This window comes from Ruegeria sp. AL2 (assembly GCF_056540845.1).
The window spans coordinates 57119-101410 of sequence record NZ_JBQFXM010000014.1; the positions used below are offsets into that span (position 1 = coordinate 57119).

Sequence of the window (44292 nt, forward strand, 5' to 3'; positions counted from 1 at the left end):
CTTTTTGTCGGCGCACAGGCTCTGTCCAGCGTTCCCCCAGAAGCAAGGGCAGAAATCTTCGACCTGTTTCCGGAACTAGAGACCCCAATGTACGTTCCTCAAGCTGTGCGGCACATACCTGAAAACGGAAGACGCGCTCGTGCGCTCGTGTCCCGCCATGTAAAGAACGAACGCCCCTTGATATTCTGAATAGTAATACGCGGTTAAGGTTCCGTGTCAGCCGTGCTTCGCTGCGCGCGGGCCTGTCAGCGCGGGCCACATGGCAAACAGGTACAACCCGATTGCGGCAATCCATAACCCGTCAGCCGTCAGCATGGCCGTCATATATCCACCTGCCAGCCCGGACCCCAACCAGCGGACCAAAGCCGCCGCCGCCATCAGCCCGTATCCGACCGCCATTGGCGACGGTGCAACAAGGGGCCGGCCGCTGTGGCCAAGGGCGGCGCGGCTCATGACGGCAAGGGTCATGCCACCAACGCACCCGATCCCCAAAATGTGAAGCGCGCCGATCTCATTACCATATCCGATGACGGCAGACCCCCACAGCAACAACCCAAGGGCCAGCATCATCAGGCCCAGGTGCAAAGCAATCAGGATCGGCTGCCGCAGCGCCCAACCCGCTCTCCACCGTGCCATGCGCATCAGTTGGGCGCCGCCCAGCAGCAACGCGCAGATACCCGCCAAGGAAACACTGCCCAAGGTCAGCACCAACAACGGCAGCATAAGGGCAAGCGCCATCACGGCCTTTTCCAGCACCGCGTTTGAAACCGGCCACAAGGCTTCGGGCACACCGTCGCGTTTCATTGCATTGCGCGTAAAGGCCGGTGTGATACGCCCCCCCAGTATCGCTATCATTGAACACAAGGTCAGTAGCCCTGCACGAACTCCGGTATTCAGCGTGTCTGTGGTGAGTCCAATCCATTCCAGATGAACCATCAGGTTGGCCAACCATACCAAACTCAGAAGATACAGAAATATCATGTTCTGTGGCTTGGGCCTGCGTACCAGCTGGCTGGCAATTTTCAGGACAAGAATTGGAACAAAGCTCAGATCGATAATTGCGACGGTAGTCGGAGAGAGCGACCCTGATAACCACACAGCCAGCCGCCCCGCCATCCAGATCAGCGCTACGACCGTGACAAAACGCGCCCGCACTTCGGGCGTCCCGGTCCAGTTCGGAACTGCCGTCAGAAAGAACCCACCCAGCGCTGCTGTTGCGTAGCCAAAAATCATCTCATGGGCATGCCACATGACCGGGGGCATTCCATAACTTTGCTCGTCATAAGGTAAAAGCCCATCCAGTGAGGCCAGCCAAATACCCCAGGCGACACCAGCAAATACGCCATAAAGACCGGCGGAAAGGAAAAATACCCGAAATCCTTCGCTGAAAATGCGCGATATTGCAGATGACATGCCTGCTCTCCATGGCCCATCTCGTCCTTCAACAAGCAGTACCGTCCGACGGGATTGGGGCACTTAACCGAAATCAAGACATCAAAAACATGTGCGAAAAAAACAGGTTTTATTGCTGAAATCTGCACCTGGTTTTTGTCCAAAGAGCGAAGTTAACGCCGCGCCCGTTGACTTTGGTCAAGGATGACAATCCCGTGATGGATCAGTCTCCGCATTGCCTCACCACGCAAATGGAGAGTGATCATGTCACTTGGAATCAGCTACAACAAGACCGGCCGCGCTTTTGGGGTCGGATTGGCAATGTTGTTGGGCAGCGTCGCTGCTCCAGCTTTTGCCGACGAGCCAACACTTAGCGACGAAGCCTTTGAAGCTTCGAAACAACTGTACTTTGAACAATGTGCAGGCTGCCACGGGGTTTTGCGCAAAGGCGCTACCGGTAAAAACCTGGAGCCGCATTGGAAGAAGACCGCAGCCGACGGCACCGTAACCGAAGGCGGCACCCTGAAACTGGGTCAGGAACGCCTTGAGAAAATCATCGCCTGGGGAACTGAAGGCGGGATGAACAACTTCTCGGACATCATGTCCGAGCAGGAAATCAAGGATATGGCGACCTACATCATGATGGAGGCCCCAAAGCCGCCTGAAATGTCGCTGGAACAGATGAAGGCAACCCGCAAGGTTTACGTCGAAGAAGCAGACTACCCGACCGAGCCGCTTCACGGCCGCAACTGGGAAAACTTCTTTGTCGTCATCGAACGCGATGTGGGCAAGGTTGCCGTCATCGACGGTGACACGAAAGAAGTGCTGACGCATATTCCGACCGGCTATGCCGTGCACGTCCTGAAGGCTTCGGAACATCACAACATCACCGAACCCGAAACACCTGGACGTTTCTGGTACACAATGGGCCGTGACGGCAAGATGACCAAGATCGACCTCTGGCAAACGCCGGACAAGATGCTGGTTTCGGAAGTCAAGATCGCCTATGACGCGCGCGATGTCGCCGTGTCCGGTGACGGCAAATACGTCATCGGTGGTGGGTACTGGCCGCCTCACTTTGCGATCGTTGATGCGCAGACCATGGAGCCGGTCAAAGTCGTTTCGACCCGTGGCACAAACGTAGATGGTGAGTATGTGGAAGAAGCCCGTGTGGCCGCTATCTACACCACGCCGAACGAACCCACCTGGATCGTTGCCGTGAAAGAGCTGGGTCAGCTTTGGCAGGTTGACTACACCGACCTCGACAACTTGCGGATTGACAAGATCAACTCGGCCAAGTTCCTGCATGACGGGTTCTTCGACCCGACAGGCCGGTACTTCCAGATCGCGGCAAACGCATCGAACAAGATGGTCGTTGTCGATACCGAAACGCACAAGCTTGAGGCTATGATCGACACCGCTGCCCTGCCGCACCCCGGCCCGGGCGCGAACTGGATTGACCCGAACTGCGGACCTGTGGCGGGCACAACCCATCTGGGTGTCGGTACCGTGACAGTCTGGGGCAACGACCCAGAAGGCCACCCGGATCAGGCGTGGAAAACCTGTTACGAGGTGGAAACCGACGGCCCCGGCCTGTTTGTCCGCACCCACCCGAACTCGGATTACATCTGGGCTGATCAGACCAAACACCCCGAGCCGGAAATTCAACAATCGGTTCAGGTCATCTCGAAAGAGACCGGCGAGATCGTGAAAACCATCCAGATCACCGAAGACGAAGGCAGCGCCGCTGTTCACTTCGAATTCAACGCCGATGGTACCGAGGTCTGGGTTTCCAAGTGGAACCTGTCGGACTCGAAGGAACCCAACGGTCAGATTGTGATCTTCGACGCCAAGACATTGGAAGAGATCGGTCGGATTGACGGGCTTTACGCGCCAACCGGCAAGTTCAATGTCCACAACCGGTCGAACCACGTCACCTGAGGGGTTCGCAACCTAAACCGGAAAGGGCGGGCCCCTCGCCCGCCCTTTCCTCGTTTGACAGATCCGCCAAACTCACCGGCCTGCCACCCAAGGCCAGACAAGACAGCCAAAACGGAGCCCGGATATGACTTCCGAACCGGATAAGAAAAAACCGATCTGGCGCCGGTATTTCCTGTGGGGAATGCCCGTGGCCGGTATTGCTGCGGCTTTCGCCGCCGGCATCATCTTCTGGGGTGGGTTCAACACCGCCATGGAAGCCACGAATACCAAGGAATTCTGTGTCTCGTGCCACGAGATGCGAGATTTTGTTTATGCGGAATACCAGGGCACGATCCACGACGTGAACCGGTCGGGCGTTGGTGCGGTCTGCTCGGACTGTCACGTGCCCAAGGACTGGACCCACAAAATCATCCGCAAAATAAAAGCCTCGAAAGAGCTTTATGGAAAGATGGTCGGCACCATCAACACCCGAGAGAAATTCGAAGCCAAGCGCATTCATCTTGCCATGAATGAGTGGGAGAGGATGAAATCAACGGACTCGCGTGAATGTCGAAACTGCCATGACTTTGAATCGATGATGCCTGAATTCCAGCGTCCGCGTGCACGTCAGCAGCACCTGAACGCAATGGAAACCGGTCAGACATGTATCGACTGCCACAAGGGCATTGCACACTCGAACATCCGAGACCGCGCATCCGACGAATATCTGGAAGAGCTTGAAGCGCCAAATCCGGCCTTCATTCGACCAATTCCGCCAGAATACCTTGCCAGCCTTGAACGGATCGAAGCCAAGGAAGCTGCCGAGGCCGAGGCTGAGAAAGCTGCAAAGAAAGCCCAGCAGGAGGCCGTTCAGGCCCAGATTGCGGCAGCAGTTGACGCCGCTGTCGCGGAAGAGCGGGCAGCGGCTGCAACCGATGGTTCGGCAACACCTGCCAGCAGTGAAAGCGGCGATGTCGGTGCCAACATCGACTGGAATGCGGTGGCCAGTGCGGACTTGAAACTGTTCTATCCAGGCCAGGCGTCGTTTGAATGGGTGCAGAACGGAAAAACCCATGGCGGGGCCCGTCCGCTGACCAAAGGTGGCGATCAATGTTCGACCTGTCATGCCAAGGAACTGGATGCGATTGGTAACAAGATCGTTGCCGGTGGCGAGTTGGAACCCACTCCGATCCCCGGCAAACGCGGTGTGATCGACGCAACCGTTCAGGCGGCACATGATGACGAAAACCTGTACATCCGTCTGCAATGGCCGGATGCGGGGCACAACCCTGCTCCGTTTGTCGATGGCGGCAAAATGGATCCTGAAAACCAGATCAAGGTCGCTATGATGATCACCGGAACCGGCATCGAGCTGGGCGATCAGGTCGGGTGCTGGGCGTCGTGCCACGCCGACAACACCTATATGCCCTTTGCGCCTGAGGCGGATGCAATTGCCGCAAACGGGGATGTTTCCGGTCGCCTGACCGCTCAGGACACCGTGACCAAGTACCTCAGCGAAAGCCGCACCGAGATCGAAATCAAAGGCAGGGGCGGCAAGGCTTTGGGCGGTTGGGACAAGTTGCAGGCCGCAGAACAGATCGAACAGTATCTGGCTGATGGCACCTATCTTGACCTGATGCGTGTCTACGCGGACGGCAGCGCTACAAATGGCTATCTGCTGGAACAGCGTGTGGTCAATGATGGTGAGATCGCGGCCTCGGCAAACCTGTCAGGTGGCGTGTGGACTGTTGTCTTCACACGTCCGCTGAACTCGGGCGCGCCGGGCGACATTCCACTGGAGGCAGGCCGGACCTATACCGTCGGTTTTGCCATTCATGACGATTTCGCCAACGCAAGGTTCCATCACGTGACGCTGAACACCAGCCTTGCGCTGGATGATGACAGCGCGCTTATCAACGTGGTCAAGCAATAACAGTTTGGGGCCGGTTCACCCGGCCCCAAAACACCTTGGAAAGGAGACATGGACCATGAAACCCCACCGCCTTCTTCCCGCGCTGCTGCTTCTTGCCGCGCCAGCCTGGTCAGATGAAACCGCCGAAATCTGTGCTGAAGCCGAAGAGCGTTATGTCGAGCTGTTCGGACACCCCTCGGCCTCGGTCGAGGACGCCAAGGTGGTTTTGATGTACAACTACAATTTCTGCCCGTTCGAACTGACCGTAAAGGCAGGTACAACTGTCCGATGGGTGAACGTCGACAAGCGCACCAGCCACAGTGTGTTGCTCAAAGATGGCAGCGAACCCGAAAGCGACCGGCTGTTCCCGGAAGAAACGGTTGAAATAACCTTCCTGACACCGGGCCCTCAGGATTATCTCTGCGGGCCCCATTGGGAGACACAGAACATGATCGGGATGATCACTGTCGAGCCCTGATCTGAGCTATTCCTACAGGCTGAAAACGGAGCGCGGGCGCAAATCCCGCGCTCCTTAACTTATGTCAAGGAGGTTGGTTTTCGATTGCGCCAATCTGCCCTCATGACACGCCCGGCCTACCCAGCAACGTCCCGCAAAAGCATTGGGCTCGCGCAGGAAACCCCGGGTTTCGAAGACATTCAGACCCAGCGAGTTTGAACATGAGCGGTAAGGTTTTTCTGATAGGTGCAGGCCCCGGCGACCCTGAACTAATGACGCTGCGTGCCCTGCGAATGCTGCAGGAAGCAGATGTGGTGGTCTATGACAGACTGGTGTCTGCCGACATCCTGAATCTGCACGCCGAAGGCGCGCGGCTGATCCCTGTTGGGAAAGCGCCCAAATGCCACACCGTCCCACAGGACCGGATCAACGAAATCCTTCTGGAAGAGGCCAGCGCAGGTCACACGGTCGCCCGTCTGAAAGGTGGCGATCCGATGATCTTTGGCCGCGGCTCGGAAGAAGCCGCTTATCTGATGGCCCATGGCGTGGCGGTCGAATACGCACCGGGGATAACGGCGGCGCAGGGCGCGTCCTGCTCGACCGGCGTGCCGCTGACCCATCGCGGTCTGGCCACCTCGGTTCAATATGTCACCGGACACCGGCAGGCAGACAAAGTGCTGGATCTGGACTGGAAACGCCTGGCCGACCCGGACACGACCTTGGTGGTCTATATGGGTGTGGCCAACATCGGCCAGATCGCCATGGGGCTGATGACCGAAAACCTGCCGGGATCGACGCCGGTTCTGGCCATCGGAAATGCAACGACACCTGATGAAAGCCGCCTGGTTTCACGGCTGGACCAATTGGCCAACGACGTGCGCACCTCCGGGCTGAAGGCGCCAACGCTTTTCATCATCGGCAAGGTTGTTTCACTTTATGCCGAACAGCCCGTGGCGGACATTCTGGAACGGGCCCATGGCTAAGCTGGGGTGCAGAAAACATGTGCCGTGCCCCGCGCCGAACAGAAATGTGCCTGGCCGCACGGGGTGGGTCGCCCGAACCTTTCTGACAACTGCGGTTCTGGCTGCAACGTCCGCCTTTGCTGCCGATGTCATTGATCCCAACGCACTGAAAAGACTTGTGCATCAGGATTGCGGTTCGTGCCATGGGCTGTCGCTGAAAGGCGGCCTGGGGCCCGATCTGCGCTCGAAAACACTGGAGCATTATGACGCCGAGGTTTTGACCGGCGTCATCCTTGACGGCATCCCCGATACGGCGATGCCCCCGTGGCGGCCTCTGATCAGCGAAGAAGAGGCCGAATGGATTGCCCGATACCTGCTGGAACAGGAGGCACGATGAAATACCTTATCCTCAGCCTTGCGGCGACATTGATGATGACCGCGGCCCAGGCCGAGCCGATGGCGACAGGAGACCTTGGGCTGGTGATCGAACGTGCCAGCGGATCGGTCCTGTTGGTGGACCAGTCCGACCGTGCCGCTCTGGCCCGGATAGAAGGAATGGGCGACCTGTCCCACGCCTCGTTGGTCTATTCACCGGATGAACGTTTTGCTTATGTCTTTGGCCGCGACGGTGGATTGACCAAGGTTGACATTGTCACCCGCCAGATCGTGAACCGCGTTGTGCAGTCCGGAAACGCCATTGGCGGCGCGATCTCGGACGATGGTACGCTTGTGGCGGTATCGAATTACGAACCCGGCGGTGTGCGCGTGTTTGATGCGCAAACGCTGGAGATGGTGGCTGACATTCCCACTGGCAGCAAAACGATTGGTCTGGTCGACGCGCCGGGCCGCCGCTTCGTTTTCACCATGTGGGACACGGGCGAAACATGGATCGCTGATTTTGCACGGGGGGCGCCTGAGATCACCAGGATCACCGATATCGGCAAGAACCCCTATGACGCGCTGATCACTGCCAATGGCCGCACCTATATCGCCGGCCTGTTTGGCGAGGATGGCCTGACCGCGCTTGACCTGTGGTCCGACAACCCGGAACCGACCCGCGTTCTGCCCGGCTATGGCCGTGGTCAGGAGGAAATGCCGGTCTACAAGATGCCCCATCTGGAAGGTTGGGCGCTGACAGGGTCCGAATTCGTCTTGCCCGCCGTTGGCCACCATGAGGTTTTGTGGGTAGACGCCGCCACTCTGACCGAGACCGGACGCACACAAACCCACGGACAGCCGGTCTTTGCCATGGCCCGCCCGGACGGGCGACAGGTCTGGGTTAACTTTGCCCACCCGCTGAACGATACCATTCAGGTCATCGATACTGTCAGCAAACAAATTATTCACGAATTCAAGCCCGGCCCGGCCGTTTTGCACATGGAGTTCACACCACGCGGGCACGAAGTCTGGATCAGTGTGCGCGATGCGAACAAGGTCATGGTTTATGACACGCGTAGTTTCGAAAAACTGCGTGAGATCGAGGCCGAAAGCCCGTCAGGCATCTTCTTTACCGCGCGTGCGCACAAAACGGGTCTGTAAGTCATGCAACACATTACAGACCCGATCGACCGCCGCTTGCTGGATGAATTTCAGCGCGATTTCCCGGTAATCGAACGCCCGTTTCAGGTTCTTGGAAACGCAGTTGGGCTTGACGAAAGCGAAGTCATCCACCGCCTGACCAGAATGCGCACCACGGGCCGCATCACGCGGGTTGGCGCAACCATTACACCCGGCGTGGTGACGGCCAGTACTCTGGCGGCAGTCTCCGTCCCGGAGGAGCGGCTGGAGGAGGTCGCCGCCCTGATCGACGCCGAACCGGGTGTAAACCACAATTATCAGCGCGAGGACGCCTGGAACCTCTGGTTCGTCGCAACCGGCCCTGATCGGGCACATGTGGATGATACCCTCACACGGATCAGCCGGGTCACCGGGCTGCGTGTTCTGGATTTGCGGCTGGTGCGCCCTTTCAACGTTGATCTCGGGTTCCGCATGATCGGCGGGGTCAAAACCGTGCCCACAGCACGTCAGGTGGATGCGTCTGCGATGCGCGAGGGTGATCGGTGTCTGCTGCAGACGCTGAGCTCGGGTTTGTCTCTGGTCGCCGAACCTTATGCAGATTTGGCACATTCACTGAACCGGGACGTTGATGATGTGATGGCGCGAGTCATCGCGTTGCATACTGCCGGTATCATTTCGCGGCTGGGCGTCATCGTACGTCACCGGGCTCTTGGCTGGTCCGCCAATGCGATGGTTGTCTGGGACTTGCCAGCAGAGCAGATCGACACAGCCGGCCCCGCTTTGGCGGCTTTCCCCGGTGTGACATTGTGTTACGAGCGCAACCCGGTGCCCGGTGTGTGGCCATATCGCCTGTATTCCATGATCCACGCGCGGTCCCGCAGCGAAGCATTGGACGTACTGGCCCGTGCGACGGCCTTGCCCGAACTGACGGGTGCACGGAACAAGGTTCTGTTCTCAACCCGCTGCTTCAAGCAGACTGGTGCGCTGATTCAAACCAAGGAGGTCGCCGCATGACGCTGGACCAAACCGACCGTGCGATTCTGAACCGTATGCAGGACGATCTGCCACTGGTTTCACATCCTTACGCAACAGTCGCCAAAGAACTTGGACTGACCGAGGCCGAATTACTGGCACGCCTGACGCGCATGAAAGAGTCCCGTGTCATCACACGTTTTGGGCCGTTTTTCGATGCCGCAGCAATGGGCGGTGCCTTTTGCCTCTGTGCGATGGCCGTTCCGGCTGGGGAATTCGAAGCGGTCCTGACCAAAGTCAATGCACATCCCGAGGTCGCCCATAATTATGAACGTACGCACCGGCTGAACATGTGGTTCGTTTTGGCCACGGAAACGCCCGAAGGGATCGAGGCCGCAGCCGATGCAATCGAACGGGAAACGGGGATCGAGGTTCTTTGTTTCCCCAAACTTCAGGAATTCTACATCGGCTTTCGGGTGGCGGCATGATCGACGCAACAGACAGACAGATTATCCAAGCACTGCAGGGCGGATTGCCGCTGGTTACCGCCCCATATGCTCAGGTTGCTGATGATCTGGGGATGCAGGAAGCCGACCTGCTTGAGAGGCTGTCAGCCCTCAAAGCACGCGGCGTAATCCGCCGCATCGCAGCCGCCCCTAACCACTACAAGCTGGGAATGACCTCGAACGGCATGACTGTCTGGGATGTCGAAGATGACCGCATCGCCGAATTGGGCGCTCAGATCGGTGCTCTACCCTTTGTCACCCATTGCTATGAACGCCCGCGCGCCTTGCCCGACTGGCCCTATAACCTGTTTGCCATGGTTCACGGTTCGGATCGGGATGAAGTCGAGGAAAAACGCGCCCAGATCACTGCGATCTTGGGTGACGCCTGCCGGGCCAAGGATATCCTCTATTCCACGCGCATCCTGAAAAAGACCGGTTTGCGCCTGAAAAAGAAAGGCTGAGACGATGTTTCGCCTGACCGAATACATGCACCAGCTGGTCAAACCGACCCCGGTGCGAAAACGCCGCCCCGGCCCTGTGAAGCCGGTGGTGATCTGGAACCTGACGCGGCGCTGCAATCTGAAGTGCCGTCATTGCTATACCGTCTCGGCGGATGTTGCGTTCCCGGGCGAGCTCAGCCACGAGCAAGCCATGGTAACCCTTGAGGATCTGGGCCAGTTTCGCGTCCCGGCCCTGATCCTCTCGGGTGGGGAACCACTGGACAGGTTCGATTTCTTCGACATTGCCAAACGTGCCCGAAACCTTGTGCCGATGCTGGCGCTGTCGACCAACGGGACACGAATTCATGATGAGACCGCCGACATGATTGCCGATGTCGGATTCAACTATGTTGGCATCTCGTTGGATGGGATCGGGGCCACGAATGACTGGTTCCGCGGTGTTGAAGGGGCTTTTGCAGACGCCCTGCGCGGTGTGCGTGAATGCAAGAGGCGCGGCATCAAGGTTGGCTTGCGGTTTTGCCTGACCGAAGGCACGCAGCATCACCTGCCGGACCTGCTTCAGCTATGCGACGACGAGGGCGTCGACAAGTTCTACCTTTCGCATCTGGTTTATGCCGGGCGCGGTGACAAGAACCGCGGCGAGGATGCCGAACATCAGCGCACCCGCAAGGGAATGGATCTGCTGTTGGAGCGCGCGTGGGAGGCTGCCTCGGGCGGTCGCCCGCTGGATATCGTGACCGGCAACAATGACGCAGATGCGGGTTATTTCCTGAACTGGATTCGTGCGCATTTCGACGCTGACAAGGCCGCGCATGTCCGCGAGCATCTGGCCGCTTGGGGAGGAAATTCCAGCGGTTTGGGCGTGGCCAATATCGATAATCTGGGCCGGGTCCATCCTGACACGTACTGGTCCGATTACACAGTAGGCAACGTTAAGACGACATCGTTTTCCGAGCTTTGGACCAGCGATGATCCGATGCTGGCCATGCTGCGCACGCGTCCGCGCCCCCTTAAGGGGCGCTGTGGGGCCTGCGAGCTAAAGGATGTCTGCGGTGGCAACACCCGCATCCGAGCCCTGCAACTGACCGGTGATCCCTGGGCCGAAGATCCGGCCTGTTACCTGACAAACGAAGAAATCGGTGTTGACGACGCAGGCGAGCGTCTGCGGGTTACGCCGTTCCGGGGGAAAAGCCATGATCCGGCGCATCAGTTCTTTTGATCCTGTCTGCTTTGAGCCTTCGACATGGGCGCTAGAGACACCTAAGGGGGCCTCCGGCGGGAGTATTTTTGAAAAGATGAAGGTCGTGTTGATGTGTTCTGTACTGGGCGCCGGTGGTGCCTGGGCGGATGCACCAACGGATTATGCCGAGCATTGTGCGTCCTGCCACGGTGAAAACCGCTTGGGCGGCGTCGGCCCGGCCTTGATCCCCGAGACGCTCCAGCGCATGCGCGGGCCCCGCATCGCAGCGGTGATAGCCGAAGGGCGCGCGGCGACGCAAATGCCTGCTTTCTCGCACGAACTTGACGCTTTGCAGATTGAAGAGCTGGCTGGCTGGCTAAAATCACCGCTGGAAACCGACCCCGAGTGGGGCGAGGCCCATATCATGGACAGCCGCACGCTGGATGACGGTTACATCCCCGTTGAGGCGCCAGTGTGGTCAAGTGACCCGATGAACATCACTCTGGTGGTCGAAACCGGGGACCATCACGTCAGTGTGCTGGATGGTGACACGTTTGAGGTTCTGGACAGGTTCGAGACACCTTTTGCGGTTCACGGCGGGCCGAAGTTCAGCCCGGATGGGCGTTTCGTTTTCATCATGTCCCGGGATGGCTGGGTTCAGAAATACGACATCTGGGCCCTGCAACAGGTGGGGCGCGTACGGGCGGGGCTTAACAGCCGTAACATCGCAATGTCCGGCGACGGCAAGTGGCTGGCCGTCGCGAATTATTTGCCCAACAGTCTGACCTTGCTGTCGACCGAAGACTTGTCGGTGGCAAAAGTCATTGCGATCAAAGGAAAAGCGGGAAAATCCAGCCGCGTATCCGCGGTGTATCAGGCCCCCCCGCGTGAGAGCTTTGTTCTGGCGCTCAAGGATGTTCCCGAGATCTGGGAGGTCTTCTACGGAGCCAACCCGCCGCAATCCGGGCTGGGTCACGACTTTCGCATCGAAGGGCAGTTCAAGAACCCCGATCCTTTCCCGGTGCGCAAGATCACAACGCCCGACTATCTGGACGATTTCTTTTTCGATCAGAGCTATGAATACGTCATGGGTGCCGCGCGCGATGGCAAGGGCGGACAGGTGATCGACCTTGTTATTGGGCACAAGGTGGCCGATCTGGACTTGCCGGGGATGCCGCATCTGGGCTCGGGGATTACGTGGAAGCATGGCGATACGACCGTTATGGCCACGCCGCATCTGACTGACGGCACGGTGTCGGTGATCGACATGGGGACTTGGGAAACCGTCAAGCGGATCAAGACCGAAGGGCCGGGATTCTTCATGCGGAGCCACGAGAATTCGCCTTACGTCTGGGCCGATGTCTTCTTTGGCCCCAACAAGGATGCCATGCATGTGATCGACAAGCAAAGCCTTGAAATCATAAAGACTTTGCGCCCTGCCCCGGGCAAGACCGTGGCACATGTAGAGTTCACAAAGGATGGCCGCCACGCGCTTGTGTCGATCTGGGAAGATGACGGCGCGGTGATCGTTTATGACGCACAGACGCTGGAAGAAGTGCGCCGCCTGCCGATGCGTAAACCATCTGGGAAGTACAATGTCTGGAACAAAATCACCTTCTCGGAAGGCACCAGCCACTGAGGGCAAATGGCCGGTCTGGAAACTGGCCATTCTGCTTTATCCAGCCACCATGTTGACCGTGGCTATCAACCTGTTTCTGGCCGGGCTGATCCTGCACAGTGCCGGATTCTCAGCGATAAAACCGGTTCCGGCGATCCTGTGGTCAATCCCGTTGGGCGTTCCGGCGACATGGTTGGCCGGGCGCTGGGTTCGAGGGTTGATGGATGAAGCTGACGGGTAGCTGCAAATTCGCGAGCACCTGATCTAAGTCAAGTCTCCGCCTAACAGAATCCCATAGGGTTCGGGAAAGAACGCCGAGTTGGATTCTCAATGCCCACCTTCCACCCCTCGCATAGCTTGTTTGATCGCGTGTCCCGTGCGGTGTGTGGTTTGGTGGGCATTTTCCTGTTGCTTTTGCAAATGCTTGGTCCGGTGCTGGCGAGTCCCGGTGAGAGCATGTGGGTGGAGATCTGCTCGGAGGCGGGCGCGGTCTGGGTCCAAGTTGACCTTGAAGAAGGGGACGACGATCCAACCGCGCCCTGCCCGAAATGCGCGGACTGTGCGCTTTGTGCGGTGACGGCGTCAGCGCCGATGCCGGGCGCTCTGCTGCCCGCAAACGCCGAAAATGTTCAAAATGAACGCCTTGAACAGAAGGGGCAGTGCATTTTGTACACCCCCAAACACCTGTGGCCCGAAACCCGAGGGCCCCCGTTTGCGACCCGAGAAGAATCTGAACGCGCCCCGCGCGCGTCCATGGCGTCCACCCAATTGATCGGAGGTGCGCCGTGGTCGTAAGTCGCGCAATCCATTTCCTTCTGGCCCTCGTTCTGTCCTGCAGTGTTGCAATCAGTGCACGCGCCGACAGTCTTGCCAGCTTTCTTCCTGATATCGATCCGGCTGACCTGGCCCCAGGCGCCGACGCGTTTGGCCCGGTACGCAGCGACGTGAAGGTTGCCCCTGTCCTTCGGGGTGGCGAGACGATCGCATGGGCTTTTCTGACTTCGGACTTTGTCGGCACGACCGGCTATTCCGGCAAACCCATTCACGTGGTTGCCGCCATTGATGCGGACGCTGTTCTGACCGGCGTTCAGCTGGTCAAGCATTCCGAACCCATCGTGCTGATCGGCATTCCCAATTCCCGCATGGTCGAACTGACCGAAGGCTATGCGGGCCTTGACCTGAAACGAGAGGCCGAGACCGGGGGTGAGGGGCATGATCTCGACATTATCTCGGGCGCGACCGTGACGATCATGGTGATCGATGACAGCCTTGTGCGCGGCGGGATCAAAGTGGCCCGCGCGCTGGGGCTGGGTGGATTGTCTCCGGTACAAGCTGGAGGTCCGCAACGCGAAGTCGATATGGCGCAGGATGCCATTTACGACTGGACCACATTGTCGGGAGACGGCTCGGTCCGGCGGATGACGCTGGATGTCGGGCAGGTCAATGCCGCCTTTGAAGCCACAGGGGATCAGCGCGCGATCAAGCGACCCGAACCGGGCGAGCCGGATGACACCTTCATCGACATGCATATGGCGCTGGTTTCGGTCCCGTCGATCGGCAAGTCACTGCTGGGTGAGGCCGAATACCGGAACCTGACCAACTGGCTGAACGAAGGCGAACAGGCCATTCTGGTTCTGGGCCGGGGGGCCTATAGCTTCAAGGGATCGGGCTATGTCCGGGGTGGGATATTTGACCGGATTCAGCTGATCCAGGGCGACAGCTCGGTGCGGTTCTTTGACAAGCAGCAGCGCCGTCTGGGTGAGGTTGCCGCGCCAGATGCCCCCAGCTTTACCGAACTGGATATCTTCAAGATCCCGGCTGATGCCGAGTTTGACCCGGCCGAGCCGTTCCGCCTGCAATTGCTGGTGCAGCGTGCCGTCGGGGCGGTTGAAAAGACCTTTCTGACCTTCGATCTGGGATACAAACTGCCTGAACAGTACCTGTTGCCCGTCACCGCGCCATCGGTCGTGGATGATGCAACGGGCGAAGCGGCCGCCAAGGCCGCCCTGTGGCAGCGTATCTGGAAGGATCGCACCGTCGAGATCGCCGGGCTTGGTGTCATGCTGCTGGTGTTGACGGCGACGTTCTTCTTCCAGTTCCACGCCACGATGAATGCGCGCGTCTTTTACTGGTTCCGCATCGGGTACCTGACGATGACCCTGTTCTTCATCGGCTGGTATGCCAACGCGCAGCTGAGCGTGGTGAACCTGATGGCGCTGGCGGGCAGTTTACGCACGGGGTTCTCGTGGGACGCGTTCCTGCTGGATCCGCTGGTCTTTATCCAGTGGTTTGCCGTGGCCGCCGCCCTGTTGTTCTGGGGTCGTGGAGCCTATTGCGGCTGGCTGTGCCCGTTTGGCGCGCTTCAGGAGCTGACCAATAAGATCGCACGGGCGTTTAAAGTGCCGCAATGGACTTTGCCCTGGGGTCTGAACGAGCGGCTCTGGCCTGCGAAATACATGATCTTTTTGGGTCTTTTTGGTCTGAGTTTCGTGTCGATCCCGCTGGCCGAGCAATATGCCGAGATCGAGCCGTTCAAGACCGCGATCATTCTGAAATTCATGCGCGACTGGCCGTTTGTGGTCTTTGCGCTGGTCCTGCTGGGGATCGGGCTGTTCATCGAACGGTTCTATTGCCGCTATCTTTGCCCGCTGGGCGGAGCGCTGGCGATCCCTGCCCGTATCCGCATGTTCGACTGGCTGCGCCGCTACAACGATTGTGGCACGCCCTGTCAGACCTGCGCCAATGAATGCCCCGTTCAGGCGATCCACCCCACCGGTGAGATCAATCCGAACGAGTGCGTCACCTGCCTGCATTGTCAGGTGCTCTATCAGTCCGAGGACAAATGTCCCGTCGTTATCCGCCAACTGAAACGGCGGGCCAAGACCGGGTCGGTCACACCTAAGACCCCCCTCGGGCAACCACCGGCGAACCATCCGAACGCCAAACCGAAAACCGTTTCCTAAAAGGAGGAACGACCATGTCGGACCAAGAAAACAAACTGAATATCACGCGCCGCGGTATGCTGGGGGCCACTGCCACCGGTGCCGTCATCGCCGGGACCGGTCTGGGATCGACCCTGATGACCGCGAAAGAGGCCAGCGCTGCCGCCAAGCAGCATCTGGAACCGGGCGAGCTGGACGAATATTACGGCTTCTGGTCGTCGGGCCAGACTGGCGAGCTGCGCATTCTGGGCGTGCCGTCCATGCGCGAGCTGATGCGGGTGCCGGTGTTCAACCGCTGCTCGGCCACGGGCTGGGGCCAGACCAACGAGTCGCTGAAGGTTCTGACCGAAGGCCTGCTGCCTGAAACCAAGGAATTCCTGGCTGCAAACGGCAAGGTCACCTATGACAACGGCGACCTGCACCACCCGCATATGTCGTTCACCGACGGCACCTATGATGGCCGTTATCTGTTCATGAACGACAAGGCCAACACCCGCGTGGCCCGTGTGCGTTGTGACGTGATGAAATGCGACAAGATCATCGAGATCCCGAACGCGCATGACATCCACGGCCTGCGTCCGCAGAAATTCCCGCGCACCGGCTATGTCTTTGCCAATGGTGAGCACGAGGCCCCGCTGGTCAATGACGGCCAGATCCTTGATGATCCGTCGCAATATGTGAACATCTTTACCGCCATAGACGGCGACAGCATGGAAGTTGCATGGCAGGTGATGGTGTCGGGCAACCTCGACAACACCGACTGCGACTATCAGGGCAAATACGCCTTCTCGACCTCGTATAACTCGGAAATGGGTATGAACCTGGCCGAGATGACCGAGAACGAGCTGGACCACGTGGTCGTGTTCAACCTCAAGGGCATCGAGGATGCGATTGCCGCGGGTAACTATCAGGAACTGAACGGCGTCAAGGTCGTGGACGGGCGTAAAGAGGCGGGTGGAAACCTGACCCGGTACATCCCGATCCCGAACTCGCCACACGGTGTGAACGCGGCACCCGACAAGAAACACATCATGATCAACGGCAAGCTGTCGCCGACCGTGTCCGTGATCGATGTGGAAAAGGTCGATGCGCTGTTCAGCGAAAACGCCGATCCGCGTTCCGCTGTTGTCGCCGAGCCGCAGCTGGGTCTTGGCCCGCTTCACACGGCATTCGACGGCAAGGGCAACGCCTATACCACCCTGTTCCTGGACAGCCAGGTGGTGAAGTGGGACATCGCCAAGGCGATCGAGGCCTATGCGGGTGCCGATGTTGACCCGATCGTCGACAAGGTCGACGTGCATTACCAGCCGGGCCACAACTCGACCTCGATGGGTGAAACCGCCGAAGCGGATGGCAAGTGGCTGATTTCGATGAACAAGTTCTCGAAAGACCGCTTCCTGAACGTGGGTCCGCTGAAGCCCGAGAATGAGCAGCTGATCGACATTTCCGGCGACAAGATGAAGGTGGTCCATGACGGCCCGACCTTTGCCGAGCCGCATGACTCGATCATTGTTCACCGGTCCAAGGTGAACCCGGTCAATGTCTGGGACCGCAACGACCCGATGTGGGAAGAGGCGCGCGCGCAGGCTGCCGCTGACGGTGTCGATCTGGACGAAGGTGCCGAGGAGCCGATCCGGGATGGCAACAAGGTGCGGGTCTACATGACCTCGACTGCGCCCGTGTTCAGCATGGAGAAGTTCACCGTCAAGCAGGGTGACGAAGTGACAGTCTATGTCACCAACCTCGATGACGTGGATGATGTGACCCACGGCTTCTGCCTGTCGAACTTCGGTATCGCGATGGAAGTTGCACCGCAGGCCACCGCCTCGGTCACGTTCATTGCCGACCGGCCGGGCGTGCACTGGTTCTATTGCCAGTGGTTCTGCCACGCGCTGCACATGGAGATGCGCGGCCGGATGTTTGTTGAGCCGCGGAGCGCATAAACATGCGTTGGCCCCTGCTCATGCCGCTCCTGCTCGGCTCGCCCCTTTGGGCGGCGGATTGGGATGTGCCCAACCGGGCGGGGGCCATCAACGAGATACTGGCGCAGGCGGCGGATGGGGACACCCTTCGCCTGAGCCCCGGCGTTTACGTCGAGCAGTTGGTTCTGGACCGGCCCGTGACCCTCGACGGGCTGGGACAGGCCACCATCGACGGCCAAGGCCAAGGCAGCGTGATCACAGTGACCGGGCCGGGCGTGACCCTGCGCGGGCTGACGGTGATCGGATCAGGCTCGGATCATGACGGCATCGACAGCGGTATCCAGCTGACCAAGACGGCGCGCGCGCCGGTGGTCGAGGACAATGTGCTGCTGGGTAATCTTTACGGCATCGACATCCACGGTGCGAAGGACAGCATCGTGCGGCGCAACCGGATTGAAGGGCGGCAGGATCGCCACATGAACGCGCGCGGCAATGGTGTCTATGTCTGGAACGCGCCGGGTGCGGTGGTTGAAGGCAATGACATCCGCTATGGGCGCGACGGGATCTTTGTGAACTCGTCCAAGAAGAACACCTTTACCGGCAACCTGTTTCGCGATCTGCGGTTTGCCGTTCACTACATGTATGCCGACGACTCGGTCGTCAGCGACAATGTCTCGATCGGCAACGATCTGGGCTATGCGGTGATGTTCACGACCAATGTGCGGGTCGCCAACAATGTCTCGATCGGGGACCGCGAACATGGCGTGATGCTGAACTATGCCAACAAGAGCGTCATCACCGGCAATGTCGTGAAAGGTGCCAAGGAAAAATGCACATTCCTGTATAACTCGAACAAGAACGAATTCACCGACAACTGGTTCGAGGGATGTGGCATCGGCATCCACTTTACCGCCGGCAGTGAACGCAACCGCATCGTCGGCAATTCATTCATCGGCAACCGGACGCAGGTGAAATATGTCTCGACCAAGTGGGTCGAGTGGTCAGAGGACGGGCGCGGCAACTACTGGTCCGATTTTGCCGCCTATGATGTGGATGGCAACGGCATCGCCGATGTCCCCTATCGACCCAATGACAGTATGGACCATGTGCTGTGGACCCAACCCGCAGCCAAATTGCTGCTCGGCTCCCCCGCCGTGCAGCTGGTGCGCTGGTCGCAATCAGCCTTCCCGGCTTTGTTGCCGGGGGGTGTGATGGACAGCAACCCATTGATGCAAGCCCCTGAACCCCCAGCTATGAAAAAGGTGCCTCATGACGGATAAGGCCCTGTCAATTGACCATGTCAGCAAGAACCGGGGGAAAACCTGCGTTCTTGACGATATCACCCTGTCCCTTGCCCCCGGTCAGCGCGTGGCGCTGCTGGGCCATAACGGCGCGGGCAAGTCGACCCTGATCAAATCCATCCTTGGCCTGACGCCCATTCGGGACGGAGCCATTCGGATCGGGAACGCCACCCCCGGCAGCGCGCAGGCACGACGGGATACGGCCTATCTGCCCGAGGCGGTCTCGTTTCACCCGGCGTTAACAGGGCGCGAGCAGCTGACGCTGTTTGCGAAACTTTCCGGGTCGAAAGCCGATGTGCCCGGTCTGCTGGAACGCGTCGGCCTGAGCGACGCTTTGGACCGCCGAATCGGTGCCTATTCCAAGGGGATGCGGCAACGACTGGGGCTGGCGCAGGTGCTGCTGGGACAGCCGAAAGTGGCGCTGCTGGATGAGCCAACATCCGGCCTGGACCCGATCTCGCGGCAGGACCTCTATGCCATTATCGACGAATTGGCCGCGCAGGGTACTGCGGTGCTGATTGCCAGCCATGCGTTGACCGAGGTTGAGGCCCGCACCGACCGGATCGCCATCATGCGCAAGGGTCGGATGGTGGCCGATGACACGCTGAACAACCTCTCGGCGCTGGCCGGGCTGCCGATCCGGCTGAAGGTGCGGGCCAGCGCCAATGCGGATGCCCTGGCCGCCGAACTGGGTGGCAACCGGATCAACGGCGCGTCCGTTGAGCTGCTCTGCACACCCGAAGACAAGATGGAGGCCCTGCGCCGGATCGCCGGGTTGGGCGATGCGGTGGCGGATGTGGAAATGACACCGCCCAAGCTGGAGGACCTTTATCGCCACTATGCACAGGAGGAGAGGACATGACCCGCTTCCTTGCCATCACCCGAACTGAAATGCTGATCCTGCGCCGCAACCGCTGGCTGTTGGTTGCCACGCTGATCATGGTGCTGTTCGCCTTGGCGCTGACCTTTGCGGGCAGTGCGCCCACCGGCACATTGGGTGTCGATATGCTGACCGTATCGGTCGCGTCGATGACCACGTTGTCGGTCTATCTTGCGCCTTTGCTGGCGCTGATGATTTCCTTCGATGCCATCGCGGGCGATGTGGACCGGGGCAGCCTGTCGCTGCTGCTGTCCTATCCGGCCGGGCGCGGGGAAATCCTGTTGGGCAAGTTCTGCGCCCATCTGGCCGCGCTGGCCTTTGCCATGACCGTCGGTTTTGGCACCGCAGGTGCGGTAGCCGCGTACTTTGGTGGTGCGGGGCCGGAAAGCCTGATGGCGCTGGTGCGACTTGTCCTGACCTCGATCCTGCTGGGCGCCGTGTTTCTGGCGCTTGGATACCTGCTGTCCGCTTTGGCGAGGGGCGCCACGGCGGCGGCGGGTCTGTCGGCCGGGCTTTGGCTGGTTTTTGTCGTCCTTTATGATCTGGGCCTGTTGGGGGCTGTCGTCATGGACAAGGGCGGCGCCTTCACCCAATCCGTCTTTCCATGGGTGATGGTGGCCAACCCGGCCGATGCTTTCCGTTTGTGGAACATCGCCGCGACCGAGGGTGTTGCCATGGCTTCGGGCATGACCGGGGCCGCACAGGCCCTGCCGGTCTGGGCCGCGCCCGCGTCACTGCTGATCTGGCCGGTGCTGGGCTTTGCCCTTGCAAGGCTGGCTTTCCGGAGGGTTGAGCCATGAGACGTCTTGCCCTGATCGCATTGCTCGCACTGGCGGCCTGCAAGGAAGAGCTGGCCGAGGCCCCCGACCCGGTCGATCTGACACCGGATGCGCTGAGCTATTTCTGCCAGATGAATGTCGCCGAACATGGCGGCCCCAAGGGGCAGGTTCATCTGGAAGGCTATCCGGCCCCGCTTTTCTTTGCACAGGTGCGGGACATGGTGGCCTATCTGAAAAGCCCCGAGCGCGATGCGGATGTCACGGCCATCTATGTCAGCGATATGGGTGTCGCGCCAAGCTGGCGGCAGCCGGGGATTTCGAACTGGATCGCTGCGGATGATGCGACTTTTGTCGTCGGCGCTGACGTGGCCGGCGGCATGGGTGCGCGCGAAGTGGTGCCTTTTGCCGATCCTGCCGATGCCCAGGTTTTCGCGGATACCTATGGCGGGACCGCGATGCGCCTGCCCGACATTCCTGATGCCGAAGTGCTTGGCCCGGTCGATCTTGATCTGAAGTTGGAGACCCCCGTATGACCGCCCTGTCCCGTCGCCGATTTCTAATCATTTCGGCCGCCTGTGCGGCCTCCCCGGCCATGGCCTTTGACACGCACTGGCGCGGCACCGCCCTTGGGGCTGCCGCCAGCCTGCGGCTGGTCGGGCTGACAGATGCCGAGGCCGCACCAATCATTGCCGCCGTCGAGGGTGAGGTGACCCGGCTGGAGGATATCTTCAGCCTGTACCGTCCGCAGTCACAGCTGAGCCGCCTGAACCGCGACGGTGTTTTGACCGAACCCGCGCCTGAGCTGTTGAATGTGCTGAGCCTGAGCAGTGCGCTGCATCAGGCATCCGGCGGCGCATTCGACCCCAGCATTCAGCCCCTGTGGTATGCCTTGGCAACAGGCGCTGGCCCCGAAGATCTGGCTGCCGCCCGCGCTGCTGTGGGCTGGGAACGGGTGTCTTTCGATGCCGCGTCGGTGCGACTGCCGGTGCCGGGTCAGTCGGCCCTGACGCTGAACGGTATCGCCCAGGGAGCGATCACGGATCGGATCGCTGCGCTGCTGCGTGGCTTTGGCCTGCGTGATGTTCTGGTCGACATGGGAGAGGTTGCCGCCTTGGGTGTGCGTGGCAACGGCACGCCCTGGAAAGCCGGGTTGGCCGCGCCGGACCAGCGGGTTCTGAAACGGGTCGCGCTGCGTGACCGCGCGGTCGCGACATCATCGTCGCTGGGGACGCAGCTGGGACAGGGTTTGGGCCACATCATCACCCCGGACGGACCTGCAAACCGGGACAGAACGGTTTCGGTTTCTGCCCCTGACGCGGTGATCGCAGATGGGCTGTCTACTGCGATATGCGCGGCGCCCGAAAGCCAAGTCGCTGAAATCTTGAGATATTTTATCGGAGCCCGTGTCGAGCTGAATGTATGACGCATGGTCGCAAATCTCAGGTGGGTCAGGAAAATTCACCAAGAGCATGATATTCGCGAAAAACATGATATAGGTCAATTCGTGCGCTGCTTCGCGCAGTTAGGAAGTAAGGACGCGAACCAATCTATCCACACTCGAGTCGCCAGCCATGAGCCAGTTGACCAGCAGACGCGCTTTTCTGAGCGCACGTATCCTACGGGAGGATCCTGATGCGATCCGACCGCCGGGCGCGGGCGTGACAGGCTTTGCCGATCTGTGCACAGGCTGTGAAGACTGCGCCGGGGCCTGCCCGGAAGACATCATCACATTCGACGACAGCGGCTTTCCGGTTCTGGATCTTTCCGCAGGCGGCTGCACCTTATGCGGTGCATGTGCCGAGGTTTGCCCGACCCCGGCGCTGTTGCCCGAGCGTGTGGCCGAGTGGCCGTGGCGCGCACGGATCGAGGCCGCAAGCTGTCTGTCGATGAACGGGGTGAGCTGCCGCCTGTGCCAGGACACTTGCGAACAGGAAGCCATCCGCTTTCGCCTGCAACTGGGCGGGCGGGCTGAACCGGCGCTTGAAACCGAAACCTGTATCGGATGCGGCACATGTTCTGCCGCGTGCCCTGCCGGGGCCATCACGATGCACCGCCCCGCCCCTTTGCACCCGGAGGTGACCCAATGAATATCTGTGGCTGTCTTGTCCACATCGCCCCCGATCACACCGACGCCGCGCGCGCGGCGATAACCGGCACCGATGGCGTCGAGCTTCATGCCGAGGCCGAGGATGGCCGGTTCGTCGTGGTTGTCGAGGATACAGCCGAACGGCTGGCCTCGGAAACCATCATGGATCTGCACCAGATCCCCGGCGTGATCTCATTGTCGCTGACCTATCACCATTTCGAAGATCCCGCGGAGGCAGCTCCGCGTCCTGATGCTCCAAGCCAACCGTCCAGCAGGAGGCCCATGCAATGACCATCTCTGAATCCCGTCGTACATTCCTGAAAGCGTCCGCAGCGGCTGCCACGGCCTCGGCTGCCGGCATCCCACTGGCCGCTGGTTCGGCCAGCGCTCAGGCCGCCGCGCCTGATATCCGCTGGGACAAGGCCGCCTGCCGGTTCTGCGGTACGGGCTGTTCGGTTCTGGTGGGCACCAAGGATGGTCGCGTAGTCGCCACGCAGGGCGACCCGGATGCGCCGGTCAACCGGGGTCTGAACTGTATCAAGGGCTATTTCCTGTCCAAGATCATGTATGGCAAGGACCGCCTGACCACGCCGCTTTTGCGCAAAACCAACGGCGAATATGACAAGAATGGCGAGTTTGAGCCGGTCAGCTGGGACGAAGCCTTTGACGTCATGGCTGCCAAGTGGAAAGAGGCGCTGGCCAAGAAAGGCCCGACCAGCGTGGGCATGTTCGGTTCTGGTCAGTGGACCGTCTGGGAAGGTTATGCGGCGGCCAAGATGATGAAGGCCGGGTTCCGGTCGAACAACATCGACCCCAACGCGCGTCACTGCATGGCGTCGGCCGTGGTCGGCTTTATCCGCACCTTCGGCATCGACGAGCCTATGGGCTGCTATGACGACCTTGAGCACGCGGATACGTTTGTTCTGTGGGGGTCGAACATGGCCGAGATGCACCCGATCCTGTGGTCGCGTCTGACCGATACGCGCCTGACCAAGCCGGGATGCGAAGTGCATGTTCTGTCGACCTTCGAGCATCGCTCGTTCGAGCTGGCCGACAATGGCATGGTGTTCAACCCGCAGACCGATCTGGCGATCCTGAACTATATCGCCAATTACATCATCCAGAATGGCGCGGTGAACGAAGAGTTCGTCAAGAACCACGTCAATATCACCAAAACAGCCACCGATATCGGTTATGGCCTGCGCGACAATCATCCGCTGCAACAAGAGGCCGCGAACCCCAATGTCGGCAAGATGGAACCGATCAGCTTTGAGGAATATGCCGAGGCGGTATCGGAATACACGCTGGAATACACTTCGGAACTGTCCGGTGTTCCGGCGGACAAGCTGGAGCGTCTGGCCCAGCAATATGCCGACCCGAACCGCAAGGTCATGAGTCTGTGGACCATGGGGTTCAACCAGCATACCCGCGGGTCGTGGGTGAACTCGTTGATGTACAACGTGCACCTGCTGGTGGGCAAGATTTCCGAGCCCGGAAACTCGCCCTTCTCGCTGACCGGTCAGCCGTCGGCCTGCGGGACCGCGCGTGAGGTTGGCACCTTTGCCCACCGTCTGCCTGCCGACATGGTTGTCATGAATGACGAGCACCGCAAGATTTGTGAAACCGCCTGGAACGTGCCTGCGGGTACCATTCCGGCCAAGCCCGGCTTTCACGCCGTGCAGCAGCACCGCAAGCTGAAGGATGGCGATCTGAACGCCTATTGGGTGCAGTGCAACAACAACATGCAGGCCGCACCGAACATCAACGAAGAAGGCTATCCCGGGTATCGCAACCCCGAAAACTTCATCACCGTATCAGACCCCTACCCGACCGTCACGGCCGTGTCCGCCGACCTGATCCTGCCTACCGCCATGTGGGTCGAGAAGGAAGGTGCCTATGGCAACGCGGAACGCCGTACCCAGTTCTGGCGGCAGCAGGTCAAGGCACCCGGCGAGGCCAAGTCGGACATGTGGCAGGTGATGGAATTCTCGAAACGCTTTGCAGTCGAAGAGGTTTGGGGCGAAGAGTTGCTGGCCACCATGCCAGAGCATCGCGGCAAGACCATGTACGAGGTTCTGTTCGCCAATGGCAGCGTCGACAAGTTCCCGCTGTCGGAAACGGCCGAGGGCTTTGACAACGACGAATCCGAGCATTTCGGGTTCTACGTTCAGAAGGGTCTGTTCGAGGAATATGCCAACTTCGGGCGCGGCCACGCGCACGATCTGGCTCCGTTTGAAACCTATCACCAAGCCCGTGGCCTGCGCTGGCCGGTCGTGGATGGCAAGGAAACGCTGTATCGTTTCCGCGAAGGCTATGACCCTTATGTGCCCGAAGGTGCGGGCGTGAAGTTCTATGGCAAGAAGGATGGCAAGGCGAGCATCATCTTTGCGCCTTACGAACCTGCGGCCGAGGAACCGGATGCCGAATATGATCTGTGGCTGTGCACCGGTCGCGTGCTGGAACACTGGCATTCGGGGTCGATGACACGCCGTGTGCCAGAACTGCACCGCGCCTATCCCGCTGCTGTGGTTTACATGCATCCGCAGGACGCCAAGGATCGGGATCTGCGCCGGGGTCAGGAGATTGTTCTGTCCACCCGTCGGGGCGAGGTCACCAGCCGGGTCGAAACCCGTGGGCGCAACAAGGTGCCGCGCGGTCTGGTGTTCATGCCGTGGTTTGATGAAGGCCAGCTGACCAACAAGCTGACGCTGGACGCGACCTGCCCGCTGTCGAAAGAGACCGACTTCAAGAAATGCGCCTGCAAGGTCGAGCGCGCATAGGCAACAAGGATCGTACGGGTAAATCCTCATGTCTTTTGCCGACAAACCCCTTTCGCCGCAGCGGCGCCGGTTCCTGCAGGATTCGGCGCGGGCGGCGGGCGGCTGCGTGGTCGCCGGGACGGTGCTGGCCTATCTGGCCCGCGACGCCCGCGCCCTGCCAGCCGAGGCTTTGCGCCCGCCCGGCGCGCTGCCGGAAAAGGAGTTTCTGTCGGCCTGCATCCGCTGCGGATTATGCGTGCGGGATTGCCCATACGATACCCTGAAACTGGCCGAGTTGGGCTCGGACGCGGTGGCGACGGGAACACCCTTTTTCACCGCTCGGGATATTCCCTGCGAGATGTGCGACGACATCCCATGTGTCGCCGCATGTCCGACCGGGGCACTGGATCCCGCGTTGGACAATATCGACGATGCGAAGATGGGGGTCGCGGTTCTGGTCGATCAGGAGAACTGCCTGAACTTCCTCGGGTTGCGCTGCGATGTCTGTTACCGCGTCTGCCCCGTCATCGACGAGGCGATCACGCTGGACACCACGCACAACACGCGGTCGGGCCATCACGCGATGTTCATCCCGACCGTCCACGCCGACCGCTGCACCGGTTGCGGCATGTGCGAGAAAAGCTGTGTTCTGCCCGAGGCCGCCATCAAGGTGCTGCCTGCCCGGCTGGCGCGGGGCAGTTCGGCAGAGCATTACCGCAAGGGTTGGGAAGAAAAGGCCGCGAAAGGCGCGCCGGTGGTCGAGGGGATCATCGATCTGCCGGACCGTTTGCCCGGACCGGGCACGGACAATCTGGTCACGCCCGGCGGCTTTGCGCCGGGATATGATCTGCCGGGGGTGGGACAATGAGCGTCCGCACAGATATGCCCACAGGTCACGAGGCCATCGCCAGCAAGGGCTGGATCGGCGCGCATCGCTATCTGCTGCTGCGCCGTGCAAGCCAGCTGTTCTTTCTGGTTCTGTTTCTGCTGGGCCCATGGTTCGGCATCTGGATCGTTCAGGGCACGCTGGCCGGGTCGCTGACGCTGGGCGTGCTGCCTTTGACCGATCCGTTCATCCTGTTGCAGAGCATGGTTGCAGGCCACTGGCCCGAGGTGACGGCACTGATCGGCGGGGCGATCGTTCTGGTGATCTACGCGCTGATCGGCGGGCGGGTCTATTGTTCCTGGGTCTGCCCGATCAATCCGGTGACGGATGCGGCCAACTGGCTGCATCGCAAGCTGGACCTGCCGAAGGGCTGGCAACCAAAGCGCGGCACGCGCCTGTGGATTCTGGCAACCGTCCTGCTTGTTTCGGGTCTGAGCGGCATGATCGCGTGGGAACTGATCAACCCGATCACCATGCTGCATCGCGGGCTGGTCTTTGGAATGGGCTTTGTCTGGGCCTTGATCGCCGCCATCTTTGTCTTTGACGTCTTCGTCTCGCGCCACGGATGGTGCGGGCACCTGTGCCCGGTGGGCGCGTTCTATGGCCTGATCGGAGCAAAAAGCCTGCTGCGGATCAGCGCCACAAACCGCGCCGCCTGCGATGACTGCATGGATTGTTACGCGATCTGCCCGGAAAATCAGGTGATCTCGCCAGCGCTGAAGGGCAAACCGGGAAGTACCCCGCTGATCCTGTCACCCGACTGCACGAATTGTGGCCGCTGCATCGATGTCTGCGCGGTCGACGTCTTTACCTTTACTCACCGGTTCGACGACCACGTCGTCCAACCTTTCGATCCAGTTGCCGCGCCCGAGCCGCGCGCCGCCAGACCTATCTAGGGGAGTGCCAAGATGAAAAAATCGATCGTTACAGGCGGAATTGCCCTTCTACCCGTATTATTGCTGAGCGGTTGGGCCGTCGCGCAATCTGCTCAGGTTGAATCCCTGCGTGGTGCGGACGTGGATGAGCCGGTGCCGCTGGACCAGATCCACCGCAATGTCGAAGGGCGGCAGCAGCGCAATTACCGGCAGCAACCGCCATTGATCCCGCATTCGGTCGAACAGTACCAGATCGACATCCGTACCAATCAGTGCCTGTCCTGCCATGACTGGACCAAAGCCGGTGACCGCAACGCACCGACGCTGTCGATGACCCATTATCTGGACCGCGAAGGCCGCGAACTGGATCGGATCGCCGGAACGCGGTATTTTTGCAACCAGTGCCACGTACCGCAGGCCGACGCCCCGCCGCTGGTCGACAACGTGTTCCAGCCCTCCGCCGGCAATTGATCCAACGCAAGACTGAAAGGAGCACCGACATGGCCGACTCCCCTGAAAACCGCGGCTTGCTTGGTCGCCTCTGGAACGCGATCTGGACGCCGACGGTGTTGTTCAGTTCAGGCTTTCTGGTCCTAGCCGGATTTCTGGCCGGTATCCTGTTCTGGGGTGGATTTCACTGGACCCTTGAGCTGACGAATACCGAAGAATTCTGTACTTCGTGCCACACGATGGAAACGAACCTGGGCGAATATCGCGAAACGGTCCATTACAACAACCATTCCGGCGTTCGTGCGATCTGTTCCGACTGCCACGTGCCGGATGAATGGAGCCACAAGATCAAAGCCAAGATCATGGCCGTCAAAGACGTCTATCATGAGCTGGCCGGAACCATCAGCACACCCGAGCAATACGAGGCGCATCGCCTGAGCATGGCTTCGGCCGTGTGGAAGAAGATGAAGGAATCGGACAGCCGTGAATGCCGAAACTGTCACAACTTTGACTACATGGACTTTACCATTCAGGAAACACGGGCCGCGTCGGAACACCAGCGCGCCATTGACACCGGCATGACATGTATCGACTGCCATCAGGGCATCGCGCATAATCTGCCCGCAAACTATCTGGAACAGTACCAGAAAATAAGCGAGGCCGTGGAGGGCGAGGTTCTGCAAGAACATGCATCCGCCTCTGGCGACGACATTCGCGCGTTTCTGAACAACAGCTCGAATTGATGTGGGGACGGACATGCTAGACTTACTTGGAACAATCGGCGCCAATGTCCTGGGCCTGCCCGGCATACTAGGGCTGGCGCTTGGAATGATGACCCGCAAGCTGTGGTTGGGCGCGGCACTGGGGGCCGTTGTCGGCATGCTGGAAACGCTGGTTTTTGCGGGCTTTCAGTTTGCTCATGTGGAAGCGGTGGAACTGGGCATCTCGATTCTGGTCGGGCTTTGCGCGGGCAGCCTTGGCACTGCCATCCGCCTGAAAGGCGCAACCGTCTGAAGAAGACACCGGTTCTGCCCATTTGGTGGAACCGGTATCCTGTCAGGCAAACTTTCCAGCGCCAAAGCGGATGCTTGTGTCGCACGCGACGCGACTATTGACGTAGGGGAAGCGGTTAAGGCGCGCGGCAGTGTCGAAAATCGGCAGGGTCTGATTTTCGCATTTCCACAACTTCGATAAAAGCGCACGAGGCCCTAGCGCCTATGGGAAAACACCCTTCCCCATTACGCGCGGCAAGGCAGCATGCCGGGCCCAGTTTTGCGCGTGAAAAATCAATATGAAACTGAAAGCCAATGATTTGACACGAAAAACTCAAAGTGGAGTGGAATTTCAACCCTACATCTGTCACAGCAGATAACAAGTTAACAATGGTGTCCCTGCGTCATGTGGATTGAACGTAAATTCCTCTCTATTTTTGCTTATACAAATACAATATGTTTTGAGGGGAGTAAGGGGAGAAGGAAAATGGGCGGGGGCGCAGAACGATGACGGGGGTCCTTGAGGCATCGCCGCGTATCTCAAAAGTTCTTCGACTGGCTGATCTGGAAAACCATGCCACCCTGTTTCGGCAGGAAGGCGTGGATGATGATATTCTGGACGAGTTGACAGATCCCGAACTGCGCGATCTGGGGCTGACGGTTGGCGAAAGAAAGCGGTTTCGCAAGGCGCAGGCCCGTCTGAAATCTGAGGAGGCATCGACCCGGCAGGAGCTTAGGTCCGAAGCCGAGCGGCGACAGCTTACGCTGGTTTTCTGCGATCTAGTGGGGTCCACGCAGCTGGCCCAGCGGTATGACCCGGAAGACCTGATGCAGATCATGAACCTGTATCTGGATACGGCGATCGGCACCCTGAAACAGCATGGCTGTCACCTGGCCTACAGGCAGGGTGACGGGATCATGGTCTATTTCGGATATCCAAAAGCCATGGAGGACGATGCCGAACGCGCCGTTCGCGCCGTGCTGGAGACCATTGAAGCCGTACAAAACCTTGAAAACAGGTTTGGCGAAAAACTGGATCTGCGGGCGGGAATTGCCACCGGTATGGTCGTTGTGGGGGTGGTCTCGTCAACAAGTCTTGGGTCGCAGGACTTTCTGGTCGGTGAAACCGCGAACCTCGCATCCCGCCTGCAAGGTCTGGCCGAGCCGGGCGAGGTGGTCGTTTCCGCAGAGACGTGGCGGTTGACACAAGGCGCATTCGAATTCGAGCCCCGTGGCAGCCACAACCTGAAAGGATTTGACAATCAGCGCACTGTCTATCGCGCCATTTCCGAAAGCGTCGCGACCAGCCGGTTCGATGCGCGTGTCGGACAGTCAGCTGTTGATCTTGTCGCCCGGGGCGACGATCTTTCAGTCCTAACGCAGCTTTGGAAAGATGCACAGGCGGGGTCCGGCAGGTTCGCGTTTGTCGGCGGCGCCGCAGGCATTGGCAAGTCGCGGCTGATCAAGTCCCTGTCTGAAACAATTGGCGTCAAACCCTTTACGTTGCAGTGTATTCCGCATCTGGCCAGCCTTCCGCTTCATCCAATCGTGGGAGAGTTGAGGCGGGTTTCAGGCGACAAGTCCGATGATAGCATCCGAGGCGCGATTTCCGACTTTGTTCAGGCCGCCTCTCGTCTGAGCGACGCGGATTTGCCTGTTCTTCTGGATATGGCCGGGGTCGAAACGGGCGCAGCGCCGGATCCGGACCCCCTGAAGAAGGCCCGCAAGTCGCTGGACGTGTTGTTGCGCAGCATTGGCAGCCTGTGCGACAGGCGCGGCACCTTGCTGCTGGTGGTGGAGGACGTGCACTGGGCTGACGCAACCACGCTGGACGTGCTGGAGGCGCTGGCATCAGGACTGGACGGGTTCCCGATACTGGTGGTCCTGTCGCATCGCCCTGAATATGAGCCGCCAGAACATTACGAAGGCCGCGCGGCGCGCATCGATCTGACGCCTTTGGCCAGCAGTGAAGCCTCGGAACTGGTCCGGCGCGTGGCTGAGCCGTACAGTTTGCCGGTCATCCTGATCAGGCAGATTGTCGAGAAAGCCGATGGCGTGCCGCTTTACATCGAAGAGATGACAAAGGCGGTTCTGGACCAGCTGCCGCAAGATGCGCCGATCAACGCCGAGGTTCTGGATGCCCTGAGTATCCCCGCAACCCTTCAGGATTCGTTGATGTCGCGTCTTGACCGGATGGAAAACGCCAAGCCTATTGCGCAGCTTGGGTCTGTTATCGGGCGCAGTTTCACCTCGGCGATGATCCAGGCGGTGGCGCAGGAAGACATGGATGTGGAAAGCGCGCTGATGCAGCTTATGGCGGCTGGCGTTGTGCTGATCACGGGCGAAGCCGGAACGGCCACCTATACGTTCAACCACGCGCTGGTTCAGGATACGGCCTATAACTCGCTGCTGCGCGAAGACCGGCAGAAGGTTCACCTGAAAATCGCACGGGCCTTGCTGGCCGGACATAACGCATTCGGAAGCCCCGCCCCCGATACCGTGGCGCATCACTGCGACCATGGCGGGTTGAAGGATGAGGCGGTGTCCAACTGGTTTACGGCAGGCGAACAAGCCCTGTCGCGGTTGGCGAACCTGCCTGCGATCTCGGCCTTTCGCGCGGCCCTGCGCAATATCGGAACGATGCCCGCCAATGCCGAGCGTGACGGGTTCGAGCTTCGGGTGCAGATGAATATCCTGCCGGCTTACATGGCGATTTATGGATGGTCCTCCGATCAGGTCGGAGAGACAGCCGCCCGCGCGATGGAGCTTGCCCATGCTTTGGGCGATGGCGAAACCCTTTTTGCGGCCACCTTCTGCCGCTGGACCAATTTCTTTGTCGCGGGCCAGATGAACCGCGCAATGGAGATGGGACAAGCCCTGGACGCGATGGCCGGTATGAGCGGCGACACTGTTCCCAACGTGCTGGCAGCCCGCGCGCTGAGCTTTACGCATTACTTCCGTGGGGAATTTGCGGATTGCGAGCAGCAGCTTGACCGTGCCTTTGCCCTGATCACGCCCGAGCTGGACATGGCAATGATGCCAATGACCCAGTCCTCGACCACGGCGTCATTGCTGGCCATTCAGGGGTGCCTGCTGTGGCAGAAGGGCAAGTTCGATGAGGCGGAGGCCGCGCGCTTGAAAGCCATCGACGTCAGCCGGGCACTGAACCACGCGCCCAACCTTGTCTACATCATGGGCGCGTGCAGCATGTTCCTGCCCTACGCAGGCGAATGGGACCGGCTGGACGTCACTATGAAGGAAGCCCGCAAGATCGCCGACGAGGAAGGGTTCCTGTATCTTCACGCCATGCAGGATATCTACATGGGTCTTGCGCAGGCGGGAAAAGGCGACATCGAGGGCGTTCCAGCTCATATCGAAGCGTGCATGAACCTGATCTCAAAGTCTGGTGGAAACTTTACTTTTCCACAGAATCAGATTGTTCTGTCTGAGTTGATGATCGATCACGGAGATATTGATCAGGCCCTGGACCGGCTTGAAACCGTGTGTACCCCCGGTTGGGAACGAGGAGAAACGCTGAACAAACCGGAATATCACCGCGTGCGGGCCAAGGCCTTTGCTGCCAAGGGTGATCGGGACAGCGCGATTGCCGAGGTTGAACTGGCATTGGCGCTTGCCCGCGAATGTGGTGCCGTTGTTCAGGAACAACGCGCCGGGGCACTACTGGACAGTTTGACGAAAGCCGAATGAACGAGACGGACTGCCCGGCCAAACAGGGCAGCATCACCAAGAGGGATTTACAATGACCGATGCATTGGATTGGAACACCGAACAGTGGAATGCCGTTAACAAGGCCGTCCATGATGAGGCGCTGCGCGCGCGGGTGGCTGCGAGTTTTCTGCCGCTTTATGGGCCGCTGCCAGCGGACACGCAATCTGTTCCCCTGAACAAGCTGGGTCTGATTGACAACGCGTCAGGCGCGGCCAAACGTCTGGAAGTAAATGATTATGACACCCTGCGGCTGACGACGGTTTCCGTCAACGTCTACCTGAAAGGCGCGCAGGTGGCTGATCCGGAACTGGCCGCGGCCATGATCATGTTCCGCCGGGCCGCCGCCGTCGTGGCCAAGGTTGAGGATGACATCATTTTCAACGGCCAGCCGGGCACCGGCGAAGCCCCCAGACATGCCGGTGGCGCACCTGCCGATCTGCCGCCGATCTATACCGTCAGCGGTGGCGGCAAATACCCGGGGCTGCTGGAGGCTGGTGAAGGTCAGTCCATTTCGATCAACGGGAAGAGAAAGCCCTGTTCCGGCCCCGAGGTTTTCGAGGCCGTGGTCGCGGGCATCAATAAACTGGAAGCGCACGGATACCTTGGGCCTTTTGCCTGCGTGATGGGCAATGGGCTGTTTCAGGCCGTGACCACGCCGATTGAGAACTCGATGGTGCTGCCGCGTGACAGTATTCTTCCGTTCCTTGACGGCCCGTTGCTGCGATCGGGGACCCTGCCCGCAAACAAGGCGGCACTTGTATCACTGCAAGGTGCGCCGGTCGAGATTGTCGTGCCTTCGGATATCGCGGTGAAATATCTGCAAACCTCGTCTGACGGCGAACATATCTTCCGCGTGCAGCAGAAATTCCATCTGAGGATCAAGGAAGCACAGGCGATCTGCACCATCACGTGCTGACCGGAGATCTGGTCATGGGGGAGTTTACAGACCGGGGCGTGACATTGCGTTGGTCCGAGCTGATCAACGAAAATGGGCTTAATCGGGTGCTGATCGAAGCCGGACCCGCCGTGTCTTCGCATGACGTGGTGCGCGTGATCTGTTCCGAAGATGACGGCCCCGAGCGCGCCATTCGCGGCTGGCCCTTGCAATGCGACCCCAAGACCGGGTTTCAGCAGTTTGCAGCCATGCTGCCATCTGTGACCCAAGAAAAGACATTGACCTGGCGACCGGTGCTGACGACCGGTGGTCGCGAATATGATCCCGGCCGCGGAAAGGCCCCCGAACCTGCGCCGCCACGCCCGGCAAAGGCAATCACGCAAGTGCCCGCGCTGGAACATGTGGGCAGGTTTGTGGTGCCGTTCAACGACGAGTTCTATCCTTCGGGTGAAACGCCCGACGGTATCTGGCTGCATTTCGGGATCAAAAACGGCGGAACGGTTGACGGGCCTCATCTGAAGGGGACGATCGATCCGCTGGGGGGCGATTGGATGCGCGTGCGGTCCGACGGTGTGGGGCTTTTGCACGCCCGAGCGCTTATTCAACCGGTTGAAGGGGGTGCGCCGATCCTGTTTGAAGATACCGGCGTGTGTGACTTTGGGCCGGATGGGTATGCCGGGCTGGCGAAGGGCAATCTGCCCGCCTCGGCCCCGGTCCGGCTGGCACCGCGATACCTGACATCAAACCCGAATTATGCCTGGATGAACAGGTTGCAGGGGTTCGGCGTCGGGGAAGCAAGCCTGTCCGATATCACCCTGCGCTTTGACGTCTATTCCGCGAAAGGAACATCCGATGGCTGAAAAGGTTGTCATACTGGGCGGTGGCGTGGCCGGAATGAGCGCGGCGCATGAGCTGATCGAGCGCGGGTACGAGGTCGAGATTCACGAGCGCCAGCTGATCCCCGGCGGCAAGGCACGCAGCATCCCCGTGATGAAGGGCGAAGGCGATCACGGGTCCAAGGCGAAACACATCAAGGCGCTTGAAAAATGGGCCGAGATGGACGGTGCCAGTTATCCCCCCGGCGTAAAACGCCCCTGGCTGCCCGGCGAGCACGGGTTCCGGTTCTTTCCGAATTTCTACCGCCATATCACCGATACGATGGCGCGCACGCCCTATTACGGCAAAGGCACCTGTTACGATAATCTGGTGTCCACCACTCAGGTTCTGGTCAGCCAGTTCGATGACCCAGGCATCATCGTTCCCGAACGGTTTCCCCGCACGCTGAAAGACGTGGCCGACGTGCTCAAGACGGTTGCATTCACGCTCTCGCCCCGGGACCAGATCGCCTATGAGGATGTCGAACATTTCATCGTCTGCATGTGGCGCATCGCGACATCCTGCAAGGAGCGCCGGTTCGATGAATATGAACGCATCGGGTGGTGGGATTTCATCGGTGCCGAGCAGCGCTCGGAAGCGTATCAGAAGTTTCTGGCGATTGGCCTGACCCGTTCGCTGGTGGCCGCCAAGGCGACAACTGCCAGTACAAAGACCGTGGGCGACATTGCCGTTCAGCTTCAGCTGGGTATCGCGACGCCCGAGCCGCATGGCAACCGGTTGTTGAACGGCCCAACAAACCTTGTGTGGATACAGCCGTGGCTGGATTACCTCAAAAGCAAGGGGGTCGTGTACAAGTTCAACTCAAAGGTCACGGGCATCGACTGCCAGGATGGCCGCATCGTCAGCGCGACGGTTGAACAGGATGGCGAAGAAAAGCAGGTCACCGGGGATTGGTTCATCAGTGCGATGCCGATCGAACGGATCGCGCCGCTGATCACCCCTGCGATGACGGCAATCGACCCGTCTCTGGCCAAGCTGCCCCTGCTGGCCGAAGACGTGCAATGGATGAACGGAATTCAGTTCTATCTGACCAAGGATGTTGAACTGACCCATGGCCATGTCATTTTCATTGACAGCCCCTGGGCCCTGACCGCGGTTTCACAAAAGCAGTTCTGGTCGGCCATCAACTTTGAAAACTGGGCAGAAGGCAAGACCAAGGGCCTGCTTTCAATAGATATCTCGGAATGGGACAAGCCGGGGCTGAACGGAAAAACCGCGCGTGATTGTAGCCGCGAGGAGATTGCGCACGAGGTTTGGGAACAGCTCAAGCGCAGCGTCAACGTGGATGGCCAGACCGTCCTGCGCGACGAGGACATGCATTACTGGTTCCTTGATCCGGATATTGTGCAGGATCCCAACGACCCCAAGCGCCAAACCAATGTGGAGCCGCTGTTGGTCAACCGCATCAACAGCTGGCGGTTGCGCCCTGAGGCGGCCACGTTGATCCCGAACTTCATGCTGGCGTCGGATTATGTACGCACCTACACCGACCTTGCCACCATGGAAGGAGCAAACGAAGCGGCACGTCGGGCGGTCAATGCCATCCTGCAACGCGGCGGATCAAAAGCAGAGCCCTGCCAAATCTGGGACCTGCACGAACCGGATATCCTGAAACCGCTGCGCGCCTATGATTTTGCCCGCTATCAGGCCGGCCTACCCTGGGACAACCGGTTTGCGGTTGCGGTCGAGGCGGCGCTGAGGATGGGACAGGATGCAGTGGGTGTTGAGCGTGGCGGCGAAGGGCCGCTTGCCGTCATTGCGAAACCGGCTACGGAATACTCAAAACCCGGCGGGATTACCGAAGACCCTGCGATTGCGGACGCGTTGCGTATGATCTGCCCTCCGAAAGAGCTGCTTGACCTGATGGTGGCCTACGAGCCGACGGCTGATCTTCCGATCCCCGGAGAGGAGATTGCAGAGGATGTTGCCTTTGATCTGGGCCGGGACAGCGGCCAGTCGGGGGTGTTGTCCAAAGCCTTGCCGCTGACGGATGCACCTTTTTCGGCGGCCGGACCCAACCTTGCCGAGACGGGCAGGAACGAGACCAAAACCCGTGTGATCATCACCCAGAAGGGATGACCCTGTGGCCACTGGCACAGCACATCTGGATCCTGCGGCACAGCAGGATTTTCTAAAAACGCTGACCTCTTACGGGGATCGGGCCCGTGAGACGCTTTTGCAGCTGTTGCCGACGGGCGAGCCGCAGGCCTATTTGTACGGGCCGATGCGAGATTACATTGAAACCTCGGGCAAGGGGTTGCGGCCCGCACTGTTGCTGGCCACCTGCGAGGCTTTCGGCGGTGACAGCGAGACCGCGAGGGTGTCAGCCGCTGTTCTTGAACTGCTGCACAACGCGTTTCTGATCCATGACGATATCGAGGATCAAAGCGATTTCAGGCGCGGGCGCGCGTGTATGCACAAGCGTCTTGGGGTCCCTTTGGCCATCAATACCGGTGACGGGATGCAATCGCTGGCCCTGCGCCTGTTGCGCCAGAACCTTGGACCGCTTGGCCCTGAAACCGGCATGCGCGTGGTGGACGAGTTTGATCATCTGTTGCAGCAGTCCATTGAAGGTCAGGCACTGGAGCTTGGCTGGATACGGGACAACCGGCTGAACGTGGATGCATCGGATTATCTGACGATGTGTCTGAAAAAGACCTGTTGGTACAGCTTCATTCACCCCATGCGCATCGGGGCGCTGATTGCCCGGCCACATGATGTCGCGTCCGGGGCGTTGAACCTGGACGATTTCAACGCGTTTGGGTTTTTTCTGGGGGCCGCGTTTCAGATACAGGATGATGTTCTGAACCTCGTGGGCTCGCAGGACAAATATGGCAAAGAGATCGGCGGGGACATTTACGAAGGCAAACGCACGCTGATGCTGGGGCGGCTTAGCTTGCAAGCAGACGAGCCCGAAAAAGCACGCCTGTCGGATATGCTGTCAAACCCGCGCGACAGCCGCTCGACGCAGGATGTCGGCTGGGTTCTGGATCGCATGGATCACTACGGCTGCATCAGATATGCACAGGAGGCGGCCAATGACTTGCTGGCCTCGGCCCGTCAGGAGTTTGCGCAGGTTTTTGCAGCCACAGAAGAGGTGCCCCGCGCGTTTCTGGGCCATTTCATGGACTACCTCGTAACCCGTCAGGTTTGAGCGTTCGCCACCTCATACATCACGAGGATCGAAGTTTGCACTGTACCCGTGCACGCAATCCGGCCGTGATATTCGCCGGGATCGGCAAGGTCCGGCACGGTTACAATGACGGCAACATCCGTTGACTCGCCGGGGTTTAGCTGGATTTGCGGGGGGACAACATTAACCCGGTTTGCCGGAAGAGTGTCGCCGTTCCGGTTGATCAGGTCACCCGGTTCGAACTGTAATGCGACAGGCCCGCCACCGTTTGGTGCGTCAAAGGACAGCAATATGGTCGCTGTGCCGCCGGGGTGGCAAGTTTTGCGGCACGCAAATGGCCCCTCAAGCGGCTGTTTCGTGCCCCGTTCAGCCCCAAGCACGCGGCGTGCGATATCCGAGATCGGTTGCGCGTCCGGCTGCGGAGCGATCGGGCTGACCGGAAGCGGCGTGCTAACGTATGGTTTTCGTTCGAAATAAGGCATACCCAACTGTGCACCTGTGGCGCGGATCAGTAAATGGGAAATTTACCGGATCCGCGCGACAAACACACCGTGTTTCTATTTACCTTTCCAGACCGGGTCACGTTTTTCAGCAAATGCACGCGCGCCTTCAAGCTGGTCCTCACTGGAATAGAGGACATCCACGCTGCGCAATTGCCGTTTGGTGATGCGGTTCATGGCGTCCTGAAACTTGGCGTCTTCAGCATCGCGCACGATTTCCTTGATGGCCGCATAGACCAGCGGCGGCCCTGACGCCAGCAGGCGGGCGAGTTCCCACGTGCGGTCCATCAGCTGATCAGCGGCAATAATCTCATTCACCAGACCCCAGCGGTTGGCTTCTTCGGCATCAAACCAGCGGCCTGTCAGCAGCAGCTCCATCGCGATGTGATAGGGGATGCGCTTGGGCAACCTGACGCTGGCGGCATCCGCAACAGTGCCCGAGCGGATTTCCGGCAAGGCAAAAGTGGCGTGATCAGCGGCAAGGATCATGTCCGCGGACAAGGCCAGCTCCAGCCCGCCACCGCAGGCGATACCGTTGACGGCGGCAATCACGGGCTTGTTCAGGTCGCGCAGCTCTTGCAGGCCTCCGAACCCACCGACGCCGTAATCTCCGTCCACCGCGTCGCCGTCGGCAGCAGCTTTCAGATCCCAGCCGGGGCAAAAGAATTTTTCGCCCGCACCGGTCAGGATGGCCACGCGCAGGTCCGGGTCGTCGCGGAATTCAGCAAAGACTTCGCCCATTCTGCGGCTGGTGATCAGATCAATCGCGTTTGCCTTGGGGCGGTCCAGCGTGACCTCGAGGATTGAACCATCGCGGCGGGTTTTGATCGGGTCCATATCTCAGGCCTTTCTTATCAGGGCGTCCACGGCAACAGCCTTATCCGGCGTGCACAGGAGCGGGTTAATCTCGACCTCGCCAAGCGTGTCGGCATTTTGCATGACATAGGTCTGAACGGCCTCGACCGCGGCAACAATCGCATCCATATCAGCCGCCGGTTGACCGCGATAGCCCGCCAGCAGCGGGGCGATCTTCAATTGACCGAGGGCGGAGCGGATGTCTCCGGGCGGGCTGGGCACCAGCAAGGATACCGTGTCGCGCAGCAGTTCGGTCAGCACGCCCCCTGCCCCAAGGGTCAGAACAAACCCATGCGCAGGGTCACGCACCACGCCAATCAGAAGTTCGGCAACGGTTCCGGTGACCATCTCTTCGATCAGGATGTCTTCGGTGCCGATATCAGCCGCGACAGCCGCGACGTCGCCGGCCCGGATGCCCAGCCGAACGGCGCTGTGTTCGGATTTATGTGCAAGCCCGACACCCTTGACGGCAAAAGGGCCTTCCATCTGGTCCGCTGCGGCACGGGCAGCTTCCGCGCCCCGCACCGTCCGGTTCTGCGGGATACGCAGGCCGCATTCCGCCAGCGCCGCCTTCGAGGCGCCTTCGGTCAGGATTTGGGTTGGTTCCATCATACCCGGCTGCAAAACGGGCGTTGCGGATGGGGCCTTGACCTGCCCTGCGGCGCGGGTCGCCGACAGCGCCTCGCGCAGCCCCATGAAGGGTACAACACCCCCGACCATCAGCTTTTGTGCGATGTCTTCCGGTAAAAGTTCCGGCAAGGTGGCGACAATCGCGAACCGGGCGCCGGTTTCTGCCCGTACGTTCAACGCTGCCTGCGTTGCGCAGGCCCAATCGGTGGAGTCGGTGGTCGGGTAGTCGACGATCGAGAATGTCATGTCAATATCGTCGCCCGTCATGCCCGACCAAGCCCGCGTCATCGCCAGTTCGTCACGCCAGATATAGGTGTGATAATCCAGCGGGTTGTTCAGCGCGACCATGGGCCCGAGCGCGCTGCGCAGGCGGGTCAGCTTTTCACCGCTCAGCCGTGGAAATTGCAGCCCAGTGCCAACGGCCATATCGGCAATCAGGCTCGCCTCGCCCCCCGAACAGCTGATCGAGGCGATGTTGCCCCCCGGCAGCGGCCCGTAGCAGTGCAACAGTTTGAGTGTTTCAAGGAAGTCAGGCAGCGCCGAAAGGCGTGGAATGCCAAGCCGGTCAAGCAGCGCCTGCGCCCCGGCATCGCTGCCCGCCAGTGACGCGGTATGGGAAACGGTTGCCGCCTGCGCCTGTTCCGATGCGCCGACCTTGAGGGCAACCAGCGGGACGCCTTTTGCATGGGCTTTGGCGGCCAGTGCTTCCCATTCGCGGATGTTCTTGAAGCCTTCGATATGCAGGCCCACTGCGGTCACGCGCGGGTCATCGATCAGGGCCGAGGCGATCTGCGCCTGACTGGTCTGAGCCATATTTCCGCAGGTCACCATATAGGCAATCGGCAGCCCGCGTTTCTGCATGGTCAGGTTGATCGAGATGTTCGAGCTTTGCGTCAGGATCGCCACGCCCTTGTCGACGGGCACAACCCCGTGCTGATCCGGCCACAGCAATGCCCCGTCCAGCGCGTTGATGAAGCCATAGCAGTTCGGGCCCAGAATGGGCATGTCGCCGGCCGCGTTGATCAGTTGATCCTGCAAATCCCCGCCGGTGTCGTCCTCGGCCACGGCTTCGGAAAAGCCCGAGGCGAAGCAGACAGCGCCACCCGCACCCACGCTGGACAGGACTTGAACCGCTTCAACCGTGGCGTGGCGGTTGATGCCGATGAAAACCGCGTCAGGTGCGTCGGGCAGGTCTTCGATATGGCCATAAACCTTGTGGCCCGCAATGTCAGAAGCCTTGGGATGGACCGGCCAGATCTGACCGGCATATCCCATGCGTTCTGATTGCAGAATAACCTGTTGGCACCATGCACCGCCGCCAATGACAGCGATGGATTTCGGGCGCAGCAGCCGGGTCAGGTCTTTGGTCATGGTCAGGCGCCCAGCGGACGCAGAAGATCGCGGCTGATGATGTGGCGCTGAATCTCGCTGGTGCCGTCCCAGATCCGTTCGACCCGGGCGTCGCGCCAAAACCGTTCGATCGGGAAATCATCCATCAGGCCCATGCCGCCGAAGATTTGCAGCGTCGTGTCGGTGACCCGCGCCAATGCCTCGGAGGCATAGAGCTTGGCCGAGGCGATCTCGCGGTTTGCGGGCAGGTTCTGATCCAGACGCCAAGCGGCGGCAAGGGTCAGCCAGTCGGCGGCGTCAATCTCGGTGATCATGTCGGCAATCTGGAAGCCAACGCCCTGAAACTTGCCGATGGGCTGGCCGAATTGCTTGCGCTCGGCGGCGTAATTCAGCGCATAGTCAAAGCAGCGCCGCGCGCGCCCGACCGAAAAGGCCGCAACCGTCAGCCGGGTCGCGTAGAGCCATTCGTTCATCACCGCAAAACCGCCATCGACCTCGCCCAGAACCTGCGCATCGGACAGGCGGCAATTGTCGAAATACAGGATACAGTTTTTATAGCCCCTGTGGCTGACGGATCTGTAGCCGTCGCGTACTTCAAAGCCCGGTGTGCCGCGATCCACCAGGAAGGTGGTGATGCGTTTTTTGGGGCCTTTAGGGGTCTCATCCACGCCGGTGGCAACGAAGACAATGAAGAAATCCGCGTGTTCCGCGCCCGAGATGAAGTGTTTTGATCCGTTGACGACCCAGTCGCCACCGTCGCGCACCGCCTGACATTTCATGCCGCGCACGTCCGATCCGGCATCCGGTTCGGTCATCGCCAGCGCGTCCATCTTTTCCCCGCGCACTGCGGGCAGCAGATAGCGTTCGCGCTGTTCGTCGTTGCAGGCCATGAGGATGTTTTGCGGGCGGCCAAAGAAATGCGTCAGCGCCATCGACCCACGGCCCAGTTCACGCTCGACCAGTGTAAAATCCAGATGCGACAGGCCCGCGCCGCCCACTTCTTCGGGGAAGTTGCAGGCATAGAACCCCAGATCGATACATTTCTGCTTGATCTCGTTGCCAAGCTCCGGCGGGACCGTTCCGCTGCGTTCGACCGCGTCTTCATGCGGGTAGATTTCTTTTTCTACAAAGCTGCGGACCGTCGAGACGATCATGTCCTGTTCTTCTGTCAGACCAAACTGCATGGCGCGTGTTCCCTGGATCGGTGGTTGACCAACCAAACGCCATCGCTCATGGTCACGACATGCAGAGATAGATCAGTTTCATGCTAAATTCGAAAATATTATCGCAGCAGTACAATGTCCTTCTGTTCAACGGGTTCTCGAACCATTGCCTTGCGAACATGGTCGAACCGTTGCGGGCGGCGAACACCCTGTCGCGGCAGGCGTTATATGCGTGGCGCTTCTGTTCGCTTGACGGCAACCCTGTTCAAAGCTCAAGCGGCCTTGTCGTCACCCCGAACGGGGCCATCGGCGATCAACAGGGGGATTTTCTTGTTGTCATGCCGTCATATGGATACCTGAAGCTGGATACGCGGTCGACCATGCGTGCCGTGCTGGCAGCGGCCAAGAAACACAAGCATCTGGCCGGGCTGGATACGGGAAGCTGGCTGCTTGCCAGTGCCGGATTGCTGGATGACCACAGGGCGACCATTCATTGGGACGAGTTTTCGCGGTTCGAGGAAAGGTTTCCGGCGGTGGAGGCCGTGCGGGAAAGGTTTGTCATTGATGGTAATCGGCTGACCTGTTCCGGAGCCATGGCAGCCTTCGATCTGGCCCTGACCTTGATCCGCCGGGATCATGGCCCGCTGCTGGCGATGGAGGTCGAGCACCTGTTCATGAGCCGGAACGGGCGTGGCCATTATGACCTGCCTTTGAAATCCGAGGACACGCTGGTCAATCGCGCGCTGACTGTCATGCAGGCGCATCTTGAAGCACCGCTGTCTGTCCGGAGTGTGGCCCGGAAAATCGGATGTTCACAGAAAAGGCTCGAAACGCGTGTTCAGGCGGAACTGAAAACAACTCCGCAAGCGCTGTACCGGCGTCTGCGCCTGAACCGCGCGCGTAATCTGGCCGAGGATACGGAACAATCCATCGCCGAGATCGCGGGGCGCTGTGGATACGAAAACGCCAGTGCCATGACCCGTGCGTTCAAGGCCGAGTTCGGTCAGACGCCGACCGCATTTCGGAACGGAAACCTGTCGGGGCAGTGAACCGGGATTGGCAGGGTTCCGGTTTCAGGTGTCGAACTCGGAAACATCCCTTGCTTTTGTCGTAGCGATTTAAGGCAGCATCCGTTTGCTGGTCAAAATGTGACAAACGTTTTAGGGAGGCAATTTTCGCGAAACGCGGACAGCCGATTTATGTTAGCGCCGTAGTCCGCCCGTCAAAGCGCTGGAGAATATGCGTGGACAGTGCGCCCACGCAAGTCAGGTTTGGTGCGGGCGATCAGGCCGCAGCGATCTGGCTTGCCTTTTCAACCAGCACTTCGGCCTGACGGATCGAGGCATAGTCGATCAGACGGCCATCCAGAGACACGGCACCTTTCCCATCCGCCTCGGCCTCGGCCATGGCGACAAGGATACGCCGTGCCTTGGTAACTTCGGCATCCGAGGGCGACATCACCTCATTGGCAAGTGCGATCTGGCTGGGGTGGATGGCCCATTTCCCCTCGCACCCCAAAACGGCGGCACGTTTTGCGGCGGCCTTGTAACCGTCGGGATCCTGAAAATCGCCAAAAGGCCCATCAATCGGACGCAGCCCGTTGGCGCGCGCCGCAACCACCATGCGGGCAAGTGCATAGTGCCACATGTCGCCCCAGTGGTTCAGGCGGCCTCCGTCGGCATCCGGGTCGGTCAGAACCGAATAGTCCGGGTTCACGCCCCCGATGATTGTGGTTCGCGCGCGGGTCGAGGCCGCATAATCCGCGACACCAAAATGAAGGCTTTCATTGCGCTTTGATGCGGCCGCGATCGCGCTGACATTCTGCATACCAAGCGCGGTTTCGATGATGTGTTCGAACCCGATCCGTTTCTTGTATCCCTTGGCGTCTTCGATCTGGGTCACCAGCATGTCGACCGCATACACATCTGCGGCTGTCCCGACTTTTGGGATCATGATCAGGTCCAGACGCTGGCCCGCCTGTTCGACGACATCCACGACATCCCGGTACATGTAATGGGTATCCAGGCCATTGATCCGCACCGACATGGTCTTGTTGCCCCAGTCGATTTCGTTCAGCGCCTGAATGATGTTCCTGCGCGCCTGTTCCTTTTCATCGGGCGCGACGGCGTCTTCCAGATCGAGGAAGATGACATCCGCGTCCGATTTCGCGGCCTTCTCAAACATTCCGGGCTGGCTGCCGGGCACGGCAAGCTCGCTGCGGTTCAGGCGGGCGGGGGCTTGTTCAATTGGGTGAAAGCTCATTGTTGGGACCTTTCGGCTTACAAGTTCGGGTAGATGGGGAAGCGGTTGCAGAGATCTGCGACCTGGGCGCGGACGCGGGCTTCGACTTCGGAGTTGCCGTCTTCGCCG

The 44292-nt window shown here is 59.8% G+C and carries 41 protein-coding genes (1 of these 41 running past the window's edge); 35 read left to right on the plus strand and 6 right to left on the minus strand.

Annotation, left to right across the window (positions count from 1 at the left end):
• On the plus strand, window positions 1-189 hold the 3' end of the coding sequence (locus tag ACR0ID_RS15690; protein WP_480606844.1) for a Hint domain-containing protein. The gene continues 918 nt to the left of window position 1, outside the view; 189 of the gene's 1107 nt are visible here — the last part of the coding sequence; its start codon lies beyond the left edge, outside the window; the stop codon is at window positions 187-189.
• A gap of 27 nt (window positions 190-216) precedes the next feature.
• Here the strand turns inward: ACR0ID_RS15690 and ACR0ID_RS15695 are convergent, their stop codons facing one another.
• Window positions 217-1413, minus strand: a complete 1197-nt coding sequence (locus tag ACR0ID_RS15695; RefSeq protein WP_480477365.1) for an NnrS family protein — start codon at window positions 1411-1413, stop codon at window positions 217-219.
• 243 nt (window positions 1414-1656) lie between these two features.
• Here ACR0ID_RS15695 and ACR0ID_RS15700 point away from each other — a divergent pair, with 243 nt between their 5' ends.
• The 33 genes from ACR0ID_RS15700 (at window position 1657) to ACR0ID_RS15860 (ending at window position 37445) form a co-directional block, all read left to right on the plus strand.
• Window positions 1657-3333 (plus strand): cytochrome D1 domain-containing protein, encoded by a 1677-nt coding sequence (locus tag ACR0ID_RS15700; protein ID WP_480484314.1) that lies wholly within the window; start codon window positions 1657-1659, stop codon window positions 3331-3333.
• A gap of 124 nt (window positions 3334-3457) precedes the next feature.
• Window positions 3458-5245, plus strand: coding sequence for a NapC/NirT family cytochrome c (locus ACR0ID_RS15705; RefSeq protein ID WP_480606846.1), 1788 nt, complete (start codon window positions 3458-3460; stop codon window positions 5243-5245).
• Window positions 5246-5300: 55 nt separating this feature from the next.
• Complete coding sequence (locus ACR0ID_RS15710; protein WP_480520494.1) at window positions 5301-5702, plus strand: cupredoxin domain-containing protein; 402 nt, start codon at window positions 5301-5303, stop codon at window positions 5700-5702.
• A gap of 200 nt (window positions 5703-5902) precedes the next feature.
• Entirely contained in the window at window positions 5903-6664 is a 762-nt protein-coding gene (cobA, locus tag ACR0ID_RS15715; protein WP_480555371.1) for a uroporphyrinogen-III C-methyltransferase, read from the plus strand.
• Window positions 6665-6710: 46 nt separating this feature from the next.
• The gene (locus ACR0ID_RS15720) at window positions 6711-7040 is read left to right on the plus strand and encodes a c-type cytochrome (RefSeq protein WP_480477375.1); all 330 of its coding nucleotides are present in this window, start codon (window positions 6711-6713) and stop codon (window positions 7038-7040) included.
• Complete coding sequence (locus tag ACR0ID_RS15725; RefSeq protein WP_480606850.1) at window positions 7037-8182, plus strand: cytochrome D1 domain-containing protein; 1146 nt, start codon at window positions 7037-7039, stop codon at window positions 8180-8182. Before ACR0ID_RS15720 ends, ACR0ID_RS15725 begins: the two co-directional genes overlap by 4 nt.
• 3 nt (window positions 8183-8185) lie before the next feature.
• Window positions 8186-9175, plus strand: a complete 990-nt coding sequence (ahbB, locus tag ACR0ID_RS15730) for a siroheme decarboxylase subunit beta (protein WP_480520490.1) — start codon at window positions 8186-8188, stop codon at window positions 9173-9175.
• Window positions 9172-9621 carry an Lrp/AsnC family transcriptional regulator gene (locus ACR0ID_RS15735; RefSeq protein WP_480520488.1) on the plus strand — a complete coding sequence of 150 codons (450 nt, stop codon included), beginning with the start codon at window positions 9172-9174 and terminating at the stop codon, window positions 9619-9621. Before ahbB (ACR0ID_RS15730) ends, ACR0ID_RS15735 begins: the two co-directional genes overlap by 4 nt.
• On the plus strand, window positions 9618-10100 hold the full coding sequence (ahbB, locus tag ACR0ID_RS15740) for a siroheme decarboxylase subunit beta (protein ID WP_480494078.1): 483 nt from the start codon (window positions 9618-9620) through the stop codon (window positions 10098-10100). The genes ACR0ID_RS15735 and ahbB (ACR0ID_RS15740) overlap by 4 nt, the downstream gene beginning before the upstream one ends.
• 4 nt (window positions 10101-10104) lie before the next feature.
• Window positions 10105-11319 carry a heme d1 biosynthesis radical SAM protein NirJ gene (gene nirJ / locus ACR0ID_RS15745; protein ID WP_480606853.1) on the plus strand — a complete coding sequence of 405 codons (1215 nt, stop codon included), beginning with the start codon at window positions 10105-10107 and terminating at the stop codon, window positions 11317-11319.
• Between the two features lie 91 nt (window positions 11320-11410).
• Window positions 11411-12919 (plus strand): cytochrome D1 domain-containing protein, encoded by a 1509-nt coding sequence (locus tag ACR0ID_RS15750; protein WP_480606856.1) that lies wholly within the window; start codon window positions 11411-11413, stop codon window positions 12917-12919.
• Window positions 12876-13139, plus strand: coding sequence for a hypothetical protein (locus tag ACR0ID_RS15755; RefSeq protein ID WP_480606857.1), 264 nt, complete (start codon window positions 12876-12878; stop codon window positions 13137-13139). The genes ACR0ID_RS15750 and ACR0ID_RS15755 overlap by 44 nt, the downstream gene beginning before the upstream one ends.
• 89 nt (window positions 13140-13228) lie before the next feature.
• Complete coding sequence (locus tag ACR0ID_RS15760; RefSeq protein ID WP_480606860.1) at window positions 13229-13693, plus strand: DUF2946 family protein; 465 nt, start codon at window positions 13229-13231, stop codon at window positions 13691-13693.
• Window positions 13684-15861: a 4Fe-4S binding protein gene (locus tag ACR0ID_RS15765; RefSeq protein ID WP_480606861.1), complete on the plus strand. Its 2178-nt coding sequence runs from the start codon at window positions 13684-13686 to the stop codon at window positions 15859-15861. Before ACR0ID_RS15760 ends, ACR0ID_RS15765 begins: the two co-directional genes overlap by 10 nt.
• Before the next feature lie 14 nt (window positions 15862-15875).
• Window positions 15876-17783 (plus strand): TAT-dependent nitrous-oxide reductase, encoded by a 1908-nt coding sequence (gene nosZ, locus ACR0ID_RS15770; protein ID WP_480606863.1) that lies wholly within the window; start codon window positions 15876-15878, stop codon window positions 17781-17783.
• A gap of 2 nt (window positions 17784-17785) precedes the next feature.
• Window positions 17786-19042: a nitrous oxide reductase family maturation protein NosD gene (locus tag ACR0ID_RS15775; protein ID WP_480606866.1), complete on the plus strand. Its 1257-nt coding sequence runs from the start codon at window positions 17786-17788 to the stop codon at window positions 19040-19042.
• Complete coding sequence (locus ACR0ID_RS15780; protein ID WP_480606868.1) at window positions 19032-19925, plus strand: ABC transporter ATP-binding protein; 894 nt, start codon at window positions 19032-19034, stop codon at window positions 19923-19925. The genes ACR0ID_RS15775 and ACR0ID_RS15780 overlap by 11 nt, the downstream gene beginning before the upstream one ends.
• Window positions 19922-20743, plus strand: coding sequence for an ABC transporter permease (locus ACR0ID_RS15785; protein WP_480477397.1), 822 nt, complete (start codon window positions 19922-19924; stop codon window positions 20741-20743). Before ACR0ID_RS15780 ends, ACR0ID_RS15785 begins: the two co-directional genes overlap by 4 nt.
• Window positions 20740-21255 carry a nitrous oxide reductase accessory protein NosL gene (locus ACR0ID_RS15790; RefSeq protein ID WP_480606870.1) on the plus strand — a complete coding sequence of 172 codons (516 nt, stop codon included), beginning with the start codon at window positions 20740-20742 and terminating at the stop codon, window positions 21253-21255. The genes ACR0ID_RS15785 and ACR0ID_RS15790 overlap by 4 nt, the downstream gene beginning before the upstream one ends.
• Window positions 21252-22145 carry an FAD:protein FMN transferase gene (locus ACR0ID_RS15795; RefSeq protein WP_480606872.1) on the plus strand — a complete coding sequence of 298 codons (894 nt, stop codon included), beginning with the start codon at window positions 21252-21254 and terminating at the stop codon, window positions 22143-22145. Before ACR0ID_RS15790 ends, ACR0ID_RS15795 begins: the two co-directional genes overlap by 4 nt.
• Before the next feature lie 148 nt (window positions 22146-22293).
• Window positions 22294-22809, plus strand: coding sequence for a ferredoxin-type protein NapF (napF, locus tag ACR0ID_RS15800; RefSeq protein ID WP_480494067.1), 516 nt, complete (start codon window positions 22294-22296; stop codon window positions 22807-22809).
• Complete coding sequence (locus ACR0ID_RS15805) at window positions 22806-23099, plus strand: chaperone NapD (protein ID WP_480606874.1); 294 nt, start codon at window positions 22806-22808, stop codon at window positions 23097-23099. Before napF ends, ACR0ID_RS15805 begins: the two co-directional genes overlap by 4 nt.
• Window positions 23096-25588 (plus strand): nitrate reductase catalytic subunit NapA, encoded by a 2493-nt coding sequence (gene napA / locus ACR0ID_RS15810; RefSeq protein ID WP_480606876.1) that lies wholly within the window; start codon window positions 23096-23098, stop codon window positions 25586-25588. The genes ACR0ID_RS15805 and napA overlap by 4 nt, the downstream gene beginning before the upstream one ends.
• Window positions 25589-25616: 28 nt before the next feature.
• The gene (napG, locus tag ACR0ID_RS15815; protein WP_480520461.1) at window positions 25617-26435 is read left to right on the plus strand and encodes a ferredoxin-type protein NapG; all 819 of its coding nucleotides are present in this window, start codon (window positions 25617-25619) and stop codon (window positions 26433-26435) included.
• Complete coding sequence (gene napH, locus ACR0ID_RS15820) at window positions 26432-27349, plus strand: quinol dehydrogenase ferredoxin subunit NapH (RefSeq protein WP_480606879.1); 918 nt, start codon at window positions 26432-26434, stop codon at window positions 27347-27349. The genes napG and napH overlap by 4 nt, the downstream gene beginning before the upstream one ends.
• A 12-nt stretch (window positions 27350-27361) precedes the next feature.
• On the plus strand, window positions 27362-27799 hold the full coding sequence (locus ACR0ID_RS15825; protein ID WP_480477413.1) for a nitrate reductase cytochrome c-type subunit: 438 nt from the start codon (window positions 27362-27364) through the stop codon (window positions 27797-27799).
• 29 nt (window positions 27800-27828) lie between these two features.
• Window positions 27829-28521: a NapC/NirT family cytochrome c gene (locus tag ACR0ID_RS15830; RefSeq protein WP_480477415.1), complete on the plus strand. Its 693-nt coding sequence runs from the start codon at window positions 27829-27831 to the stop codon at window positions 28519-28521.
• A 13-nt stretch (window positions 28522-28534) separates the two neighbouring features.
• Window positions 28535-28792, plus strand: coding sequence for a hypothetical protein (locus ACR0ID_RS15835; RefSeq protein ID WP_480477417.1), 258 nt, complete (start codon window positions 28535-28537; stop codon window positions 28790-28792).
• A 485-nt stretch (window positions 28793-29277) separates the two neighbouring features.
• Window positions 29278-32478: an adenylate/guanylate cyclase domain-containing protein gene (locus ACR0ID_RS15840; RefSeq protein WP_480606882.1), complete on the plus strand. Its 3201-nt coding sequence runs from the start codon at window positions 29278-29280 to the stop codon at window positions 32476-32478.
• 52 nt (window positions 32479-32530) lie between these two features.
• Window positions 32531-33415, plus strand: a complete 885-nt coding sequence (locus ACR0ID_RS15845) for an encapsulin (RefSeq protein ID WP_480520451.1) — start codon at window positions 32531-32533, stop codon at window positions 33413-33415.
• A gap of 14 nt (window positions 33416-33429) precedes the next feature.
• Window positions 33430-34254, plus strand: coding sequence for a DUF3237 domain-containing protein (locus ACR0ID_RS15850; RefSeq protein ID WP_480606884.1), 825 nt, complete (start codon window positions 33430-33432; stop codon window positions 34252-34254).
• Window positions 34247-36370 carry a hydroxysqualene dehydroxylase gene (locus tag ACR0ID_RS15855; protein ID WP_480606887.1) on the plus strand — a complete coding sequence of 708 codons (2124 nt, stop codon included), beginning with the start codon at window positions 34247-34249 and terminating at the stop codon, window positions 36368-36370. Before ACR0ID_RS15850 ends, ACR0ID_RS15855 begins: the two co-directional genes overlap by 8 nt.
• A gap of 4 nt (window positions 36371-36374) precedes the next feature.
• Complete coding sequence (locus tag ACR0ID_RS15860) at window positions 36375-37445, plus strand: polyprenyl synthetase family protein (protein ID WP_480606888.1); 1071 nt, start codon at window positions 36375-36377, stop codon at window positions 37443-37445.
• Here ACR0ID_RS15860 and ACR0ID_RS15865 read toward each other — a convergent pair.
• The 4 genes from ACR0ID_RS15865 to ACR0ID_RS15880 form a co-directional block, all read right to left on the minus strand.
• Entirely contained in the window at window positions 37436-37906 is a 471-nt protein-coding gene (locus ACR0ID_RS15865; RefSeq protein ID WP_480477429.1) for a hypothetical protein, read from the minus strand. The genes ACR0ID_RS15860 and ACR0ID_RS15865 overlap by 10 nt on opposite strands.
• A gap of 75 nt (window positions 37907-37981) precedes the next feature.
• Window positions 37982-38761, minus strand: a complete 780-nt coding sequence (locus ACR0ID_RS15870) for a carnitinyl-CoA dehydratase (protein ID WP_480477431.1) — start codon at window positions 38759-38761, stop codon at window positions 37982-37984.
• A gap of 3 nt (window positions 38762-38764) precedes the next feature.
• Window positions 38765-40780 (minus strand): acetate--CoA ligase family protein, encoded by a 2016-nt coding sequence (locus tag ACR0ID_RS15875; RefSeq protein WP_480606892.1) that lies wholly within the window; start codon window positions 40778-40780, stop codon window positions 38765-38767.
• 2 nt (window positions 40781-40782) lie between these two features.
• Window positions 40783-41943 (minus strand): acyl-CoA dehydrogenase family protein, encoded by a 1161-nt coding sequence (locus tag ACR0ID_RS15880; RefSeq protein WP_209507018.1) that lies wholly within the window; start codon window positions 41941-41943, stop codon window positions 40783-40785.
• Between the two features lie 80 nt (window positions 41944-42023).
• Here ACR0ID_RS15880 and ACR0ID_RS15885 point away from each other — a divergent pair, with 80 nt between their 5' ends.
• The gene (locus ACR0ID_RS15885) at window positions 42024-42971 is read left to right on the plus strand and encodes a GlxA family transcriptional regulator (protein ID WP_480520439.1); all 948 of its coding nucleotides are present in this window, start codon (window positions 42024-42026) and stop codon (window positions 42969-42971) included.
• 235 nt (window positions 42972-43206) lie between these two features.
• Here ACR0ID_RS15885 and ACR0ID_RS15890 read toward each other — a convergent pair whose 3' ends face one another.
• Complete coding sequence (locus ACR0ID_RS15890; protein WP_480606895.1) at window positions 43207-44184, minus strand: HpcH/HpaI aldolase/citrate lyase family protein; 978 nt, start codon at window positions 44182-44184, stop codon at window positions 43207-43209.
• Window positions 44185-44292 lie beyond the last annotated feature (108 nt).

What these genes read in the sequence shown, in the direction of transcription:
- ACR0ID_RS15840 (WP_480606882.1), top strand. Translation starts at nt 29,278, where the DNA reads ATGACGGGGGTCCTTGAGGCATCGCCGCGTATCTCAAAAGTTCTTCGA.
- ACR0ID_RS15835 (WP_480477417.1), top strand. Translation starts at nt 28,535, where the DNA reads ATGCTAGACTTACTTGGAACAATCGGCGCCAATGTCCTGGGCCTGCCC.
- ACR0ID_RS15845 (WP_480520451.1), top strand. Translation starts at nt 32,531, where the DNA reads ATGACCGATGCATTGGATTGGAACACCGAACAGTGGAATGCCGTTAAC.
- ACR0ID_RS15785 (WP_480477397.1), top strand. Translation starts at nt 19,922, where the DNA reads ATGACCCGCTTCCTTGCCATCACCCGAACTGAAATGCTGATCCTGCGC.
- ACR0ID_RS15705 (WP_480606846.1), top strand. Translation starts at nt 3,458, where the DNA reads ATGACTTCCGAACCGGATAAGAAAAAACCGATCTGGCGCCGGTATTTC.
- ACR0ID_RS15735 (WP_480520488.1), top strand. Translation starts at nt 9,172, where the DNA reads ATGACGCTGGACCAAACCGACCGTGCGATTCTGAACCGTATGCAGGAC.
- ACR0ID_RS15790 (WP_480606870.1), top strand. Translation starts at nt 20,740, where the DNA reads ATGAGACGTCTTGCCCTGATCGCATTGCTCGCACTGGCGGCCTGCAAG.
- ahbB (WP_480494078.1), top strand. Translation starts at nt 9,618, where the DNA reads ATGATCGACGCAACAGACAGACAGATTATCCAAGCACTGCAGGGCGGA.
- napF (WP_480494067.1), top strand. Translation starts at nt 22,294, where the DNA reads ATGAGCCAGTTGACCAGCAGACGCGCTTTTCTGAGCGCACGTATCCTA.
- ACR0ID_RS15850 (WP_480606884.1), top strand. Translation starts at nt 33,430, where the DNA reads ATGGGGGAGTTTACAGACCGGGGCGTGACATTGCGTTGGTCCGAGCTG.
- napH (WP_480606879.1), top strand. Translation starts at nt 26,432, where the DNA reads ATGAGCGTCCGCACAGATATGCCCACAGGTCACGAGGCCATCGCCAGC.
- napG (WP_480520461.1), top strand. Translation starts at nt 25,617, where the DNA reads ATGTCTTTTGCCGACAAACCCCTTTCGCCGCAGCGGCGCCGGTTCCTG.
- ACR0ID_RS15865 (WP_480477429.1), bottom strand. Translation starts at nt 37,906, where the DNA reads ATGCCTTATTTCGAACGAAAACCATACGTTAGCACGCCGCTTCCGGTC.
- ACR0ID_RS15825 (WP_480477413.1), top strand. Translation starts at nt 27,362, where the DNA reads ATGAAAAAATCGATCGTTACAGGCGGAATTGCCCTTCTACCCGTATTA.
- ACR0ID_RS15780 (WP_480606868.1), top strand. Translation starts at nt 19,032, where the DNA reads ATGACGGATAAGGCCCTGTCAATTGACCATGTCAGCAAGAACCGGGGG.
- nirJ (WP_480606853.1), top strand. Translation starts at nt 10,105, where the DNA reads ATGTTTCGCCTGACCGAATACATGCACCAGCTGGTCAAACCGACCCCG.
- ACR0ID_RS15855 (WP_480606887.1), top strand. Translation starts at nt 34,247, where the DNA reads ATGGCTGAAAAGGTTGTCATACTGGGCGGTGGCGTGGCCGGAATGAGC.
- ACR0ID_RS15830 (WP_480477415.1), top strand. Translation starts at nt 27,829, where the DNA reads ATGGCCGACTCCCCTGAAAACCGCGGCTTGCTTGGTCGCCTCTGGAAC.
- ACR0ID_RS15890 (WP_480606895.1), bottom strand. Translation starts at nt 44,184, where the DNA reads ATGAGCTTTCACCCAATTGAACAAGCCCCCGCCCGCCTGAACCGCAGC.
- ACR0ID_RS15700 (WP_480484314.1), top strand. Translation starts at nt 1,657, where the DNA reads ATGTCACTTGGAATCAGCTACAACAAGACCGGCCGCGCTTTTGGGGTC.
- napA (WP_480606876.1), top strand. Translation starts at nt 23,096, where the DNA reads ATGACCATCTCTGAATCCCGTCGTACATTCCTGAAAGCGTCCGCAGCG.
- ACR0ID_RS15725 (WP_480606850.1), top strand. Translation starts at nt 7,037, where the DNA reads ATGAAATACCTTATCCTCAGCCTTGCGGCGACATTGATGATGACCGCG.
- ACR0ID_RS15870 (WP_480477431.1), bottom strand. Translation starts at nt 38,761, where the DNA reads ATGGACCCGATCAAAACCCGCCGCGATGGTTCAATCCTCGAGGTCACG.
- ACR0ID_RS15885 (WP_480520439.1), top strand. Translation starts at nt 42,024, where the DNA reads ATGCTAAATTCGAAAATATTATCGCAGCAGTACAATGTCCTTCTGTTC.
- nosZ (WP_480606863.1), top strand. Translation starts at nt 15,876, where the DNA reads ATGTCGGACCAAGAAAACAAACTGAATATCACGCGCCGCGGTATGCTG.
- cobA (WP_480555371.1), top strand. Translation starts at nt 5,903, where the DNA reads ATGAGCGGTAAGGTTTTTCTGATAGGTGCAGGCCCCGGCGACCCTGAA.
- ACR0ID_RS15795 (WP_480606872.1), top strand. Translation starts at nt 21,252, where the DNA reads ATGACCGCCCTGTCCCGTCGCCGATTTCTAATCATTTCGGCCGCCTGT.
- ACR0ID_RS15755 (WP_480606857.1), top strand. Translation starts at nt 12,876, where the DNA reads ATGTCTGGAACAAAATCACCTTCTCGGAAGGCACCAGCCACTGAGGGC.
- ACR0ID_RS15710 (WP_480520494.1), top strand. Translation starts at nt 5,301, where the DNA reads ATGAAACCCCACCGCCTTCTTCCCGCGCTGCTGCTTCTTGCCGCGCCA.
- ACR0ID_RS15760 (WP_480606860.1), top strand. Translation starts at nt 13,229, where the DNA reads ATGCCCACCTTCCACCCCTCGCATAGCTTGTTTGATCGCGTGTCCCGT.
- ACR0ID_RS15875 (WP_480606892.1), bottom strand. Translation starts at nt 40,780, where the DNA reads ATGACCAAAGACCTGACCCGGCTGCTGCGCCCGAAATCCATCGCTGTC.
- ACR0ID_RS15775 (WP_480606866.1), top strand. Translation starts at nt 17,786, where the DNA reads ATGCGTTGGCCCCTGCTCATGCCGCTCCTGCTCGGCTCGCCCCTTTGG.
- ACR0ID_RS15750 (WP_480606856.1), top strand. Translation starts at nt 11,411, where the DNA reads ATGTGTTCTGTACTGGGCGCCGGTGGTGCCTGGGCGGATGCACCAACG.
- ACR0ID_RS15805 (WP_480606874.1), top strand. Translation starts at nt 22,806, where the DNA reads ATGAATATCTGTGGCTGTCTTGTCCACATCGCCCCCGATCACACCGAC.
- ACR0ID_RS15880 (WP_209507018.1), bottom strand. Translation starts at nt 41,943, where the DNA reads ATGCAGTTTGGTCTGACAGAAGAACAGGACATGATCGTCTCGACGGTC.
- ACR0ID_RS15695 (WP_480477365.1), bottom strand. Translation starts at nt 1,413, where the DNA reads ATGTCATCTGCAATATCGCGCATTTTCAGCGAAGGATTTCGGGTATTT.
- ahbB (WP_480520490.1), top strand. Translation starts at nt 8,186, where the DNA reads ATGCAACACATTACAGACCCGATCGACCGCCGCTTGCTGGATGAATTT.